The sequence below is a fragment of the Streptomyces sp. NPDC101490 genome, from assembly GCF_044767145.1.
Taxonomy (GTDB): domain Bacteria; phylum Actinomycetota; class Actinomycetes; order Streptomycetales; family Streptomycetaceae; genus Streptomyces.
Window position 1 is genome coordinate 1 of the sequence record NZ_JBIWNI010000007.1, and the last position, 56,887, is coordinate 56,887.

At 72.3% G+C, this 56,887-nt stretch carries 45 protein-coding genes and 6 pseudogenes (1 of these 51 cut by a window edge); 27 read left to right on the forward strand and 24 right to left on the reverse strand.

All coding sequences use genetic code 11. The annotated features are described in order from the left end of the window. Positions 1 to 148: 148 nt before the first annotated feature. Positions 149 to 2,002, reverse strand: a complete 1,854-nt coding sequence (locus ACIRQY_RS16290; protein WP_403925932.1) for an FG-GAP-like repeat-containing protein — start codon at positions 2,000 to 2,002, stop codon at positions 149 to 151. Positions 2,003 to 2,072: 70 nt separating this feature from the next. Then, the gene (locus ACIRQY_RS16295) at positions 2,073 to 2,810 is read right to left on the reverse strand and encodes a hypothetical protein (RefSeq protein ID WP_403925934.1); all 738 of its coding nucleotides are present in this window, start codon (positions 2,808 to 2,810) and stop codon (positions 2,073 to 2,075) included. Positions 2,811 to 3,260: 450 nt separating this feature from the next. Here ACIRQY_RS16295 and ACIRQY_RS16300 point away from each other — a divergent pair, with 450 nt between their 5' ends. Then, positions 3,261 to 4,382 (forward strand): hypothetical protein, encoded by a 1,122-nt coding sequence (locus tag ACIRQY_RS16300; protein ID WP_403925937.1) that lies wholly within the window; start codon positions 3,261 to 3,263, stop codon positions 4,380 to 4,382. A 44-nt stretch (positions 4,383 to 4,426) separates the two neighbouring features. Next, entirely contained in the window at positions 4,427 to 4,954 is a 528-nt protein-coding gene (locus tag ACIRQY_RS16305; protein ID WP_403925940.1) for a hypothetical protein, read from the forward strand. 49 nt (positions 4,955 to 5,003) lie between these two features. On the opposite strand, the gene ACIRQY_RS16310 is transcribed toward ACIRQY_RS16305, so the two are convergent. The 3 genes from ACIRQY_RS16310 to ACIRQY_RS16320 form a co-directional block, all read right to left on the reverse strand. Further along, positions 5,004 to 6,530 (reverse strand): RICIN domain-containing protein, encoded by a 1,527-nt coding sequence (locus ACIRQY_RS16310; RefSeq protein ID WP_403925943.1) that lies wholly within the window; start codon positions 6,528 to 6,530, stop codon positions 5,004 to 5,006. A 474-nt stretch (positions 6,531 to 7,004) separates the two neighbouring features. After that, positions 7,005 to 8,177 (reverse strand): LLM class flavin-dependent oxidoreductase, encoded by a 1,173-nt coding sequence (locus ACIRQY_RS16315; RefSeq protein ID WP_403925946.1) that lies wholly within the window; start codon positions 8,175 to 8,177, stop codon positions 7,005 to 7,007. 634 nt (positions 8,178 to 8,811) lie between these two features. Continuing rightward, complete coding sequence (locus ACIRQY_RS16320) at positions 8,812 to 9,669, reverse strand: FG-GAP repeat domain-containing protein (RefSeq protein ID WP_403925949.1); 858 nt, start codon at positions 9,667 to 9,669, stop codon at positions 8,812 to 8,814. A gap of 95 nt (positions 9,670 to 9,764) precedes the next feature. Between ACIRQY_RS16320 and ACIRQY_RS16325 the strand changes: the two genes are divergently transcribed. Further along, on the forward strand, positions 9,765 to 10,067 hold the full coding sequence (locus ACIRQY_RS16325) for a hypothetical protein (RefSeq protein ID WP_403925951.1): 303 nt from the start codon (positions 9,765 to 9,767) through the stop codon (positions 10,065 to 10,067). Between the two features lie 544 nt (positions 10,068 to 10,611). Here ACIRQY_RS16325 and ACIRQY_RS16330 read toward each other — a convergent pair. Then, on the reverse strand, positions 10,612 to 11,841 hold the full coding sequence (locus tag ACIRQY_RS16330; RefSeq protein ID WP_403925954.1) for an alpha/beta hydrolase: 1,230 nt from the start codon (positions 11,839 to 11,841) through the stop codon (positions 10,612 to 10,614). A gap of 493 nt (positions 11,842 to 12,334) precedes the next feature. Between ACIRQY_RS16330 and ACIRQY_RS16335 the strand changes: the two are divergent. From ACIRQY_RS16335 to ACIRQY_RS16350, 4 genes and pseudogenes are all read left to right on the forward strand, one after another. Further along, positions 12,335 to 12,508 (forward strand): annotated as a pseudogene (locus ACIRQY_RS16335) (helix-turn-helix domain-containing protein); the annotation flags it as partial. 400 nt (positions 12,509 to 12,908) lie between these two features. Then, on the forward strand, positions 12,909 to 13,751 hold the full coding sequence (locus ACIRQY_RS16340) for a PP2C family protein-serine/threonine phosphatase (protein ID WP_351790656.1): 843 nt from the start codon (positions 12,909 to 12,911) through the stop codon (positions 13,749 to 13,751). Positions 13,752 to 13,866: 115 nt separating this feature from the next. After that, entirely contained in the window at positions 13,867 to 14,886 is a 1,020-nt protein-coding gene (locus tag ACIRQY_RS16345) for an MASE1 domain-containing protein (protein WP_403925957.1), read from the forward strand. A 148-nt stretch (positions 14,887 to 15,034) separates the two neighbouring features. After that, positions 15,035 to 15,265 carry a hypothetical protein gene (locus ACIRQY_RS16350; RefSeq protein ID WP_403926474.1) on the forward strand — a complete coding sequence of 77 codons (231 nt, stop codon included), beginning with the start codon at positions 15,035 to 15,037 and terminating at the stop codon, positions 15,263 to 15,265. Between the two features lie 39 nt (positions 15,266 to 15,304). On the opposite strand, the gene ACIRQY_RS16355 is transcribed toward ACIRQY_RS16350, so the two are convergent. Beyond that, a complete protein-coding gene (locus ACIRQY_RS16355; RefSeq protein WP_351790662.1) occupies positions 15,305 to 16,294 on the reverse strand; it encodes a LysR family transcriptional regulator in 990 nt (329 codons plus the stop codon). Positions 16,295 to 16,454: 160 nt separating this feature from the next. Between ACIRQY_RS16355 and ACIRQY_RS16360 the strand changes: the two genes are divergently transcribed. From ACIRQY_RS16360 to ACIRQY_RS16370, 3 genes are all read left to right on the forward strand, one after another. Next, positions 16,455 to 16,955 (forward strand): hypothetical protein, encoded by a 501-nt coding sequence (locus ACIRQY_RS16360; protein ID WP_403925960.1) that lies wholly within the window; start codon positions 16,455 to 16,457, stop codon positions 16,953 to 16,955. Between the two features lie 150 nt (positions 16,956 to 17,105). Then, entirely contained in the window at positions 17,106 to 18,338 is a 1,233-nt protein-coding gene (locus ACIRQY_RS16365) for a hypothetical protein (protein ID WP_403925963.1), read from the forward strand. A gap of 29 nt (positions 18,339 to 18,367) precedes the next feature. Then, the gene (locus ACIRQY_RS16370; protein ID WP_403925965.1) at positions 18,368 to 18,865 is read left to right on the forward strand and encodes a hypothetical protein; all 498 of its coding nucleotides are present in this window, start codon (positions 18,368 to 18,370) and stop codon (positions 18,863 to 18,865) included. Positions 18,866 to 18,952: 87 nt separating this feature from the next. On the opposite strand, the pseudogene ACIRQY_RS16375 reads toward ACIRQY_RS16370, so the two are convergent. From ACIRQY_RS16375 to ACIRQY_RS16390, 4 genes and pseudogenes are all read right to left on the reverse strand, one after another. Next, positions 18,953 to 19,785 (reverse strand): annotated as a pseudogene (locus ACIRQY_RS16375) (IS5 family transposase). Between the two features lie 82 nt (positions 19,786 to 19,867). Then, a complete protein-coding gene (locus ACIRQY_RS16380; RefSeq protein ID WP_403925968.1) occupies positions 19,868 to 20,125 on the reverse strand; it encodes a hypothetical protein in 258 nt (85 codons plus the stop codon). Between the two features lie 105 nt (positions 20,126 to 20,230). Next, the gene (locus ACIRQY_RS16385; RefSeq protein WP_403925970.1) at positions 20,231 to 20,353 is read right to left on the reverse strand and encodes a hypothetical protein; all 123 of its coding nucleotides are present in this window, start codon (positions 20,351 to 20,353) and stop codon (positions 20,231 to 20,233) included. Between the two features lie 58 nt (positions 20,354 to 20,411). Beyond that, positions 20,412 to 21,128 carry a rhomboid-like protein gene (locus tag ACIRQY_RS16390; RefSeq protein WP_403925973.1) on the reverse strand — a complete coding sequence of 239 codons (717 nt, stop codon included), beginning with the start codon at positions 21,126 to 21,128 and terminating at the stop codon, positions 20,412 to 20,414. Between the two features lie 273 nt (positions 21,129 to 21,401). Here ACIRQY_RS16390 and ACIRQY_RS16395 point away from each other — a divergent pair. Both ACIRQY_RS16395 and ACIRQY_RS16400 read left to right on the forward strand, forming a co-directional pair. Beyond that, positions 21,402 to 21,578: pseudogene (locus ACIRQY_RS16395) on the forward strand (transposase); the annotation flags it as partial. 2 nt (positions 21,579 to 21,580) lie between these two features. Continuing rightward, a complete protein-coding gene (locus ACIRQY_RS16400; protein WP_403925976.1) occupies positions 21,581 to 21,895 on the forward strand; it encodes a hypothetical protein in 315 nt (104 codons plus the stop codon). A 126-nt stretch (positions 21,896 to 22,021) separates the two neighbouring features. Here ACIRQY_RS16400 and ACIRQY_RS16405 read toward each other — a convergent pair whose 3' ends face one another. Then, positions 22,022 to 22,882, reverse strand: coding sequence for a hypothetical protein (locus ACIRQY_RS16405; protein ID WP_403925979.1), 861 nt, complete (start codon positions 22,880 to 22,882; stop codon positions 22,022 to 22,024). Positions 22,883 to 23,452: 570 nt separating this feature from the next. Here ACIRQY_RS16405 and ACIRQY_RS16410 point away from each other — a divergent pair. Further along, positions 23,453 to 24,228, forward strand: a pseudogene (locus tag ACIRQY_RS16410) (transposase); the annotation flags it as partial. A 7-nt stretch (positions 24,229 to 24,235) separates the two neighbouring features. Beyond that, on the forward strand, positions 24,236 to 24,652 hold the full coding sequence (locus ACIRQY_RS16415; RefSeq protein ID WP_403925982.1) for a hypothetical protein: 417 nt from the start codon (positions 24,236 to 24,238) through the stop codon (positions 24,650 to 24,652). 75 nt (positions 24,653 to 24,727) lie between these two features. Here the strand turns inward: ACIRQY_RS16415 and ACIRQY_RS16420 are convergent. Continuing rightward, positions 24,728 to 24,980: pseudogene (locus ACIRQY_RS16420) on the reverse strand (LLM class flavin-dependent oxidoreductase); the annotation flags it as partial. A 427-nt stretch (positions 24,981 to 25,407) separates the two neighbouring features. Between ACIRQY_RS16420 and ACIRQY_RS16425 the strand changes: the two are divergent. Further along, on the forward strand, positions 25,408 to 26,778 hold the full coding sequence (locus ACIRQY_RS16425) for an MFS transporter (RefSeq protein WP_403925985.1): 1,371 nt from the start codon (positions 25,408 to 25,410) through the stop codon (positions 26,776 to 26,778). 63 nt (positions 26,779 to 26,841) lie between these two features. Here the strand turns inward: ACIRQY_RS16425 and ACIRQY_RS16430 are convergent, their stop codons facing one another. The 6 genes from ACIRQY_RS16430 to ACIRQY_RS16455 form a co-directional block, all read right to left on the reverse strand. Next, entirely contained in the window at positions 26,842 to 28,737 is a 1,896-nt protein-coding gene (locus tag ACIRQY_RS16430; RefSeq protein ID WP_351783990.1) for a GAF domain-containing protein, read from the reverse strand. Positions 28,738 to 28,826: 89 nt separating this feature from the next. Further along, the gene (locus ACIRQY_RS16435; RefSeq protein ID WP_403925989.1) at positions 28,827 to 29,768 is read right to left on the reverse strand and encodes a 3-hydroxybutyrate dehydrogenase; all 942 of its coding nucleotides are present in this window, start codon (positions 29,766 to 29,768) and stop codon (positions 28,827 to 28,829) included. A 55-nt stretch (positions 29,769 to 29,823) separates the two neighbouring features. Next, positions 29,824 to 30,306 carry an NUDIX domain-containing protein gene (locus ACIRQY_RS16440; protein ID WP_351783986.1) on the reverse strand — a complete coding sequence of 161 codons (483 nt, stop codon included), beginning with the start codon at positions 30,304 to 30,306 and terminating at the stop codon, positions 29,824 to 29,826. A gap of 43 nt (positions 30,307 to 30,349) precedes the next feature. Continuing rightward, complete coding sequence (gene lnt, locus ACIRQY_RS16445) at positions 30,350 to 31,951, reverse strand: apolipoprotein N-acyltransferase (protein ID WP_403925993.1); 1,602 nt, start codon at positions 31,949 to 31,951, stop codon at positions 30,350 to 30,352. A 481-nt stretch (positions 31,952 to 32,432) separates the two neighbouring features. Further along, the gene (locus ACIRQY_RS16450; protein WP_351783982.1) at positions 32,433 to 32,990 is read right to left on the reverse strand and encodes a hypothetical protein; all 558 of its coding nucleotides are present in this window, start codon (positions 32,988 to 32,990) and stop codon (positions 32,433 to 32,435) included. 82 nt (positions 32,991 to 33,072) lie between these two features. Next, positions 33,073 to 33,867: a glutamate racemase gene (locus ACIRQY_RS16455; protein WP_403925996.1), complete on the reverse strand. Its 795-nt coding sequence runs from the start codon at positions 33,865 to 33,867 to the stop codon at positions 33,073 to 33,075. A gap of 58 nt (positions 33,868 to 33,925) precedes the next feature. Here ACIRQY_RS16455 and ACIRQY_RS16460 point away from each other — a divergent pair, with 58 nt between their 5' ends. The 5 genes from ACIRQY_RS16460 (at position 33,926) to ACIRQY_RS16480 (ending at position 40,982) form a co-directional block, all read left to right on the forward strand. Then, a complete protein-coding gene (locus ACIRQY_RS16460) occupies positions 33,926 to 35,119 on the forward strand; it encodes a glycosyltransferase (protein ID WP_403925999.1) in 1,194 nt (397 codons plus the stop codon). Between the two features lie 780 nt (positions 35,120 to 35,899). After that, positions 35,900 to 36,430 carry a DUF6643 family protein gene (locus tag ACIRQY_RS16465; protein WP_403926002.1) on the forward strand — a complete coding sequence of 177 codons (531 nt, stop codon included), beginning with the start codon at positions 35,900 to 35,902 and terminating at the stop codon, positions 36,428 to 36,430. Between the two features lie 52 nt (positions 36,431 to 36,482). Continuing rightward, positions 36,483 to 37,307: an MOSC domain-containing protein gene (locus ACIRQY_RS16470; protein ID WP_403926005.1), complete on the forward strand. Its 825-nt coding sequence runs from the start codon at positions 36,483 to 36,485 to the stop codon at positions 37,305 to 37,307. A 162-nt stretch (positions 37,308 to 37,469) separates the two neighbouring features. Further along, positions 37,470 to 38,078 carry a hypothetical protein gene (locus ACIRQY_RS16475; RefSeq protein ID WP_351783972.1) on the forward strand — a complete coding sequence of 203 codons (609 nt, stop codon included), beginning with the start codon at positions 37,470 to 37,472 and terminating at the stop codon, positions 38,076 to 38,078. Positions 38,079 to 38,552: 474 nt separating this feature from the next. Next, positions 38,553 to 40,982, forward strand: coding sequence for a right-handed parallel beta-helix repeat-containing protein (locus tag ACIRQY_RS16480; protein WP_403926008.1), 2,430 nt, complete (start codon positions 38,553 to 38,555; stop codon positions 40,980 to 40,982). A 43-nt stretch (positions 40,983 to 41,025) separates the two neighbouring features. Here ACIRQY_RS16480 and ACIRQY_RS16485 read toward each other — a convergent pair whose 3' ends face one another. Continuing rightward, the gene (locus ACIRQY_RS16485) at positions 41,026 to 43,641 is read right to left on the reverse strand and encodes a hypothetical protein (RefSeq protein ID WP_403926011.1); all 2,616 of its coding nucleotides are present in this window, start codon (positions 43,639 to 43,641) and stop codon (positions 41,026 to 41,028) included. A 144-nt stretch (positions 43,642 to 43,785) separates the two neighbouring features. Between ACIRQY_RS16485 and ACIRQY_RS16490 the strand changes: the two genes are divergently transcribed. The 3 genes from ACIRQY_RS16490 (at position 43,786) to ACIRQY_RS16500 (ending at position 45,877) form a co-directional block, all read left to right on the forward strand. Then, complete coding sequence (locus tag ACIRQY_RS16490; RefSeq protein ID WP_403926014.1) at positions 43,786 to 44,613, forward strand: DeoR/GlpR family DNA-binding transcription regulator; 828 nt, start codon at positions 43,786 to 43,788, stop codon at positions 44,611 to 44,613. Positions 44,614 to 44,713: 100 nt separating this feature from the next. Continuing rightward, positions 44,714 to 45,154 (forward strand): SRPBCC family protein, encoded by a 441-nt coding sequence (locus ACIRQY_RS16495; protein ID WP_403926017.1) that lies wholly within the window; start codon positions 44,714 to 44,716, stop codon positions 45,152 to 45,154. 222 nt (positions 45,155 to 45,376) lie between these two features. Next, positions 45,377 to 45,877: an SRPBCC family protein gene (locus ACIRQY_RS16500; protein ID WP_403926019.1), complete on the forward strand. Its 501-nt coding sequence runs from the start codon at positions 45,377 to 45,379 to the stop codon at positions 45,875 to 45,877. Here the strand turns inward: ACIRQY_RS16500 and ACIRQY_RS16505 are convergent. Beyond that, positions 45,837 to 46,976 carry a PLP-dependent cysteine synthase family protein gene (locus ACIRQY_RS16505; RefSeq protein WP_351783962.1) on the reverse strand — a complete coding sequence of 380 codons (1,140 nt, stop codon included), beginning with the start codon at positions 46,974 to 46,976 and terminating at the stop codon, positions 45,837 to 45,839. The genes ACIRQY_RS16500 and ACIRQY_RS16505 overlap by 41 nt on opposite strands. Positions 46,977 to 47,160: 184 nt before the next feature. On the opposite strand from ACIRQY_RS16505, the gene ACIRQY_RS16510 reads away from it, so the two are divergent. Further along, a complete protein-coding gene (locus ACIRQY_RS16510) occupies positions 47,161 to 47,508 on the forward strand; it encodes a hypothetical protein (protein WP_403926023.1) in 348 nt (115 codons plus the stop codon). Positions 47,509 to 47,747: 239 nt separating this feature from the next. Then, positions 47,748 to 48,302 (forward strand): annotated as a pseudogene (locus ACIRQY_RS16515) (ATP-binding protein); the annotation flags it as partial. A 346-nt stretch (positions 48,303 to 48,648) separates the two neighbouring features. Here the strand turns inward: ACIRQY_RS16515 and ACIRQY_RS16520 are convergent. Both ACIRQY_RS16520 and ACIRQY_RS16525 read right to left on the reverse strand, forming a co-directional pair. Then, entirely contained in the window at positions 48,649 to 48,936 is a 288-nt protein-coding gene (locus tag ACIRQY_RS16520) for an SHOCT domain-containing protein (RefSeq protein WP_403926025.1), read from the reverse strand. Between the two features lie 242 nt (positions 48,937 to 49,178). Further along, positions 49,179 to 49,949, reverse strand: a complete 771-nt coding sequence (locus tag ACIRQY_RS16525) for an SAM-dependent methyltransferase (protein WP_403926028.1) — start codon at positions 49,947 to 49,949, stop codon at positions 49,179 to 49,181. Positions 49,950 to 50,047: 98 nt separating this feature from the next. Here ACIRQY_RS16525 and ACIRQY_RS16530 point away from each other — a divergent pair, with 98 nt between their 5' ends. Continuing rightward, positions 50,048 to 50,518, forward strand: coding sequence for an SRPBCC family protein (locus ACIRQY_RS16530; RefSeq protein ID WP_403926030.1), 471 nt, complete (start codon positions 50,048 to 50,050; stop codon positions 50,516 to 50,518). Positions 50,519 to 50,797: 279 nt separating this feature from the next. On the opposite strand, the gene ACIRQY_RS16535 is transcribed toward ACIRQY_RS16530, so the two are convergent. After that, a complete protein-coding gene (locus ACIRQY_RS16535; RefSeq protein WP_403926032.1) occupies positions 50,798 to 52,024 on the reverse strand; it encodes an ROK family protein in 1,227 nt (408 codons plus the stop codon). Positions 52,025 to 53,020: 996 nt separating this feature from the next. Here ACIRQY_RS16535 and ACIRQY_RS16540 point away from each other — a divergent pair. Continuing rightward, on the forward strand, positions 53,021 to 56,887 hold the 5' portion of the coding sequence (locus ACIRQY_RS16540; protein ID WP_403926034.1) for a DNRLRE domain-containing protein. 2,367 nt of this gene lie beyond the right edge of the window; 3,867 of the gene's 6,234 nt are visible here — the first part of the coding sequence; the start codon lies at positions 53,021 to 53,023; the stop codon falls past the right edge of the window.

Sequence of the window (56,887 nt, forward strand, 5' to 3'; positions counted from 1 at the left end):
CCCTCCGCGCCGCGCCCCCCCCCCCCCCCCCCCCCCCCCCCCCCGCGCCCCCCCCGCGGCGGCCGGGGGCGGCCCGGGGCGGGCGCCCGGGCGCGCCCCCCCCCCCCCCCCCCCCACGCCGGGCCGGAACACCTTGCCTATCCCGGGGCTACCGAGTGGTCCGGAAGCGGCGGTACAGGTTGCGGGCCACGTACACCCCCGGCCCTCCGAAGCCGACGATGTCGACGCGCCCCTCGCCGGTGATGTCGGCGAGGAAGCGCGGATGGCGGCCGACCCGCCAGGCGCCGGCGTCCTCGTCGTACCCGAACCCCCGGCAGACCAGCTGGGCCTGCTCGAACCGGCCGTCACCCCGGCCGTGCGACACCCAGACCCCTTCGTCGCCGAAGCCGACGATGTCCGGACGGCCGTCGCCCGTGACATCGGTGAGGAAGCGGAGGTGCTTCGCGCTCGTCCAGCCCTGGGCGGACCCGAAGTCGTTCAGAACGATCCGGGCGGGCTCGAAGGTGCCGTCCCCGCGCCCCCGCGCGACGACGACGCCCTGCGGTCCGAACCCGACGAGGTCCGGTGTGCCGCCGACGGTGGCCGGGGCCAGGAAGCGGGGGTGTTCCGCGACCGAGCGCCACCCCTGGGCGACCCCGAACTCGGCGAGCAGGTAGCGGGGCTCGGCGAAGGCTCCCGCCTCGTCCTGGAGCGACACCCAGACGCCGTCGCCGTGGCAGCCGACGACATCCAGCCTGCCGTCACCCGTGGTGTCGGCGAGGAAGCGGGGATGCTTCTCGACCCGCCACCCGCCCGCCCTCTCCCCGTAACCGAAGGCCCGGAGCACCGGCTCGTCAGCGACCGGGGCGAAGACGCCCGCCTCGCCCTGGAGCGACACCCGCAGGCCGTCGTCGTGGAAGCCGACGACATCCAGCCTGCCGTCACCCGTGGTGTCGGCCAGCAAGCACGGATGCCGGTCGGCCCGCCAGCCGCCGCCCGGTGCACCGTGCCCGAACGCCTTGACCACCGGTTTGCCGCTCCCGGCCGCGAAGGTCCCGCCCCCGGCCTGCGGGAACACGCGCACGCCATCGGCGGCGAGCACGACGGCATCGGGCTTTCCGCTGCCTGTCGTGTCCGCGAGGGCCCACAGGTCCGAGGGGCTCGGGGACGGTACGGGCGGATGCAGGACACGCTCGGCGCCGAACGTGCCGTCGCCTCCGGTGGCCGAGGCCACCGCCCCCTTCACGGGCCTGAGCGCGACGATGTCGGCCCGCCCCGTTCCGGTGGTGTCGGCGAGGAACCGCGCACCGGTCCCCGCCCACCGCTCCGGCTGTCCACCGGGAGGAGGGGTGGCGCCTTCACTCTTCCACTCCCCGGCGTTCGGGTCGCTGCCGAACTGTTCGAGCACCAGCAGCATGTCGCTGAAGGCGGGCGCGGCGCCGGGCACCGGCCGCCGCGCGGCCGAGCGGTCCAGCCGCCAGGACTGGCGTCCGTTCCAGTGGCTCAGCGATCCCCAGCGCAGCACGGGGTCGCTGGTGCGCTCGGGCGCGGCCGGGACGAACCGCCACCGCTGGCTCGCCGCGCCCTCGTCGTACGCGCGCAGCACGATCCGGGTGTCGTCCGCACCGGGCTCGTCGAGGTCGAGCACGGTGCCGTCGGTCGCGGTCTCGATGAAGTACAGCCCGGCCTCCCCGTCGACCGGGACGACGTGCCACCGCTGGCTCTTCTTCCCGGCGGCGGCGACTCCCTGCCGTACCCCGCGGTCCGCGGCGGCGGGGTTGTCGAGCACCTGGCCCCCGGCGGCGTCACGGATCGCGTACGCGTGGCCGTCGCCGTGCGCCTGCCCGCCCTGCGGCGCGGCGGGCACGGGGACGAGCTGCCACCGCTGCGGACCCGGGCCACCGGCGGGGACGTCACGGACGACGAGTGTCCCGTCCGCACTCGGCGCGACCCTGGCGCCGAGGGTCCTTCCCGTGGCGGCGTGGACGATCTCCAGCTTCAGTTCTTCCGTGGGCACGGTCATCGTGGTGCCTCTTCCAGACGGATCGTTCGCGGGCTCGGTCGCGGTGCGGCTCCGGCACCGTGGTGGCGGATCACGTGAAGACGTGGTGGTAGGGCACGTCCCACTCGTTGGGCAGCCGGGGGTAGAAGGTGTTGATGACCGTTCCGGTGAAGTCCCCGCCCCAGTTGTAGGTGAGGCGCACCTCGGCGTCGGCCGTCACCGCGTGGTCCTTGAAACCGAGGATGGCGTCGGGGTGGGTGATGGGGACGAAGGTGATCCCGCCCCACGGCGTCACCGTGACCACCCAGAGCTGGGTGTCCTCGATCGCGCCGTTCTTCCCGCGCCACTTGTCGCCGACCTTGTCGGGGAGACCGAGCTGCACGATGTCGGCCGTGCTCTTCGGCGCCTCCTGATGGACGGATATGCGCCGCCGCTTGGGCTTCGCCATCCCGTCGTCACCACGCCCGGTGTCGGCCGTGCCCGCACCGGCCGCGCCGCCGGCCACGACGGGCTTGGGCTGCACCTGACCCGCCGCGCTCTCGATGAAGTAGAGCGGTCGCTGTCCGAAGAAGCCGCCGGGGGTGATGTGCCAGAGGTGGCCCCGCGCGTCCTTGGTGGCCGGGTCGAGCGCAGTGGCCAGCTTGACCCCCTTGTCGTGGCTGTCCTCCTTCAGCTCGACGGGCCGCAGGTATCCGCCGTTGAAGGCGTGGACCAGCATGACCGGCCGGTTCTCGATGAGCGCGGCAACGATCGCGTTGTCATAGCTGTTCACCGCAACCGGGCCGCCGACCACCAGATTCGACATGGCCGTGCGTTCTTGGGTGTACATCGCGGAACCTCACCTGTCCCTGAGAGTGGAGAAGCAATGCGCCGGACATCCGGCTCGAAACGGCCCACAAGACGAATCACCGCAGAGCAATTCACTTCCGGCTGAAACATCCAAACGAAAAGTTCGGCCGAAACACCTGCCGGACACGCCTGGACGACCCACCCGAATTCCCCCGTATCCCCACCGCCCGCTCGGACGGCCGGGGACCCGGGCGCCTGCGGAAGACCCATCCATGATCCGTCGCCCCGTGGACCGACAGCGTCGCAACTTACCTTCGGTGTACGCGAGTTGGTCTCGACTATCGGCAACATGTCACCCGAACGGGCGGGATGTACGAAAGCACCCTCCGTGACGACGGAGGGCGTGTTAGCTTCAATTTTCGAAACGCACGAGATGCCTGTTTTGAATTCACCTGGGACGATTCGACCGAATTCAGCCGAGGATGAGGAAATGCCTTCCAACGCATACAACCTGGAACGGGCCAAACGTCAGCCATTGACGAAGAAGAACCTGCGGGAACTCAACATCGAGCAGACCTGGCAGTCCATCCTGGACCACCCCGGTCTGGTCTACGTCGACGACTACGGTGTGCGGCACAAGCCCGTGGGTTTCTCCGTGAACAAGTCGAGCTTCGGCTCCTTCCCGGGGTCCGCCTTCAAGCTGGGGTGGCTCGCCTACATGAATCTCGGGGAGCCGCTGATCGAGGAGCGGCGCGGCATCGGCCGGCCGGAGCCCGACACCTTCTCCTCGCGTTCCTATGTCAACCGCAGCCTCGCGACCCCGATGAATTTCACCGACTCGGTCGAGTTCACCGTGTCGAACGAGGTGACGTGGTCGCTCCAGGGGGAGGGGCAGCTCACGTTCGGCGGCAAGGTCGGCGCGGAACTCCAGCTCCAGCTGGAGAAGCAGCTCCAGCTCGACCTCCAGGGGCAGTTCCAGACCGAGCTGCAGAACCAGCTCCAGAACGAGATGGCGAACACGGTCACGAACACCGTGACCAACGAGAACAGCAAGGACGACATGGGGGTCGATGTCGCCAACGGGACCGAGAACGGCGTCACGAACTCGACGACGAACGGCGTCACCAACACGGCGTCGACCTCGGCGACGGCCTCGACGGCGTTCACGGCCACGGGCAGCGCCACCGGCAGCGCGGAGCTCAACGCCCAGTTGATGCTGGGCATCACGGCCTCGGTCGGCGGCACCCTGACCACCAGCTGGGCCTCGAAGTCGGAGATCTCCGGCACGGTGCAGCCCGATTCGCGCGTGGAGACCATCGTCACGCAGCGGCGCACCCGCAAGGAGTACACCTACGAGATACCGGTGACCTTCTCCGGGCTGCTCGCGGTGCGGTACGACGTGCCGGTGGCGGTCCTGTCCCCGCCGCAGTCCGGGGAGTACCCCGCCCTGGAAAGCGTGGTCGCCCGCGACATCGGCGATCTCGACCTCTCCGGCGGCGGCTTCCGCATGAAGGGGCTGGCCGAAGTCGTCTCCGCGCTGGAGGTCCACCACACCATGTTCGACGGCGAGAACCTGACCGGCAGCGACCGGACACCGTTCAAGGCCCCTTGATCCCGCGGCCTGTGCCGCCCAGACCACGACCAGGAGTGACCACCATGGTGTTCAACAACATCTTCGGCTCCGCGGGCAAGGGAGCGGGCCTCTTCTCGGTGACCACCGACGCCGCCAAGCCCCGGCCGGGAGAGGGCGTCGACTTCGAGGACTCCGAGGACGACACCTACGACGACACGAGCACCAGCCTCTTCAACAGCGCGATCCACGGGGCCTCGTCCCGGGCGAAGGTGGTGCAGGAGCAGTCACCCGAGGCACGGGCCGTCCTCGGCTTCCTCGGCGCCTTCATCCAGACCACCCAGACGTCGGCCGACGCACAGGCCCGGTTCGTCTCGGATCCCGGCTCGGTGTCCACGGCGGCGTCCGCGCGCATGCAGGAGTCGAGCCCGACGGTCGCGGACCACGGCGACCTCCAGAAGGACGAGGACCTGAAGACCATGCCGCGGAAGAGCGACTTCACCCGGCCGCCCGAGGCGCCTCCGACGCCCAAGGCGTCCAAGCCGACCGCCGAGAATCCGTCGGGCTCATCGGGTTCATCGGGTTCATCGGGTTCATCGGATTCCCAGAAGTAGGAGCTGCCGTGAGGGGGCAGGGGCGGCCTCGCCCCCGCCCCCTCACGCATCACACCGGAAGCAGCTGCCACTGCCGGTCGCGGTGGTCGCCCTCCGAGCCGTGCTGCTTGATCACCGCACGGGCGTTGGTGTCGATCCGCAGAAGGAGACCGCTGTTGCGATTCGCGATCTCGTACACCCTGGGGGTGGCGTCCGCCGGACCCACCGGGATCAGCCGCCACTGCTGGTGGTGCGCGTCGCCGCCCTCGTAGGCGCGCTGCGCGACGAGCGCCCCGTTCTTCTCCGTGGCCCCGACGACCTCCAGCACCTTGGCGCTGCGCAGGTTCTCGATCGTGTACAGGACTTCGCCGTTCTCCTGGCCCGCCACGACCATGCGCCACCGCTGGTGGTCCCTGGAGACGGCGAGATCCTGGTGGACCTCGGCCCCGTCCTTGGTGGACTCGCGCAGGACCGCCATGCGCAGTCGGCTGCGGACATTGGCCCAGGAGACCACCGTGCCCGAATCAGGGAGTCCGGCCAACCTCGGCGAGGCGATCCTCCGGACCCGGTTGTTGACGTGGTCGGCGATGTAGAGGGTGTCGACACTGTCCACGGCGAGTCCGTACACGCCGTTCAGCTGGGCCGAGGTGGCGGGGCCGCCATCGCCGCCGAAACCCGCGGTGCCCGTGCCGGCCGCCGTGCTCGCCTTCCCGTCGGCCGCCACGCTCCGGATCCGCTGGTTGCGGTGATCGGTGATGTGGAGAACGCCGGTGCTGTCCACCGCCACCGCCAGCGGGAAGTTCAGCTGAGCGGCGGTGGCCGGGCCGCCGTCACCGCCGAAACCCGCGGTCCCGTTCCCCGCGACCGTACTTATCACCCCGTCGGGCGTGACCTTCCGGACCCGGTGGTTCTCGGCGTCGGCGATGTAGAGATTGCCCGGACCGTCCACCGCCACCGAGAAGGGCCGGTTCAGCCGGGCGGCGGTGGCGGGGCCGCCGTCACCGGCGAAACCCCCGGTCCCGTTCCCCGCGACCGTACTGATCACTCCGGCAGGCGTGACCTTCCGGACCCGGAAGTTGTGGTACTCGGCGATGTAGAGATTCCCCGCACTGTCCACCGCCACCCCCAGCGGGAGGTTCAGCAAGGCGGCGGTGGCCGGGCCGCCGTCACCGCCGAACCCCCCGGTCCCGTTCCCCGCGACCGTACTTATCACCCCATCGGGCGTGATCCTCCGGATCCGATGGTTGCTGGAATCGGCGATGTAGAGATTGCCCGCACTGTCCACCGCCAGCTCGCGCGGGCAGTTGAACTGGGCAGCGGTCGCGGGGCCGCCGTCGCCCCGAAATCCGGCGGTCCCGTTCCCCGCGACCGTGCTGATCCTCCCGTCGGTGGCAACCCTCGCGACCCGGTGGTTGTTGTAGTCGGAGAAGTACAGATTGCCGTTCCCGTCCACCGCGGCCCCGTACGGACGGTTCAACTGGGCAGCGGTCGCGGGCCCGTTGTCCCCGCTGAAACCGGCGCTCCCGCTCCCTGCGGCCGTACTGATCGGAAGTGCGGAGTTCTTTCCACCGGCGGCCGCCGCCTGGGCAGTGCTCATCGTCATCCCTTCACCGTCAACCGACCGCCCGACACGGGCAGTCGCGGAACGGTTCCAGATAGTCACACTATTACCGGGCCGACAATCACACGTACGGGTGAATCAGACTCCCCTCCACACCGGACCGAGCGGCCCCGACGGGCGGGATCGGGATCTCGTTCCAGGGGGAGTTCGGCGTCGAGGACGACGGGGAGGCGGTCGGAGGCGTCACGGACCTCCCGGATGTCGTGGGTGCGGCGGAGCCGGGCGGACGGCCCCACGGTGAGGATGCGGTCGAGCCGGAGCGGTACGGATGTACCGGCGCGGGCGCCCCCGACCGTGAGAGCCCGCTCCCCCCCCTGTCCGCGCCCGCAGTTCCGTCACCAGCGCTCCCTGCCCCGTGCGCCCCAGCGGAGTTCTGCTCTCTCGGACCGTCAGGACTCGGGTGTCTCCGGGGTGCGGTCTCCGACGTCGGGGCCGGGTCGCCGCGGACCATCAGCCCAGACCATCAGCCCTGGCCGCCCGCTCGGCGGCATGACGGGCCTTCGCCTCGTCGAGCGCTTCGCCCATGCGGTCGTACAGTGCCTCCCTGCGCCTGACCGCGAGGGCTCGTGCGGCGTCGATGCGTTCGAGACTGCCTTGGAAGTGCGGGGCGACCTGCCGCGCGAACAGTTCGAAGTGCTGACGGGTGGCGTCTGCCCTCGCCCATTCGTGCGCCATCATGAGGTAGCAGCCGAAGCCGTGGGACTGCTCCCGCAGCAGGCGGATGTGCCGGATCGCGTCGTCCGGTGTTCCGATCACGCCGACACCGGACTCGTTGATCCAGTCGATGCGTTCCTTCAGCGTCGAGCCGCCGGGCTCGAAGTGCGGCACCGCGGCTTCGTACTGCAGATAGCGGCACCAGTCATCGAGTCCGTACGCGACGTCCGCGTAGGCCTGTTCTTTCGTCTCGGCGATGTGCATCGGCCCGACCAGTCGCCACGCGTCGCGTTCGACGACGGCGCCGAACTGATGGGATCGTTCTTCCATCACGCTCCAGTGCGCGGCGAGCATGTCCAGGTCACCGGTCATGGTCGCGCCGATGGACAGCAGTGCCAGCCCGTGCTTGCCCGCGATCCGCGGGCCGGACGGCGAGGCGATGGCCGCGATGCCGACTTCGAAGCAGGGTGTGGTGTACGGGCGTAACTGACACCTGGCTTCGACGAGGTCGTAGCGGGCGGTCTTCTTGGTGACGGGCTCATCCTCGGTGAGCAACTGGATGAGGACGTCGGTGTCCTCTTCCAGCGCGGACCGCTGTGAAACCGGGTCGATACCGATCATCGTCGCGTCCGTGGGGAGGGAGCCGGGGCCGAGCCCGAGCATGAACCGGCCCCGGGTGAGGTGATCGAGCAGGATCGCGCGGTCCGCCACCCACAGCGGGTTGTGATACGGAAGAGAGAGCACGCCGGTCCCCAGCTTGATGTGCTTGGTCTGGGCTGCGACGTGCGCGATGAAGATCTCTGGGCTGGCTATCAACTCCGAACCACCAGAGTGGTGTTCACCGATCCAGGCCTCGTCATAGCCGAGGTCGTCGAGCTGCTGAAGGGTGGCCAGGTCCCGCGCGAAAGCAGTCAGGGGATTCTGCCCCTGCGCCGTGTGAAACGGTGCCATGAAGACTCCGAAACGCATCTCATGTCCTTCCGTCACATCAGAGATCGGCCGGGCGCGCCGTACCGCTGAAGGCACCCTTGCGTGTTGCTCGGCCTCCGGGCCGTTACGGTCCGCCGCTCGATCCGGCGACGGCTGAACCGGCGCGTCACGGGGACCGGGTGGGTAGACACCGCTGTACCCAGTTCCTGTCCGCGAGAGCGTGTCACCCGGATCGGCACCGCCACAAGAGCGCAATCGGCACTCCATCGCGCGCGGGAGCGAACGGTTCTTGCTCCTGGTCGTCCCCACGGTTCTCTGGGATATCGGGGTTCTCGGGGCCGCCATGTGGCCTGGGTGACGCCGTCCGGTCGGGTGATACGCGTGTCGACCTTGCGTGCCGCGCGCACCCCCGAGCGACCACCCCTCAGCCACCGTCACGCACCGACTCCTTGGAGGCCGAGGCCCAGGAGTGCGAGCGCGTCCTGGGCGGCGATCAGGGCGAGGAGTCGTCGCATGCGCTGTCGTCCTTCCGCTGGAGGAAAGGCCGGCGAAGCGGCATCGGTCTGTACCTGCCAAGATCCAGACCTCGTGACAGACGGCGGCCCCGACAGGGGGCGACCCCGGACCCGAAATGCCGGGAACGGGGGGCCGCCTCGCACGAAGTGCCTTACATCTAGAGGAGGTTGAACTCCTTCATGTAGGCCCCCTTGATCTGCGTCGGCGCCGTGAACGGTCGTGCCGCGTCGCCCGTGCCCGAGTACCGGAGCAGTTCGCCCGTCGTCTTCCGGGCCAGCAGGTCCACCTTGCCGTCGGCGTTGATGTCGCCGACCGACAACAGCCGGTCGTAGACGTTCCACCCGCCGCCGATCTTCGTACGGCCCGCGAACGGAGCCTTGTGGTCGCCCGTGCCCTTGTAGAGCCAGAGGACACCGGCCTTGTCGCGAGCGGTGATGTCGGACCTGCCGTCACCGGTCAGATCGCCCTGGCCGGCCAGCTCGGTGTACTGGCCCCAGCCGCCGCCGACCCGCGCGCGGGTGGTGAGGCGGCCGTCCGGGTAACCCAGGTGGATCCACAGCACGCCGGCCCTGTCGAGGCCGATCAGGTCGGCCTCCTTGGCCCCGCCGAGAGTGCCGGGCGAGAGGACCGTGCGGTAGGTGTCCCAGCCCCGGCCGACGGTCTTCGCCGGCCGCCACTGGCCGTCGACCCAGCCGGAGAAGTCCAGTCGGCCGTTCTTGTAGAGGGTCCACGAGCCGTAACCGTCCCCGTTGCCGACGTTGTCGACGCTGATGCGGTCGGCGAGGTCCGAGTGATCGCCCCCGTCGGGCCCGCCGGTGGCCAGGAGCGGTCCTTGTCGGTACCACTGCCACATCTCGTGGGTCTGCTTGTGGACGCCGAACAGATTGAAGGCAGGCGCCGGTGGCGGGGCGGCCGCCGGGGCGGCGACGGCGGAGGCAGCGCCGGTGGCGGTCGCCACCGCGACGGCGGTGGCGACGAGCACCGTCCTCAGCCCGGGCCTGCGTCGTTCGAACATGATCGGGTTCCCCCCTGTGTCTGTTTCGCTCTCACCTTTCCGACCAGCGAAAGCCCCCCAGGGTTGCCCGAAACCGCGCGCCGTTTTCTTCTCGATTGTCAGATCATCAACACGATCCGGCCGGGCCGGTGACCCGCCTCCGCGCACCACCGTGCGCCTCCACCACGGCCAGACGGCTCTGGTACGACACGGTCGGCCACGGCCATGTACCCGCGCTGCGTGCGGCCGCCGCGACGTTCGGCGCCGACCGGCCGTTCCTGGGCACAGACTTCCCCTACGAAGCCGGAGACCTGTTCCGCACCGCCGTCTCCTTCATCGAGCACGCCGGACTCCCCGACGACCGGACACGGCGGATGCTCGACGACAACGCCCGCATCGTGCTCAGGGCTGCCCCGTAATTCCTGGCAGGCGCCGCAAGAGGACAGTTGCGGTACCGGCCACGCCGGCGCGCGCAAGGCGCAGCTCACCAACCTCCGGCGCGAGCTCCTCGACGAGCTCACCCGGAGCAGCTCGCCGCGCTCGGTGACATCTGGTGTACGGCCCGGTTCCGACGATTCCGCCAACGCCTGCTGACGGGCGTCCCTCGGCCGCCTGACGGGACTTCCCACTGGCGTCGGGCCAGGGCATCCACAGGACCGACGCGGGAACTTCAACGGCCGACCGGCACGGCGAGGGTCCCGCTCCGGCAGCAGCGGCCCGATCATCACCCACTGCGCGTCCCTCAACGACGAGTCATAAGAAGGCTCGCATGGACGGACACACATGACGGTGATCTCCACGGACAGCCCGACCGCCAAGACCACTGCCAGTGCGTCATGCCCAGCAGTTGATCAATAACCCCACACTTTCCGAGCCCGTCCACTGCCCGAGCCTCATGCGCGCCCGAGCCCCCGTTCGCGTCATCGACATGGCGGGGGCTCGGAAGGTGTGTGCGAGCAGGGGTCAGATCCCGGCGTCGGGCTCCTTCATGATCTTCAGGCTTTTCGGGATCGCGGGCAGCAGCCGCTGCTTGGACGAGACCAGCGGGATGCGGTGCGGCTCGGTGTACTTCTGCCGGGCCGTCTTCCCGAAGGTCACGGCCGGGCCGCCCTTGCGCAGGTTCGAACCCTTCGGGGCGATCTCCGGGAGGGCCGGCAGCCGGTACGAGGGGGACTTCTTCAGCGCCTGCGCCAGGAAGGAGGCCGTCAGCTGGGCGGTCTGCGAACGGGCCGCCGCAGGGGACGCCACCTGCGATGCCTTGCACTCCCCGTTGGCGCCGCCCGGGTCGGTGGCGGCGAGGTTGGTGTTGAGCATCCGGTGGCCCACGCCCGTGAGGACGACGTCGGCGGCGACCTTCGTGGTGCCGGAGGAGGCGAGCTTCTTCACGGTGTCCAGTCCGGCCTTGGGGCCGGTGTCCTCGTCGCAGGTGCTCCGGATGTTCAGAACCGGGACCCTGTGCGGGGCCTTCTCGACGTTCTCGGCGGGCTGGACCGCCACCACGCCGAAGAGTCCGGGCCGCTTGGCCGCCTTCGCCGTCAGCACATGGCCGCCGCCCCGGCTGTGGCCGACCAGACCTACCCGTGAGGTGTCGATCCTGCCCTTCAGCCCCTTGAGCTTCAGCCCGTGGTTCACACCCTTGTTCACGTCCGACAGCAGCTGCAGATGCGCCGATATGAGATCCGCGTAGCCCTTCTGCGGCTCGGTCTCCCCGCCCCACCAGCTCTCCGGCGACACGACATCGATCGAGACCGCCGCAAAGCCCTTGCGCGTCAGCTCCTGCACCATGTGCGACAGCCCGACGTCGTGCCGCAGATAGTCAGGGCCGAGGCTCGGCCCGGGCTTCTGCTTACCGGGCTCCGCGCAGACCAGCGGCCAGGTCGTCTTCACCGGCTTCTTCGCCACGACGGAGGCGCCCGTCGGCAAGCAGTTGTGGTGCGTGCCGTGCACCACGACGACCACCGGATGCGGGCCCTTGCCCCGGGGCACCCCCAGCACGCCATGCACCTGGCTCGGGTTCCCCGCCGTGCGGCCCCCGGTGATGTTCAGCAGCCCCGGAGTGAGCTGGTAACTGGTCAGCAGGGCGGGCGCAGGCCGGTCGGCCGGCTTCGGCGCGAGCCGGGGCGCGGAGACCGCCTGGGAAGCGCCATAGGTCATGGTCATACCGAAGGCGGCGGTGGCGGCGATGAGGCTCACGGGCCGAAACTTTGCTGTGTTCACAACGGGAAGGACAGGTGATCGGATGAATCGGTTCCGCGAGATGAGCTCCTTTATGGAACCGAAATAAAGCACCCCTTCTCTCCTCTTTGTTCAATTCACCGCATACGCAAAGATCCATGACTCGTCCGAAGCTATCCCGCTATCATCGACAACTCCGTCGCGACCCTCGTCCACCCCTGCCAGGATTCTTCCTACGGCGACTGGAAAGGCGGACACCGCCACCCTCCGGTGAGCGCCGTGACGCACATCCCCACAGGCCAACCGCTGCCCGCGCCCCTTCGGGGAGTCCCTCGCTGGGCCCGTCGCTGCCGGCCCTCGCCACTCCCTTCGCACCCCTTGTCACCAGTGTGATGCGCCCGAAAAGTCGGCCTCAAGTCTGTAGGCTGTTTTTATTTCACGTCGAGGCCCTCGTGCTGTCGAATTTGTTCTGTCCGCCCAGGAACGTGCGGAGTTACCGCGCTGGTCGAGTGTGGGAGTATCGGCTCGCGCTGCGGAGCGGGCCCGCATCATCCTGGCCTGTGCGGATGGGCAGTCAAATACCGCTGCGGCAGCGGACTTCGGGGTGTCCGTGGAGACGGTGCGCAAGTGGCGCTCGCGGTTCGCGGCCCTGCGGACGGCGGGGCCGACGGATCAGCCGCGGCCGGGCCGCCGCAAGCCGGAGCTGGTGCTGTCCGATGCCGAGCGGGCGGAGCCGACACGATGGCCCAGCACACCGGCCTGCCGACCCGGTACCCCGGCGGACGATCCGCAAGAGCCGTCTGCCCTCATCGTCATCGATCCCACGGACCTGCACACGTTGAGCCACATGATCATTTTGATGGACTGATGCCGCTCGGCACAGCAACCGGGCGACACGTCACAACGGGGCAAACGTTGCCTGATGCGGCACTGGGATCCACCGCTTTCTCCGCCGATGAGATGCGGACGCCGTCCTCTCCGGGCAGAGTGAGAAGGACCTGTTCGTACCGAGGTGGTCCCCTGTGGTCCCGCGTGCTGGAGACGGGCGGAGTGATGCGAGGATTGTCGTGACGTCGGAGTGATCGATGTTCAGCAGACGGCAGGCCGACAACAGCGAGGACCTGCTGGTCCGGCTCGCGTCGCTGACCGCCAGGGCGCGCGAGCTGGCCGAGACGCAGCGTTCGCGTGTCGAGCTCGCCGTGGCCCTGCAGCGCGGCATGCTGCCCTCGGACCTGCCCAGTTTTCCGGGCGCCCGGCTGGCCGTCCGCTATGAGCCCGCCAACCACGGGCTCAACGTCGGCGGTGACTGGTACGACGCCTTCTCCCTGCCCGACGGGCAGATCGGCATGTCCATCGGTGACGTGCAGGGACACAACATCGAGGCCGCCGCCTTCATGGGACAGGTCCGCGTGGCGCTGCGCGCGCTGGCCTCCGTCACCGGAGACCCGGGAGAGCTGCTCGGTCGCACCAACGACCTGCTCGTCTCTCTGGGCGCCGACCTCTTCGCCACGTGCACCTTCCTGCGGCTCGACCCTGCTGCCGGCACCCTGGAGTGCGCCCGGGCTGGTCATATCCCCCACATCTGGGCCACCGACGACGGCCGCTCCGGCATCGACGACAGCGAGGGCGGGCCTCCTCTCGGGGTGCTGCGCGGCGTCGACTACCCGACCACGCGCCACCGGCTCCACGCCGACGGTGTCTTCGTCCTCCTGACCGACGGGGTGGTGGAGGGGCCCTCGCTCCACATCGACGAGGGTCTGGAACGGGTGACGAGACTCGCCGGGATCACCGCCGTCGCCGGACTGGACGTCGACGCGCTCGCCACCGCCGTCATGAAGCTGGCGGCCACGGTGGGGCACGAGGACGACGCGGCCGTCCTGGTCGTCGGCCATGAGGGCGGCCCGGCCCGGCCGGCGGCCAAGGAGTGAGGGAAGGGGGATCGCCTCGGGGCCGGGCGGTCTCGGACCCGCCCGGGGCCATGCCGGACAACGGCGCCCGACACGCAGGGGCCATGTCCGGCCGTCGGGGCCAGGCCGGTGTCTGATGGCTGACGTGTTGGACACTCGGCGGTACCGGTCCTTTGCGGAGACGGCTCTGATGTCGCTGGTCGTCGCGGTGTGCTACTACGCGGCCGGACGACTGGGCCTGCTGGGACGCCTCGTCGTCGAAGGCGTGGTGGTCACCCCCACCTGGCCCCCCACCGGCGTCGCCGTCGCCGCCCTGCTGCTGCTCGGCGTGCGGGTCTGGCCTGGGATCGCCCTCGGCTCCTTCCTCGTCATCGCCTCCCTCACCACTCCGGGCCCCACCACGGTGGTCACCGTGGTCAGCAACACCGTCGCGCCCCTCTGCGCCTTCCTGCTGCTGAGACGGGCCGGCTTCCGGCGCGACATGGCGCGGCTGCGGGACGGACTCGCCCTGGTCTTCCTCGGCGGGTTCGGCGCCATGATGATCAGCGCGACCGCGGGGGTCGGGCTGCAAGTGGCGAAGAGCTCCCTGGACACGAGCGAGTTCTGGCCCGTCTGGCTGGCCTGGTGGGTGGGCGACACGATGGGCGTGCTGCTCGTCGCCCCGCTCGTGCTCGTCCTCGTGGGGCCGGCCGGACGGTTCCGGATGCGGCGCTGGAAGGAGGCGGCCCTTCTGGGGCTGACGACCCTGATCCTCATGCCCATCCTCGTATTCAGCTCGATGAGCATGCTCTTTCTCGTCTTCCCCCTGCTGATCTGGGCAGCGCTCCGCTTCCAGCTCGCCGGAAGCATGCTGTGCGCACTCCTCGCCTCCGTGCTCGCCACCTTCGAGGCGACCTCCGGACAGGGCGCGTTCCTCCACCTCACGGAGGTCGAGATCATGGTCAAGCTCCAGGCGTTCAACGGTTCCGCCGCCCTGACCGCCCTGCTTCTCGCCTCCGTCATCACCGAGCAGCGTGCGACCCGGCGGTCGGTGCGCCGCGCCTGCCAGGAACTGGCGGAGGTCCTGGAGCACCTCGCGGCGGGCGAGCCCTCACCGGATCCACCCGGCACCGCCGAGAGCCGGGCGGCCCCAGGCGGCGGGCCCCGGAATCCGTGATCCCCTCGGATGACGCTCGGCGAGTCGTCCGGGCGACGGGAGAAGGCCCCCGTTGCCGTGGCGGTCGGCAGCGGAGCGCTGACGGGGTTGTTCGCCCTCGCTACCGCCAAGCGGCAGACAGCGGCCGCCTTTCGACACCCGCTACCGCCTGGTCGCGTGGACGGACGCACTCGGCCACGCCAGTACCAGCCCGTACGACGAACACGACCGCGTCGTCTCTGCCGACGCCCTCTCGGGGCGGCCGCGCCTCACGTACGACGACGAGGGACGCCCCACGAGCGTCCTGCGGCCCGATGTCTCCGGACCCGGTGACGCCACTCGGATCCTGCGGAGCCACGAAACGGGGGGAACGCGGGCCGGGACCCCTCGCCCGGACTAGCCGCGGACTCCGACGTTAGCCGCGGACTCCGACGTCGGGTCAGTCCTCGGTCTGGCTCCTGCCCCGGACGACCCCCCGGTCCCGCACGGCGGCCACGTGTGCGGCAGCTGCCGCCACGGCCTCGACGAGCGGTTCCGTGCGGTTCTCCCTCAGCCAGGCGAGACCCGCCGTCGACGGGGGCAGGTCCGTGACCTCGACGTAGCGGATGCCGGGGCGCGGGAAGAGGTCGCGTGCGGCGGCCGGCAGGAAGCACATGCCCTTGCCCTGGGCCACGAGGTGCAACAGGCCCTCCAGGTCCGAGGCGACGGGTCCGTAGCGCACCGGGGTGCCGTCGGGTCGGGGGTCGGCGGCCCAGAAGTCCCACCAGAGTCGCGGCACCTGCGGCGGGACGTCGATCACCGGGTGGCGGGCCAGCTCTGCGAGGGCGATCCGGTCGCCGTCCGCGAGCGGGTCGCTCGCGGAGAGACAGGCCAGCCGGGGTTCCGTGGCCAGGTGCTGCACCTCGACGCCGGGCGGGACCGGTGGACGGAGGAAGGCAACGTCGATGTCATGGCGGAACAGGGCGTCGAAGTGGTCGGCGAAGTGGAGGCTGCGCACGTCGACCTCGACCAACGGGTGCCGTTCATGGAGCAGACGCAGCACGGCGTGCGTGTAGGGCATCGCCGCCTCCGCGCCGATGGTGCCGACGACGAGTCGTCCGGAGAGACGGCGCGCCTGGGTGGAAGCGCTGCGGCTCAGCCGGTCCATGGCCGCCACCACTTCGCGCGCGTCCGCCAGCAGCACACGGCCCTGCGGGGTGAGCGTCACGGCCCGGCTCGAACGATCGAACAGCTTCACCCCGAGACGTCTTTCCAGGTCTCTGATCTGCTGGCTCAGGGCCGATTGCGTGATGAACAGCCGGGCGGCGGCGCGCGAGAAGTGGAGTTCCTCCGCGAGGGCGACGAACAGCCGGAGTTGATGGGCGCTCGGCGTCCGTGGGTCGGGGCCCGTCGACGCGGCGCCTCCTGCGGCCGTTTCGTCAGCAACCATGATGAATCCCTTATCGATCGTCTTTCATGTCGCATAGCCACAAGTGATGACATGCACGGAGTACGAGTGGAAGGCTCGGCTCTCAAGCGACGCCCCGTGAAACCTCCTCGGTTCCACCGGGCCGTCCGACCATGGCTTTCTCAACAACGGGGGCCGAAACATGTCTGTGAGACGAGCGGTGGCGATGCTCGCCGCCCTCCTGGCCGTGCTGTTCGGCGCCGGCGCCGTTCAGGCGTCGTCGCCGCAGCCCGGCACGACCACCGGCGCGGCAGTGAGCGCGCCGCCCACGACCGAGGCCGCGCCCCTGGCGGCCCAGGCCTCGTGCACCGCGCGCAACGTCAGCCACTACGACGCGTACACGGGGCGCACCTGGACACGTGACTGGGTATGCGGCAATCGTGCCGGCGCCCCGCTGTACGGCTGCGCCAGCTTCATCGCCGCCTGCTCGGCGATCGGCTGGATCGACACGTCGACGAGCTGGTTCGTGTGCTGGGGCAGGGGCGCCGCGCACAGCGGCGGCAACAACATCTGGTACTACACCATGGGTGACCGCATCGCCCCGGGGCGCGAGCGCAATCACGGGTGGGGGTTCATCCCCGCCGTCGACGTGTGGACGTCGACCGATCCCTGGCCCGGCATGACGGAGTGCAACATCCCGTAGAGCCGCCGGGAGCCGTCCGCCCGGCCCGCTCCGACGGAGCCCATCGCGTCCTGCCAGGGGCTCCACGCCGCGGTCCCGCCGCGATGGTCAGCCGCCCCCTTCCGAGACCCGGGCAGCCCGCTCTCACACCAAGCGAGGACCCCTCACGCCATGCTCCGCATCGCCATGCGCTCCCATACCACCGCTCGCCGTACTCCTCGACTCCTGCTCGCCGCGACCGCGGCCTTCCTCTCCCTCTCCATCACCGGCGCGGTGTTCCGGCACTCGGCCGCGTCTGCGGCCGCGACGGAGCCGACGCGTGACTCCGCGTCGGTCATGCCCGCGAGTCCCCAGGTGCCCGCGGGGGTCACGACGGGCGTGGCCGTGTTCGACCGGCAGACCGGGGCGTTCACCGAACAGCTCGCCCCGGCCGCCACGTTCCGGTCCGCGTCGGTCGTCAAGCTCCTGATCACCCTCGACTTCCTGTGGAACCGCAGCCCCGACACCCTCCCGGCCGCCGACCGCACACGGCTGGACGTCATGCTCCGCAGCAGTCAGGACGCCGCCGCCAACCACTACTGGTCGCCCTACGGCGGGCCGACGATCGTCGAGCGCATGGTCACGCGGCTCGGGCTCGCCGACACCGCTCCCCCACCGGCGGGCTACGAGGGGTACTGGGGCTACACGGCCATGTCGGCCCGCGACGTCGTGAAGACCTACCGGCACATCCTGGAGTCCGCTCCCGCGCCGGTTCGCGACTTCGTCATGGAGCGTCTGCGCCAGTCGACCCGTTGCGCGTCGGACTCCTTCGACCAGCATTTCGGCATCGCCGCCGCGTTCGACCGCCCGTGGGCCGTGAAACAGGGCTGGTCAGGGAGGTACGCGAAGGGGAGCTGCGGCTCCGTGGGCACCACTGCGGCTCGTGGCGCCGACGCCCCGGCCCCGGCGTACACCGACGAGGGGGACGCCAGCGTCGACCTGAGCCGACCGGCGCTGCACACGACCGGCACCGTCGGGGCCGGTGACCGTTCGATCGTGGCCGTCCTCACCCTGCACCCGGAGGGCACGTCGTACGGAAAGGCGTACACCGACCTCGGCCGGCTGACCCGTTCCCTGAACGTTCCCGGCGGAACGGCGCCGAAGGGGAAGTGGTACGGGACATGGGGCCAGGACGTCGCCGTCCGGACGGAACCGGCCGTCGGGGACAACCTGCTGACCCGACTCCCGGCCGGCGCGGAGGTGCTGGTGGGCTGCCAGAAGAAGGGGCAGCTCGTCTCCGTCCCGCCGTACACCAACGACTGGTGGGCGTATCTGCCGCAGTACGGGGGCTACGTCACCAACATCTACATCAGCCATCCGGACGACAAGTTGCCGGACGTACCGCTGTGCACGAATCAGAGGTGAACCCGGGGATTCCCGGAGAAGGAGTGACGATGTCGCGTACCTGGCGTTCCACCCTCGGTGTGGTCGGTGCCTTCCTGTGGGTGCTGGTGTCCGCCTTCGCGGCGGGCCCGGCTCAGGCGGCGGGCTCGGACGGGCCTCACGAGGGCGGCGGCCAGACCCTGGCCATGCCACCGGCACCCCGGGGCGAGGGGCCCTCCTCACGAGCCGTGGCGGCCGCGTCGCCGACGGTCTCGCCCTGGGCGGACTACACGCACACGTCGTCGGGCAGCCCCGTCACGTGCGCGTCGGGGAATCTCTGCACCGGGGTCTGGGACCCGGTGGTCGGCAAGTACAAGGTCTTCTTCCTCTATCGGTGCCGGCAGTACTCCCTGTCCCACTGGAACGGCGTGGGCCAGGTGGTGAACAACCAGGTCGGCGCCGCCGCGTTCTTCTACGGCCAGAACGGCCAGGTGCTGGACGTCGTCCTGCCGGAGCCCACGCCCTTCACGTACGACTGGACGCCCGTGTGGTCCATCCGGAACTGCTGAGCGGCACGCCTCGATACTGCCCCTCCTCCGGTCTGCCTCGCCCGACGGACCGCCGCTGACAACGGCCCTGGGTTCTGTCGTCACATGTCACGCCCACATCAGGAGTGATGCGAGGGTGACGGCTGCTTCGTAGGACTGGGCGGTCTTGTCGTAGCGGATGACGATGCCGCGCCCTTGCTTCAAGCGGTTGAAGCACCGTTCCACGACGTTGCGACGCTTGTAGGCCTCGCGGTCGAAGGCCGGCGGGCGGCCTCCGCGGCTGCCGCGCCGGGCCCGGTCGCGGGCCTGGTCGACCCGCTCGGGAATGGTGTGCGGGATGCTCCGGCGGCGGAGCCGGGTGCGGATCGCCTTCGAGCCGTAGCCCTTGTCGCCCAGGACGTGATCGGGCCGGACCCTGGACCGCCCGGGTCCGGTCCGGGGCACCCGGATCGCTTCCATCACGGCGGTGAACTGCGTGCGGTCGTTGGTGTTGCCGCCCGTGACGACGAAGCCGAGCGGGCGGCCCCGCCCGTCGCAGGCCAGGTGGATCTTGCTGGTCAGCCCGCCTCGGGACCGGCCGAGGGCCGGGTCGCTGAGCCCCCTTTTCGAGCCCCGGCCGCGTGCTGGTGAGTCCGGACGGCCGTGGAGTCGACGGACACCAGCCAGTCGATGCCACCGGCGGCGTCCGTTTTCGCCCGGGCGGACCGGAGCATCCGGTCGTACGTTCCGTCCGCCGCCCACCGGCGGAAACGGGTATGGAGCGTGGCCCACGGCCCGTAACGCCCGGGCACGTCCCGCCAGGCCGTCCCGGTCCGGAACTTCCCCACGATCCCGTTCAGGACCCGGCGGTCGTCCAGCCGCTTCCGCCCCTGCGGCGACTCGGGCAACGACGGCCGGACGAACTCCCCCTCGGCATAAGACAGTTCATGGCGACGGATCACACCACCATCATCCACCAGCGGTAATCATGTGAAGACACCGTCCAGCGGGGGGCGGAGCCGCGGTTACCGGCTCCGCCCCGATTCACTCGGCCCAGAACTGGGCCACGTACTGCTCCACACCGAGGTGCGTCGGCGGACCGTCCCAGATCTCCGCGTCCACGGAGACCGTCTGAGTGTGCCCTGCGCTGGTCAGATCGATACACCCTGGCTGCTCCGAGAGGAAGGGACCCTGGGTGAATCCATCGGGGAACATGGAGAGCCATGTGTCGTCGGCGTCTTGCAGGCCAAGACCGCTGAAATCGACGTGTGCATCGACGTGTTGAGTCTCCAGAAGAGTCACGCCATGACCCTAACGCCGTGCGAAATGCATGCAAGTGCACCACGATGGTGGGCATGCCGCAGCTCTGAGGCTGCTCGATCTGATAGGTCGTTGTCGTCTGATGTCTCATCCCGGGATGGGGTGCTTGGCAGGCCTTTTCGGGGCGCGCCAGGAGGTGATGTTGTCGCCGGTGAGGCGGCGTGCCATGAGTTCGGTCATGGTGAGGTTGACCAGTGCTTCGTTCCTCACAGCAGGTGGAGAAGGAGTAGCCCCGGCCACCCGGCCGGGGCACGCCCGCGTCGCGCGGTCAGCGGCGTGCCCGTGCCCGTGCCCGCCTGAGGGCGTCCGCCGGGTTCCACGCCGGGCCCAGGTGGCGGGTGAGCGGGTAGCAGGCCAGACCGATGAGGACGGAGGTGAAGTGCCCGAGGTCGGTGAAGGTGCGGCCGGTGACGAGCGGAGCACCGTAGACGACGAGGACACCCGCGAGATAGACGTACCGCCAGGGTGCGGCAATCCGGTAGGTGAGCACGGCCACGACACCAGCGAGTGCGTAACTGACCCCCACGTCGAGGGTGTTGACGGATGACTGTGGGGCGAGACCGTGTCGGATGCCCCATAGGAGGGCGCCCTCGCTGATGAAGGTGGCGAGGACGTGCGCGGCGGCGGCGACCGCCAGCCAGCGGAGCGTCCCGAGCCAGCGTTCGGCCTGGGCGTGGAAGACGGTGTAGAGAACCGCGTACGGCAGCCAGCTCCCGCCGTCGATCCAGAAGGCGCTGGAGACCAGTACACGGACGGGGTCCGCCGACAGTTCGTGGAGGTTGGTCGAGCGCTGGCGCAGGAACTCCTCCTCGAACTCCGGCGACATACGGTGCATCAGGACCGTGGTGACGAGGAGCAGTCCCAGCCAGACGTAGGTGCCCGGCGCGCTGCGCACATAGGCGAGGACGTGGACCGTGCCTCGGCGGAGAGTTGTGTCCACGGCTCTGGCCAGTCGACTCGCAGTCACACGGGAGAAAGCGCTCATGACCCGAATTCACCCACGCCCGGCCTTCCACGGCCGTGACCGACATCCCGCCCGCTCCCTCACCCGGCCCACCCGCACACAGGACCCACCCCGCACACACCGTGTCCCCGCGGGTACCCACGCGTACGGGATGCCGCGGTCGCCGTCCTTCACAGGGTGTCCTGCGGCCCGAGCCCGACCACACCCCCCGTGATGTTTTTCGCGGTCCTGCAATGGGGCCGCTGGCCTCCGGGCCCGGCATGACTGTGCCCCCTCTGTCGAACGGATGACCTGGTCTTCGACAAGCCGATGCCCAACAGCGAACCGCAGCTGTGGGCCGTCTTCGACAAGCTCAAGGCCAAGCTCGGCACCGTGCTGGTGATCGTGGACCAGCCCGCATCGATCGAGGCCCTGCCGCTGACCGTCGCCCACGACGCGGGCTGCGAGGTCGCCTACCTTGGCGCCTGCGCGTCATGCAGCTCCAGATCACCCAGGTCTGGGCCGACTCCGCCTACGTCGGCCAGCTCACCAACTGGTCCGACGACTTCCTGAGAATGACCCTCAGAACGGTCGCGCGGCCTCGCGGAGCCAAGGGCTTCGTGGTTCTGCCCCGTCGCTGGAAAGTCGAACGCACGCTGGGCTGGATCATGAATTCCCGGCGGAACGTCCGGGATTATGAGCGGCTGCCGCAGCACTCCGAGACACACTTGACCTGGTCACTCATCACTCCGATGACCTGCAGGCTCACCCAGGGGAGAGCCCCGACCACCTGGGCGAAGAAGACCTGACCTAGCCCGGTCCACAGTAATTCTGGCCCTGCCGAGCCCGCCCCCGCTGGCACGGGGGAGCCGCAAGAAGGCGTCTCCCCCGCCCGGATCCGCAGAGGGCCGCCGGGCGGGAGCGGGTGGTTCTGGTCAGCAGCTGGAGTAGGGCCAGGGGCTGTTCAGGTAGTTGAACATGGCGTTCCAGCCGTAGTACCCGTTCGACAGACGGGACGGGCAGCCGAGGTAGCTGAAGCCGAAGCCGCTACCCTCGGCGAAGCTGGAGGAGTGCATGAAGAGCATGGAGTGGAAGACCAGGAACAGCAGAGTGTCGCCGCTCTTGCCGGTGCCCCACCACACGGCTTTCGGCCCCAGGCCGTCCATGATCCCGGCACTGGGCAGGGCCTCGAGCGGGGGCCATACCTCCGTCATCCCCATGGGACGGGGCATGTACCACACGAAGTCCCCGGCCGGGCCTCCGCTGAGCAGGGCGACCCGGGTTCCCGAGATCAGCAGGTAGTCATCGCCGAAGGCCGTGACGCAGGAGATGCCCGAAGCCCACTGCTGCCTCTCGTCCTCGCCGAATTCGCCTCTGGCGATCCGGTCGAGTCCCTTCCAGACATACCTCAGCGGCGACGGCTGCGAGGTGACCTGGTCGCCGTAGGCGTTCGTCCGCGCGCAGTACTCGCCGCTGAACAGCCACCAGCCTTTACCGTCGGGGGACAAGGTGCATGTGTCGATGCCCCTGTCGAACGCTGTGTACCCGTTCAGGGCGGTCCATCCGTAGGTGTCCCGGTAGTCCTGGGGGTTGGTGTGCATGGAGTTCCCGTCGTACCCCGTGGAGAAGTAGACCGACGACACCGAGGGGTTGTCAGGGTTGGTGTTGGTGGCGGTGAAGGCCCAGTTGCCCTTGTAGAGGTTGATGGAGTTCACCGTCCACCACCGCAGGCCGTTCACCGGAGTGGGCGGGTTCCAGCCCCCTGGCGGGACATACCCCTCATCCGGCGTCGGCACCACGACGAAAGTACCGATGACCCCGGTCAGCTTGACCCGGCCGTCCGGCACCGATTCCGACGCCAGCTCCGCATCCCCCTATGAACCGGCACCGACACGCGGCCGGTGCGTGCGTCATGACGACCGATCGCCAGTATCGAAATGCCCGGTCCACCCCACAAGACGGACCCGAAAGAATGTCCGACATTGATGACGGTCAACGAAGACTGGCCAACCACACCCGCGCCGACACCCATGCCTCCCGGCCGACGCGCCCTGCCCGCTTCCCCAGCCCACGCCGGGTCCGCGCCACGGCAAAGCCGACGCCCGGGCCGCCGTACCAACCGGCCCGGGCGCAGGGGCGGGGGCCAGCCGTCAACGACCCGGGAATCCAGACAGGCACTGAGCCTGTTTTCATGGTCCGCCATCGAACGAGTGCCGAACTTGTTCGGTTTTTCCCAGTTCATCAGCGGTGTGAGGCGTCGCGGGTCGGTCCTGTGCTGAGCAACAGCGCAGTACGGAGGCCGGGATCGTGGGACTGGTCGAGCACGAGGTTCAACGCGACGCGTTGACGGTGGTGGTGGAGTTCCGGTGAGTCGTATCGTGGAGGCCGGCCAGTGGCGGGATGGTGACCCAGAGGTCTTGCTTGTGCTGACGCGGGCTACGACGCGCCCCGCATCGCTCACCTCCTGAGCGACCTGCCGGTGGAGGTTCTGGGCAGGCTGCGTGCGGACCGGGTCATGCGCAAGCCCGTTCCGGTGCCGTGGATCTGCCCGCCTCAGGGCGGCCGCCCGCCTAAGCACGGCGGCGAGTTCGTCTGCGGCCGACCCGATGCCTGGGGCGAAGTCGCCGCGTCGACCGTCACCGACACCGGCGGTGCGGGACCGCGAACGCACAGGCATGGGACCGGCCGCACCCCCGGTTGACCCGCCGGGCAGCCTGGCTCGACCACGAGGGACTGTTGCCGATCATCGAGGGCACCATGATCCGTCCGGCAGTCGAAAGGCTGCCCAGTGGCGGAGTGAACAGGCCCGTCCGGTTGTGGTGGTCAGGCACCAGCGCCAGCCCCGCCGACGTGGACCGCTGCTGGCAGGCGTTCCTCCGCCGCTACAATGCGGAGCACACCTTTCGGCTGCTCAAGCAGACTCTCAGCTGGACCAGGCCCAAGCTGCGGGATTCGACGGCGGCAGACCGCTGGACATGGATGGTCCTGGCGGCACATGCTCAGCTCCGCCTCGCGCGCCCACTCGCTCGCGACCTTCGACGTCCCTGGGAACGGCCCGCGGAACCGAACAGGGCTCACCCCCGCCCGAGTCCGCCGAGGGTTGAGGAACCTGCGTACGTGGCCGGGACAAGGCCGCCTACCCTGCCGTTATGCCGAAGATCAGACTCAACAACGACACCAAGAAGGCCCTTGGGATCTGGGTTGAACCATGGGGCGAGGACTACTGGATGAATCCCGGGGAGAAGTTCACGATCGTCACGGACACCCCCAAGGACACCGACCCTGACGAAGAACCGTTCGAAGTGGTCTTCCACGACCAGGGCGCCAGCGTGTGGGTGAACACCGGCTACGAGGCGACCGTCTACGACCACTCGGGCAACGAGGTCGACTGCGGGCATCAACGCCCCATCGAAGTCCTGCGCGCCTGGACCGAAGCCTCCGAGGCTGCCGCAGATCGCTGCGACCCGACGCCGGAGCTTCGGGAGAGGGCCCGTAACGAGGCGAAGACCATGCGATGGCGCCTCTCAAGGGCCGAAGCCGCCGAGCAGGAGGCACAGGATGGCTGACACGAGCTCGGAGGGGCGGAACTCAACGGGGTATCCAGTGCAGTTCAACGGCTGACGCCAGAGGTTGAATGCCAAGCTGAGCGTGGCGAAGGTGGAGGCGGTCACCTCCCATGTACGGGTGCCCGGGTTGGTCACCATCGGGCCCACCCGGAGCTTCGTCGTGTGCTCCAGGATCCGGCTTCCGGCTGTAGATGACGGAGGGCTCCTGCCAGAGCACGGCGGAGTCGAAGGTCCAGCCGTACCGGAAGCCGTTGCGCTCCGCCCGGCGCATCAGCCCCACCACCTGCGAGGCGGGCGGATCGGTCTGCAGGACGAGTCCGAAGTCCATTCGGGACCTCCAAAGGGCATGACCCACAGGGCGAGCAGCACCACGCATGCGGGATCGCAGCCTGCGGCCGACGTTGGCGCATCCAGCGGCACCGGTCTGTCGCAGATGCCGGAGTTCAACTCCGCTTAGTCGGCGCCAAGTCAGCACAGGAGGGGTCAACAGGGGTGCCGGCATGGGACTTCAGTCGGCACCGAACCAGCACGGAAGTCAGCACCGCACCACCGAAAGGTGCCTCATCGGCGCAACCTGGGCAGCCCCTCACCAGGCCACGTGAAGGCCTTCGTCAGGGCCACCGCAGCAGGCCATGGAGGCCGGGCGCACACGGCACGCCCGAACTATGGTGTCCCACCACATACGACCCTGACCTGCGGCTTCCTACGGTGTGGCGACACCGATACGTCCCCGTACCCGCCTGGAAGTGGTGCACATGGCCGCCGCAACTCCCTCCCCGACGCCACCCGGTTCCCTCAAGCGCATCGTCGCCGCGTCCCTCATCGGCACCACGATCGAGTGGTACGACTTCTTCCTCTACGGGTCCGCCGCCGCGCTCGTGTTCAACAGGCTGTTCTTTCCCGAGTCCGATCCGCTGGTCGGGACCCTGCTGTCCTTCCTGACGTACGCGGTCGGGTTCGCCGCGCGGCCGCTCGGCGCGTTGGTGTTCGGGCACTACGGGGACCGGCTCGGGCGGAAGAAGCTGCTGGTGCTCAGCCTGCTGCTGATGGGCGGGGCGACGTTCGCGATCGGGCTGCTGCCGACCCACGCCACCATCGGGTCCGCCGCCCCGGTGCTCCTGACGGTGCTGCGGCTCGTGCAGGGCTTCGCGCTCGGCGGCGAGTGGGGCGGGGCCGTCCTCCTCGTGTCCGAGCACGGGGACGCCAAGCGGCGCGGGTTCTGGGCCTCCTGGCCGCAGACCGGGGCGCCCGCCGGGCAGTTGCTCGCGACGGGTGTGCTGTCGGCGCTGACCGCGCTGCTCTCCGACGCCGCCTTCGCCTCCTGGGGCTGGCGCGTCCCCTTCCTCCTCTCCGGTGTGCTGGTGATCGTCGGGCTCTGGATCCGGCTGTCCGTGGACGAGTCACCCGTCTTCAAGGCGGCCCTCGCCGCCGCCGAGCGGCGCACGTCCGAGCCCGGGGCCGCCACCGAGAAGATGCCGCTGGTGGCCGTGCTCAAGCACCACTGGCGCGATGTGCTGATCGCCATGGGCGCCCGGATGGCCGAGAACATCTCGTACTACGTGATCACCGCGTTCATCCTCGTGTACGCGACCACCCAGGTCGGACTCTCCAAGCAGACCGCGCTGAACACCGTCCTCATCGGCTCCGCCGTGCACTTCGCCGTGATCCCGCTCTGGGGCGCGCTCTCCGACCGGCTGGGCCGCCGCCCGGTGTACCTGATCGGCGCGGTCGGCGTCGGTGCCTGGATGTTCCCCTTCTTCTCGCTGATCGACCGGGGCACCTTCGGCAGCCTGCTGCTCGCGGTGACCGTCGGCCTGGTCCTGCACGGCGCCATGTACGCGCCGCAGGCCGCCTTCTTCTCCGAGATGTTCGCGACCCGGATGCGCTACTCGGGAGCGTCGATCGGTGCCCAGTTCTCCTCGGTGGCCGCCGGGGCGCCCGCCCCGCTCGTCGCGACGGCGCTGCTCGCCGATCACGGCACCTCGACCCCGATCTCCCTGTACGTGATGGCCGCCGCGCTGATCACGGTCGTCGCCGTCGTGTGCGCCCGGGAGACCCGCGACCGCGACCTCGGGGAGATCGAGGAGCGGACCGCGTCCGACGCCCGGGTCCGCGCCGACGCCTGACCCGTACCGTACGGATCGGCCCGTGCCCCGCTCCCTGTCGAGCGGGGCGCGGGCCGTCCCGGGTCAGCGTCCGGTGACCGCGTCGGAGAGCGCGTGCAGGCGCAGTGCCAGCTGGATCTCCAGGGCACGGGCCGGGGACTGCCAGTCGGGGCCGAGGAGCCGGCCCACCCGTTCCAGGCGCTGGGCCACCGTGTTGACGTGGACGTGGAGCGCGTCCTTGGTGCGGGCGGGGCTCATGCCGCTGGCGAAGTACGCGTCGAGGGTACGGACCAGGTCGGTGCCGCGCCGCCGGTCGTAGGCGACGACCTGGCCGACCGTACGGTCCACGAAGCCGTCGATGTCCCGGCCGTCGGCGAGCAGGAGGCCGAGGAAGCCGAGGTCCTCGGCGGCGGCGCCCTGACCCGAGCGGTGCAGGAGGCGGAGCGCGTCGAGGCAGCGGCGGGCCTCCTCGTACGCGAGGCCGACCAGGTCCGGGTGGTCGAGCGGGGCGCGTACGGCGGCGGAGGCGCCGACGGTGACCGGCTCGCGCAGGGTGCCGCCGAGGCCGCGGGCGGTCCCCCGGGCGAGGTCGGCGGCGCTCTCCCCGGGCCCCAGGGGCAGCAGCAGGACGGTGCCGCCGTCGCGTGCCGAGGCCAGTCCGTGGCGGGTGGCGGCCAGATGGGTGGCCGCGGCCCACAGGCGCTGCCGGTCGGCGCTCTCCCGTCCGCCCGCGTCGGGGCCGGCCGGGCCGTCGGGCACCCGGTCGATCCGGGCGGCGAGCACCACGTGCGGGGCCTCGCTGTCGGCGCGGAGCCGGGCGGCGCGCTCGCGGAGCAGGCTGCGGTCGCGGTCGGGCGCGTCGAGGAGGTCGTCGAGGAGTTCGCCGCGGACCCGCTGCTCGGCCTCGCCCGCCGAGCGGCGGGCGAGCAGCAGGAGCGAGGTGACCAGGGCGGCCCGTTCCAGGGTGCGCTGGTCGACGGGGTCGAGGTCGGGCCGTCCGTGCAGGACGAGGGCGCCCAGGGTCTCGCCGCCCGCGGAGACGGCGGCGACCCAGTCGTCGCCGTCGCGGACCGCGTGGCCGCCCGCGCGCCGGGCGGCGCCCGCACCCTCCTCGGTGAACTCGACGGTGCCGCCGAGGACTTCGGATACGGCGTCGGCGACGTCCTGGACGCCGCCGCCGTGCAGGACCAGTTCGGAGAGCCGGTCGTGGACCTCGGAGGCCCGCTCGATGACTCCGCTGTGCTCACGGATGATGTCGTTGGCGCGTTCCAGTTCGGCGAGGGCCGAGCGGGTCTCGGCGAGCAGGTTGGCCGTGTCGATGGCGACGGCGGCGTGCGCGGCGAAGGAGCCGAGCAGGGCGACCTGCTCGCGTCCGAAGACCCTGGCCCTGCGGTCGGCGGCGAACAGGACGCCGATGACCTGGCTGCCAAGGCTGAGGGGCACGCCGAGGATGGCGACGAGGCCCTCGTCCCGTACGGCCGTGTCGATGGTCCGGGTGTGCTGGAAGCGCGCGTCGTCGAAGTAGTCGTCGGTGACGTACGGGCGGGCGGTCTGGGCGACGAGCCCGCCGAGCCCTTCGCCCATGCCCAGTCTGAGCTGCTGGAACCGGGCGGAGACCGAGCCCTCGGTGACCCTCATGTAGGTGTCCCCCGCCGCCGGGTCGTTGAGGCTGAGGTAGGCGACTTCGGTGCCGAGGAGGGCGCGGGCGCGCTGGACGATGGCGCGGAGGACCGCGTCGAGGTCGCGGAGTCCCGCGAGGTCGTGGGCGGTGGCGAAGAGGGCGGAGAGTTCCGCCTCGCGGCGCCGCCGTCCCTCCAGTTCGGCCCGGACGCGCAGGGCGAGCTGTTTGGCCTCTTCGAGTCCGGCCAGCGCCTCGGGGCCCGCGCCGCCCGCGCGGGCGAGCAGCACGGGCCGGTCGTAGGCCTCCGTGGCGGCTCCCCGGGCGAGGAGTTCGAGGTAGGAGACGTGTTCGTGGGACATGGACACAGGGATACCTGCCGTAGGTGTGGTCGCACCACCCCTGTGGACAACCTTCCCGGGGTGGGCCCGCTCGGGGTGCGGGCCGTCGCTCAGTGGGCGGTCCAGCCGCCGTCGAGGGTGAGGGAGGTGCCGGTGATGAACGAGGCCTGGGGGGTGCAGAGGTAGAGCACGGCCTCGGCGACCTCCTCGGGTTCGACGAGCCGCTTGAGCGCGGAGTCCTTCAGGAGGATTTCGGACAGGACCCGCTCCGGGGGGATGCCGTGGGCGGCGGCCTGGTCGGCGATCTGCCGTTCGACGAGCGGGGTGCGGACGTAGCCGGGGCTGACGCAGTTGGACGTGACCCCGTGCGGGGCGCCCTCCAGGGCGGCGGTCTTGGAGAGGCCCTCGAGGCCGTGCTTGGCGGACACGTACGCGGACTTGAAGGCGGAGGCGCGCAGTCCGTGGACGGAGGACAGGTTGACGATGCGGCCCCACCCGCGCGCGTACATGTGGGGCAGGGCGCCCCGGATGAGCCGGAAGGGGGCTTCCAGCATCACGGTGAGGACGGTGTGGAAGACGTCCGGGGGGAACTCCTCGATGGGCCGGACCAGCTGGAGTCCGGCGTTGTTGACGAGGATGTCGGCGCCCGCCGCGGCGGCCTCGGCCGCGTCCAGGTCGGTGAGGTCGAGGAGGCGGGGTTCGAGCCTCCCGGGGAGTCCGGCGGACGCCTCGGCGAGGTCTTCCAGGCCCTCGGCCGCCCGGTCGACGGCTCTGACCCGGGCGCCGCAGGCGGCGAGCCGCAGGGCGCAGGCGCGTCCGATGCCGCTCGCGGCGCCGGTGACGAGCGCGGTGCGGCCGGTGAGGTCGAGGACGACGGCCGGGGGCAGGGGCGCGGCGGCGGGGGTGGCCGCCACGGGGTCCGCGGGGGCCGCGGCGGTCCGGCCGGAGAGGATGCCGGGACCCGGGGTGGTCCGGCCGGAAGGGGTGCCGGGGCCCGGGGCGGCCGGGCCCGGGGTGGTGCCGGAGCCGGTGGCGGTGATGGGGGCGCTCATGTTCCGCACCCTATGAACGGGCCCCTCCCCCACCCATGTGTGCCGGAGACATAGTTCAGTCGGTTGCCGTGGTGCGGAACCATGCGGGTTCATCGGCCAGGGCCTTCTCGATCCGCAGATGGGAGAAGCGTTTCATCTCCGGCAGGTCGTCCAGTTCGAACCATCCGACCTCGGTCGACTCGTCGTCGTTGACGCGCGCCTCGCCGCCCACCGCACGGCAGCGGAAGGCCACGTCCATGAACTGGCAGCGGTCGCCGTTGGGGTAGACGACGGGCTTGCGCAGGGTCTCGACGAGCACGATCCGTTCGACCTCGCAGTGGACCGCCGTCTCCTCGTACACCTCGCGGACCACGCAGTCGGCGGGCTGCTCACCGGGTTCGACGATGCCGCCGACGACCGCCCAGCGTCCGTCGTCGGACCGGCGGCCGAGCAGCACCCGGCCCCGGTCGTCGAAGACGACGGCGCTCACCCCCGGCAGGAAGAGCAGCTGATGGCCCGCGGTCTCGCGCAGGGCCTGGATGAAGTCCGGTGTGGCCATGGGTCCGACCCTAGATCATCTACGGTGCCGGGCCGAAGCCGCGTCAGGAGGTGGAGCCGGACCTGCGGGCCCGTACGGAACGGAGGACGGACCAGCCGAGTCCGGCGGCGGCGAGCGCCACGAGGAGCGCCTCGGGCAGGGTTCCCATCCGGGTCGCCGGGGTCAGCGAGGAACGCAGCGGCACCTTCTCGACGAGGACGTCGGGGGTGAACATCTTCGTCTCGGCGACGATCTCGCCGTCGGGGCGGATGATCGCGCTGACCCCGCTGGTGACGGGGACGACGACGGACCGGCTGTGCTCGACCGCCCGGACCCGGGACATCGCCAGCTGCTGGTAGGTCATCTCGCTGCGGCCGAAGGTGGCGTTGTTGCTTGGCACGGTGATCAGCTGGGCGCCGTGGGTGACGGTGTCGCGCACGGCCCAGTCGAAGGCCGCCTCGTAACAGGTGGCGAGGCCGACCTTCGTACCGGCGAGGTCGAACACGCCGACCTTGTCTCCCGGGCCGAAGTCGCGGCGGACCCGGTCGACGTCGCTGTTGAAGATCCGGACGAAGGACCGCATCGGGATGTACTCGCCGAAGGGCTGGACGTGCCGCTTGTCGTAGGTGGCGACCGGGCCGCGCTCCGGGTCCCACTCGATGAGGGTGTTGCGGAGCTTGCCGGTCTCGGGGGCGACGACCGCGCCGATGACGGTGGGGACGCCGATGTCACGGACGGCGCCGTCGATCACCTCGGACGCGTCGGCGTTCGCGTACGGGTCGATGTCCGAGGAGTTCTCGGGCCACAGGACGAAGTCGGGCTGCGGCTCGCGGCCCGCCCTGACGTCGTCGGCGAGTTCATGGGTGCGGGCGACGTGGTTGTCCAGGACGGCGCGGCGCTGGGCGTTGAAGTCGAGGCCGAGGCGGGGCACGTTGCCCTGGACGGCGGCGACGGTGGCGGTGCCGTCCTCGGCCGAGTCGTCCACGAGCGGGAGCGCGGCGAGGGCGCCGGTGACCGGCAGCAGCACCGAGAGCGCCGCGGCGGTGACCGGGCCGCGCGGGAGGGTGCCGGTGGCGCGGCGGGCGCTGATCCTCCGGTACGCCTCGTACAGGCCGAAGCCGCAGAGGGCGACGGCGAAGCCGAGCACGGGGGTGCCGCCCACGGCGGCGAGGGGCAGGAAGATCCCGTCGGCCTGCCCGAAGGCGATCTTGCCCCAGGGGAAGCCGCCGAAGGGCACGCGCGCGCGTGCCGCCTCCGCGAGGATCCACACCCCGGCGGCGAAGAACGGCCACCACGGGAGCCGGGAGACGGCGGCGATGCCGAGTCCGGCGCCCGCGACGAACAGCGCCTCGACACACGCGAGGGCGAGCCAGGGGACGGGGCCGACCTCCTCACCGGTCCAGACGAGGAGCGGCAGCAGGAAGCCGAGCCCGGCGAGGTAGCCGAGGCCGAAACCGGCGCGGAGCCGACGGCCCCGCAGGGTCCAGCCGAGCAGCGCGAAGGCGGGCAGCGCGAGCCACCACAGGGGGCGCGGCGGGAAGCTCAGATAGAGCAGGAACCCGGACAGCAGGGCCGTCCCGGGCCGTACGAGCCGCCGCAGCCGGGAACCCGGCGTGGGCGCGGGGTCGGCTCCGGACGCGTCGACGGGGGTGATCGTGGTGCTCACCCTGCGGAGTCTACGGGGGGCCCCTGTCGGCCCGGCGGCCGGTGGGGCCGGGCCCGGGAACGCTCCGGGCGGAGGCGACCGTCCGGGACCGGGGTGTCCGGGGTACGGGCCGGGCCGGGGTCCCGCCGGAGGCGGCCCGGCCCGTCGCCGGGGCGCGGGAGGAGGGGCGCCCGGAGGGTACGGACAGAGAGAGCGGAAGCGGGTGAACCCGTATGCGGGTGTGGGTGGCCCACGTATACGGACATACGGAGAGGGCGCGCGGGTGGCATCGATTCTCAGCGTCCACGGGCGGGCGGGGGCCTGGCAGAAGGAGGCGCCTTGCGTCCACGGGCAGGAACCCAGGCAGAGGCACGACCGGCGTCCGTGAGCAGGGGCCGGAAGCCGGGGCGGCCTCGCACCCGTACGGCTCCTCCAGCGGTCGGCGGGACCCGGCGTGGGGCGGGGTCCCGGCGTGGGGCGGGTCCCGGTACCGCCCGGCGCGTCAGGCGCCTGTGGGGGCCGGGGGGTGTGCGTCGGCGAGGTGGGCGCGGATGACGCGGACCGCCGATTCGGCGTCGTCGACGGTCACGGTGAACGTCCGTCCGTCGCCGAGGCGCAGGACCAGGCCCTCGCCTCCTCGGACGACGACGGCCGTGCCCTTCTCGGGGCGCCAGCGGTAGCCCCAGCCGCCCCAGTGGCGCGGGGTGACGCTCGGCGCGAAGTCGGCGCCGACGACGTGGGAGAGCAGGATGCGGCGGCGCGGGAGGCCGATGTGGCCGCAGCGGACCTCCATCGCACGGTCGTCGACCTTCACGGCCACATGGACGAAGGCGAGCGTGCCGAAGAGGACGAGGAGTCCGGCGGCGACGCAGCCGATCACCGCCATGAGGAGGGGTGCGACGCCCGAGGTCCAGGGCGATCCGACGGCGAGGGTGACGCCCAGGGCCATGAAGGCGGCGCCCGCCAGGGCGGCGACCCACTGGAAGCGGTTGGTGGCGCGGCCGGTCCAGACGACGGGGCTCCGTTCGTCGGCGCGCGGGTTCCGGGCGGGGTGCCTCATGTCGGAAGCGTACCCACGCCCACCCCGGAGGGCACGCCGGAGCGCCACCGCCCGATCACTCGGAGCGAGGGATTCGGGTGGGTCAGTGGGCGGCGGTCTCGGCCGCGAGGAGGCGGCCCTCCGCGTATCCGAGGGCGGTGGCGGGGAGGGGGCCGGGGCGCCCGCTGAGGAGGACGGAGAGGGTGCCGGTGGGGGCCGCGTCGGGGGCGGCCTCGATCCCGACGCGGCGCAGCGCCTGGGCGGCGACGGCGTCCGCGGAGCCGTGGAAGACGACCGGGGGGAGCCCGTCCCGGCGGCGGGCGGCGAGGGCGGCCAGGATGCGGCCCTCGACGAGTTCGTAGTGGGTGCAGCCGAGGACGACGGCACGGACGTCCCGGGGGGTGAGCGCGGCGGCGGCGGCGACGGCACGGTCGACGGCCTCGGGGTCGGCGTGCTCGACGGCGTCGGCGAGGCCGGGGCAGGGCACCTCGGTGACCTCGGCTCCGTCGGCGAAGTCCCGGATGAGTCCGCGCTGGTAGGTGCTGCCGGTGGTGGCGGGGGTGGCCCAGATGGCGACCTTGCCGCCGTCGGCGGACGCGGGCTTGACCGCCGGCACGGTGCCGATGACGGCGATGTGCGGTTCCAGGACGGCCCGCAGCGCGGGCAGGGCGTGGACGGTGGCGGTGTTGCAGGCCACGATCAGGGCGCTCGGGTCGTGTTCGGCGGCGGCGAGGGCGACGGCCAGGGCGCGGCCCGTGAGGTCCTCGGGGGTGCGCGGACCCCACGGCATCCCGTCGGGGTCGTTGGACAGGAGGAGATCGGCGTCGGGCCGGAGTCGCCGCACCGCGGCCGCTGCCGGGAGGAGGCCGATTCCGGAGTCCATGAGCGCGATCTTCACCCGGTCACCCTAGCCGATGGGCTCCTCATCCCCCTCGTTCTGGGGCAGACTGCCGCGAATGAGCACCCTCGCCTGGTTCGCGCTCGCTTCGCTGCTCGTGTGGGTCTGGCTGCTGTTGGGCCAGGGGTTCTTCTGGCGCACGGACCAGCGGCTGCCGCCGGTGTCCGGGGCACGCGCGCGGGTGGCGGCGGAGGGGTGGCCGCGCGTGGTCGTGATCGTCCCGGCGCGGGACGAGGCCGGGGTGCTGCCGGTGAGCCTGCCGTCGTTGCTGGCGCAGGAGTATCCGGGGGTCGCCGAGGTGATCCTGGTGGACGACGGGAGCACGGACGGTACGGGGGCGCTCGCGGCGGGCTTCGCGGCCCGGTGCGGCGGGCTGCCGCTGACGGTGGTGTCACCGGGCGAGCCGGAGCCGGGCTGGACGGGGAAGCTGTGGGCGCTGCGGCACGGCATGGCGCTCGCACGCGCGCGGGAGCCGGAGTTCCTGCTGCTCACCGACGCGGACATCGCGCACGAGCCGGACAGTCTGCGGCTGCTGGTGTCGGCGGCGGTGGCGAACGAGCTGGATCTGGTGTCGCAGATGGCCCGGTTGCGGGTGACGACCGGATGGGAGCGGCTGGTGGTGCCCGCGTTCGTCTACTTCTTCGCGCAGTTGTATCCGTTCCGCTGGATCAACCGGGTGCGGCGGCCGTGGGCGACGGCGGCGGCGGGCGGCTGTGTGCTGCTGCGGACGGAGACGGCGGTGGCCGCGGGGGTGCCGGAGTCGGTCCGGCAGGCGGTGATCGACGACGTCTCGCTGGCACGGGCGGTACGGCGTTCGGGCGGGCGGATCTGGCTGGGGCTCGCGGAGCGGGTCGACAGTGTGCGTCCGTATCCGGGGCTCGGTGAGCTGTGGCGGATGGTGGCGAGGTGCGCGTACGCGCAGCTGCGGCACAGTCCGGTGCTGCTGCTGGGGACGGTGGCGGGACTCGTCCTGGTCTATCTGGTGCCTCCGGTGGCGCTGGCCGGGGGGCTCGCGGGCGGGGACGGGGCGGCGGCGTGGGCGGGTGGTGCGGCGTGGGCGGTGATGGCGGGGACGTACGTGCCGATGCTGCGGTACTACCGGCAGTCGCTGTGGCTGGCGCCGTCGCTGCCGTTCACCGCGTTCCTCTACCTGCTGATGACGGTGGACTCGGCGGTGCGGCACCACCGGGGTGTCGGCGCGGCGTGGAAGGGGCGGACGTACGCGCGGCCGGAGGCGGCGGGGGAACGGTGACCGGAGCCGGGAGGCGGGCTCGGGTGGGCGAGCGGTCCGGGAGGGCCGGCCCGGGGTCCTGGCGGGCGGGGCCGTCGCGGAACCTCGGGCCGGTCACGACCGGGGGCGCGGTGGGCCGCGACAACCGCCGGGGCGGGGTCTGGGCCGCGGTCACCGTACGGAGGGGGCGGGAGTACGGGGCCGGTTGCCACCCGGCAGGAGGCGAAGGGTCCGGCGGCGGCGCGGCGGGAGCGCGGGGCCGATGACCGTCCGGCGCAAGCACCGGGTCGGTCGGTGGCCGTCCGGCGGGAGGCGGGCCAGGTGGCTGTCCGGCGGGAGCGCGGGCCGGGTGACTGCCGGGCTCGAACACGGGGCAGGTGCCCGTCCGGCGGGAGGCGGGCCGGGTGGCCGGACGGCGGACGCACGGGGTCGGCGATCATCCGGAGCGGCGTCACCGGAAAACATTTCCCGACACGGGGAGTAGCCTGATCAATTCGGCGCGTGCACGGTGTCCCGCGCATGCACGGATTTGACTCATGACTATGCCCATGATCGCTTCACCCACCCCTTCCCGGCACCATTTCTTTATGTTTTCTTCATGCCTGGGGGCGCCGGATCGGCCCGGGGGGCCGGACCCACCGGTAACCCCCTCCGAACTCGGCTTTTACACGATCTTGCCGTCGCGCGCCGCCCGTTTTTGTCACGTTCGCTCGGATTGGGGATCGGCCCGCCCACGGAGCCTGGCAAACAACCCTCAAATCAGGCTCCCCAACCGGCACATCGTGGGTTTAACTTAAGGCCATGACCTCCCCCCGCTCCACCTATGGAGGCGGTTACCACACCGCGCCGTCCTTCCCGGACACCCCGATCTACGACTCCCTGGTCGCGGAGCGGGGCACGCCTCAGATCGCCCCGATCAGAGTGCCCGCCGCCTACGACACCGGCAGCAGCTTCCCCACCCCTGGTTCCTATCTGCCGGCGCTCCCCTCCGCGCTGCCCGCCCTCCCGGCCGCACCCTCGCCGCAGCCCTCGTACGGCAACGGCTACGGATACCCGCAGCCCGTACCGCAGATGGCTCCCGTGCCCCTGCAGCACGCCCCGGCCCCGTACATCCCGCAGCAGCAGATGACCCCGCGCGGTCACCAGGGCGCCCCGTACCAGCAGCCGCCCCGGCCCGCCCCGGCCGGCTACGAGGCCATGCGCCCCGCCGGCTACGACGCGATGCGTCCGGCGGGCTACGAGGCGATGCGTCCGGCGGCCCCCCGGCCCGTCCCGGCCCCCGCGCCCTACGAGGACCCGTACAACCGCCCCTACCAGGGCGGGGGTTACTGACCCGCCCTCTGCCGGACGGCGCCGGGACCGGAGCGGCTGGCAGGATGAGGACATGCCGACTCCGCTGCTCCGCTCCGTCCACGTCCACCCGGTGAAGGCCATGCGCGCGCTCTCCCCCGCGGCGGCCGAGGTCCAGCCCTGGGGGCTGGCGGGGGACCGCCGCTGGGCCGTCGTCGACGCCGCGGGGAAGGTCGTGACCCAACGCCGTACCCCCCGGATGGCGTTGGCCACGGCGGAGCCGCTGCCGGGCGGCGGAGTCGTCCTGTCCGCGCCCGGTCACCCGTCGCTGCCGGTCGAGGTGCCGCACCCCTCGGCCACGCTGACGATGGAGATCTTCGACAAGCCCGTGGAGGCGGTGCCCGCCGGTCCGGCGGCGGACGACTGGGTGTCCGCCTTCCTGGAGGGCGCGTTCCGGCTGGTCCACATGGACGCGCCCGAGCACCGGCGCCCGGTGGACCCGGAGTACGCGCTGCCCGGCGAGACCGTCAGCTTCGCCGACGGCTACCCGCTCCTCGTCACCACCACCGGCTCGCTCGACGCCCTCAACTCCCTCGTCGCCGGGGGCGACCACGCCCACGAGGGGCCACTGCCGATGAGCCGCTTCCGGCCGAACCTGGTGGTCGAGGGGACCGCCCCCTGGGCCGAGGACGGCTGGACGCGCCTCACCGTGGGGGAGGTCACCTTCCGGGTCGCCCGGCCCTGCGGGCGCTGTGTCGTCACCACGACGGACCAGCTCACCGCCGAGCGCGGCAAGGAGCCGCTGCGGACCCTCGCCCGGCACCGCAGGCGGGACGGCCGGGCCGTCTTCGGCCAGAACCTCGTCCCCGAGCACACCGGCACCGTCCGGGTCGGCGACGAGGTGAAGATCCTGGACTGACGGTGCCGACCGGCCCGAGCGGGCCCGGCGGGCACAGGACCGGCGGAGGTCCGGCGGACCCGGCCACGGGACGCCCGTCACACTTCCCCGGCCCGACGGGCGGGGAACCCCGCCCCGGGGCACACTCGTTGGAGGACCGGTGAACGACGAGGGGGTGCTGACGTGCGCGCAGCCATCGGCCTCTGGCGCTGGCGGCACAACCCCCTGCGCCGGACCACGGACCTCGTGGAGGCGTGGGTCGCCTTCACGGCGGCGGCCCTGCTCTGTCTGCTGGTGCCGCTGACCGGCTGGGCGGCCGGAGCCTCCGCCAACGCCTCGCTCCAGCGCGCGGTCCGCGCGCAGCACGAGCAGCGGCTGCCGACGACGGCCCGGGTGCTGCGGTCCGCCGACCGGCCCGCGGGCGGTGCCGGGACGGCCGACGCGGCGGGCGAGGAGCGGCTGCGGCGTTCGGTGGTGGCCCGGTGGACCGCACCGGACGGTTCGGTCCGTACGGGCACGGTGACGACGGCCCGGCGCGCTTCCGCGCCCGGCGCGGCCTTCGCGCTGTGGACCGACCGGAGCGGACACCCGGTGGCCGCTCCGATGCGGGCGGGCGCCGCCCGCGCGCACGCGGCCATCGCCGGGCTGACGGCCGCGCTGCTCACGGGGCTGATGGTGGAGACGGTCCGCCGTCTCGCCGTCCGCAGGCTGGTGCTCCTGCGGTACGCGCGCCTGGACCGCGCGTGGGCCGCGGCGGGACCGGACTGGGGACGCACCGGCACGGGCAGCTGAGCGGGGCCGCACCCGGAAGGTACGGGCACGGCGGGCCCGCGCGGCGGCGGACCGCGCGCCGAGGCACGGGGCCGATGGACGGGGCCGATAAACGGACCCGGTGGCCGCGCCGGGCCCTGGGGGCGGGACCTGGATGAGGGGCCCGCGCTCGCGGCCCGCCGGGCGGGCCGGAGGACCCTCGTACGTACCACCGCAGCGGGGCGGCCCCGGGGTGGTCGGTCTTCCGTTCCGTACCGCCCCGGCCGTGCCGCGCGGGGGTGGTGGATCCGTGCTCGTGCCCCGGTGTCCGGGCCTCCGGAGCGCGACCGGGGACGACCGACCGCGACCGCCCCGCGACCGCCCGCGACCGAGCGGGCGCCCGGCCCGCACCGGTGCGCACGTGGGGGCCTCGACCCGTCAACCCGGTGGCCCCGCGCGCGCTACGGTGGGGCATCGGATCACCGGCGAGGCATGAGGCGGGGGCAGGACACACCCATGGCACAGGGCACGGTCCAGGTGACGCACACCGGCACATCGCGGTGGCGGCGCCGCACGGGTGAGTACCCCTCGCTTGCGGCCGCCCTGGAGGCCGCCGGGGACGGGGACGTGCTCACCGTCGCCCCCGGGACCTACCGGGAGAACCTCGTGGTGCTGCGGGCGGTCACCCTGCGCGGCCCCGAGGGCTCGGTCGGCTCGGTGCGGATCGCCCCGCCGGACGGCGTGCCGCTGACGGTCCGCGCCTCCGTGACCGTGCGGGACCTGCACATCGAGGGGCAGGACGTGGCCGCGCCCGCGCTGCTCGTCGAGGACGGCACCCCCGAGCTGCTGGACCTGAGGATCATGACCCGCTCGGCCGCCGGGATCGAGGTGCGGGGCACGGCCAGGCCGACGGTCCGCCGCTGCACGGTCGACAATCCGGCCGGGATCGGCATCGCCGTCCTCGACGGCGCGGGCGGGGTGTTCGAGGAGTGCGAGGTGGTGTCCGCGGGACAGGCGGGGATCTCGGTGCGCGGCGGGGCACACCCCCGGCTCGAACGCTGCCGGGTCCACCACGCCTCCGGCGCCGGGATCGCCGTGACCGGCGAGGGCAGCGGGCTGGAGGGGATCGGCTGCGAGGTGTACGAGATCAAGGGCGCCGGTCTGCAGATCGCGGGCAGGGCCTCCGCGCACTTCACGGACTCCTCGGTGCACCGCACCTCGGCGGACGGCATCACCCTGGACACGGACGCGGTCCTCACACTGTCGGACTGCGACATCCACTCCGTACCGGAGAACGCGGTGGACCTGCGGTCCCGCTCGGTCCTGACGCTGACCCGGTCCACCGTCCGCAGGTTCGGCCGCAACGGCCTCTCCGTGTGGGACCCGGGGACCCGGGTGGACGCCCACCAGTGCGAGATCCACGACAGCACGGGCGACTATCCGGCGGTGTGGGTGAGCGACGGGGCGACCGCCGTCCTGGAGTCCTGCCGGGTGCACGACGTGCCGGACGCGCTGTTCGTCCTCGACCGGGGCTCGCGGGTGGACGTCGTCGACAGCGACCTCTCGCAGGTCCGGAACACGGCGGTGTCGGTGAGCGACGGGGCGACCGCCCAGCTCGACGACTGCCGCATCCGGGAGGCCTCCACGGGCGCCTGGTTCCGGGACCACGGCAGCGGCGGCACCCTCGCCGGCTGCACCATCGACTCGGTGCAGACCGGTGTCATCGTCACCAAGGGCGCCGACCCGACGATCGACCGGTGCACGGTCACCTCGCCCGCCGAGGCCGGTTTCTACGTGTCGGCGGAAGGCCGGGGCACCTTCACCGGCTGCCGGGTGACGGGCAGCGAAGGGTACGGCTTCCACGTCACCGACGGCTGCCGGACGACCCTGCGCAAGTGCCGTACGGAACGCTGCGCGCGCGGCGGCTACGAGTTCCCGGAGGAGGGCGCGAGCGCGGAGGACTGCACCAGCGACGAGAGCGCGGTCCGCTCCTCCGTGCCCGACGGCGGGACGGTCCTCGCCCTGTCGGGCGGGGTGCTCGGCGCACTGCCGGTCGGTCCGCCGGGAACGGTGCCGGTGCCGCGCGCCACCCCCGCCGCGCCGCCCCCCGCCGCGCCCGTGCCGGTCCCCCCGGCGCGTTCCTCGCAGGACGTCCTCGGGGAACTGGACGGTCTCGTGGGTCTGGAGAGCGTCAAGCTGGAGGTGCGGACGCTCACCAACATGATCGAGGTGGGCCGCAGGCGGCAGGAGGCGGGCCTGAAGGCGGCCTCGGTCCGCAGGCACCTCGTCTTCACCGGCAACCCGGGTACGGGCAAGACGACGGTGGCCCGGCTGTACGGGGAGATCCTGGCCTCGCTCGGGGTGCTGGAGCGCGGGCACCTGGTGGAGGTGTCCCGGGTGGACCTGGTCGGCGAGCACATCGGGTCGACCGCGATCCGCACCCAGGAGGCCTTCGACCGGGCGCGGGGCGGGGTGCTGTTCGTCGACGAGGCGTACGCCCTGTCGCCGGAGGACTCGGGCCGGGACTTCGGCCGGGAGGCGATCGACACCCTGGTGAAGCTGATGGAGGACCACCGGGACGCGGTGGTCGTCATCGTCGCCGGGTACACGACGGAGATGGAACGCTTCCTGACGGTCAACCCCGGTGTCGCCTCGCGTTTCTCCCGGACCATCTCGTTCGGCGACTACGCGCCGGGGGAACTCCTGCGGATCGTGGGGCAGCAGGCCGACGAGCACGAGTACCGGCTCGCGCCCGGCACCGACCGGGCGCTGCTCGCGTACTTCACCAGGCTGCCGAAGGGCCCGGCGTTCGGCAACGGGCGCACCGCCCGCCAGACCTTCGAGTCGATGGTGGAGCGGCACGCGGGCCGGGTCGCCGAGCTGGCCGAGACCAGCACGGACGACCTGACCCTGCTCTACCCGGACGACCTGCCGGAACTGCCCTGACCCCGTTCCGGCCGTACGGCCTCCCGGGATGTCCTGGTCGGGTCTATCCGGACGCCCTGCCGGAACTGTCCTGGTCCGAGGGTTCGTGGTCGCCCCGCTGGCGGGGCAGCGCGGGCGGCAGCCGGTCGAGGAGGCCGGTGCGCCGCCGGGCGAACGCCGGGTCGGCCTGGTAGTCGGAGTGCCCCAGGATGGGCTCGGGCAGCGGATGCGCGCGGGTCCTGCCGTAGACGACGGGGTCGAGCAGGACCTTCGCGTCGACGACGGGCCTGCCGTCGTCCTCGGGGACCCTGACGGGTCCGCCGATGGGGTCGGTGGCCCGGTAGAGGTTGGTCCAGCAGTGGACCGTGCGGTTCAGGGCGCGCAGCGCCTCGGGGCCGAAGTAGGCGGGGAACCAGCGGCCGTAGAGCCGCTCCAGGGGTGAGCCGTAGGTGAGGAGCGCGACCCGGCGGCGGGTGGCGGGCCGTAGCTGCCAGACGGCGGCGGCCGCCAGGACGCTGCCCTGGGAGTGGCCGGAGATGACCAGTCGGCCGCCGGTGGCGCGGGTCCAGGAGCTCATCCGCCACGTGAGGTCGGGGACGGCCCGCTCGGCGTAGCAGGGCGGGGCGAACGGGTGGGCCGCGCGGGGCCAGAAGGTGCCGACGTCCCAGAGGATGCCGATGGTCCGGCGGGCGGAGGCGTCCTTGTAGGCGCGGCGGCCCCAGGTGACGAAGAACAGGAAGCCGAAGCCGATCATCCAGGAGCCGAGGGCCTGGGTGGCGGAGGCGAGGGAGGTGGCGGCCGGGTGGCCGCCGTCGAAGGCGCGTCCGGGGACGTTGCCGCTGGCCCAGGCGCCCACGACGGAGCAGGCGCCGAGGAGGAGGGTCGCGCCGGAGACGACGCCGATGAGGAGGGGCGCGGAGTCGGTGAGCGCGGCCCGTGCCCGGTCGGCCGCGATCTGCCCGGTGCGGACCGGGTCGTGCTCGTCGGCGGGGTAGTCGGCGTCGACGGCGGCGCGCAGCCGCCGGGCCGCGAGCACGGTCCGGACGGCGAGCAGGACGGCGGGCACGAGCAGCAGCAGGATCAGGACCGGGATCACGGAGGCCTGCCAGCTGAGCAGGACGGGTGGCGTTATCCGGGGGCCGGAGTCGCCCATGCCGGGGGTGGCTGGTCCGTCGAGCCAGTCGGCGACCCGCTGGGCCACTCCCCCGGACATGACGCCGCCGAGGGCGCAGGCGAGCATGGCGACGGCGGGCCCGCCGAGTCCGCGCAGGGCGGTGCGGGGGTCGCGGCGGGGCCGCTGGAGGAGCAGGGCGACGATGCCGAGGGCGACGACGAGGACGCCCTGGGCGACGGTGAGGCCGCCGAACACGGCGTCGCCGGGGAGGGTTCCCGACGAGGTCCAGCCGGGGCGGGTCCAGGAGGCGTAGAGGGCGGTCAGCAGGAGCAGGGCGAGGGAGGCGGCGGGCAGCCAGGAGACGAGGGTCTTCTCCAGGCGCAGGTCGAGACGGCGCTCGCTGCGGCCACGGCGGCACACCACCCAGAGGACGATCCCGGCGAGGACGGCGACGGCGGTCTGGAGGAGCCGGCCGAGGAGGTCCCCGGCGCCCGGCAGGCCGGTGTCGTGCCGGACGGCGGGTGTGACGACGGCGGCGGCGACGGTGAGGAACCCGGCGGCGGTGTGGGCGGCGCGGAGCCGGGCGACGAGCCTGCGGCCGTACCAGAAGCCGGGGCGGCCGAGGGCGGCGCGCAGTTCGGCGGGCGGGGCGGTGGGCGGGGCCCCGTCCACGCTTCCGGACGCCCGTCCGGACCCGCTTCCGGACACGCCGCTTCCGGCCGGGCCCGCGAAGGTGCTCCCGGCGGTCCCCCCGGACGGGTGTCCGGACGGGTGTCCGGCGGTTTCCCCCGATCTGCTCCCGGTGCCCTTCCCGGCCGCCGTTCCCCTGGTCGCCGTCGCCCCGGTCGGTGTCGTCCCGCCGTCCGTGTGTCCTTCGGCGGGCGGTGTGCCGGGGTCTCCCGGGCCGCTCGGCACGGGGGTGGCCGGCGCGTCGAAGCCGGCGGGTGGCCGCTGGGCCTCGTACGCGCTCCACGTCCGGTTCGACAGGTACCAGAGCAGGCCGACGAGCAGCGTCGGCACCAGGGCGGCGAGGGCGAGGCGGCGGCCCGGGAGCGACCACCAGCCGCCGCGCCCGGCGGAGAGGAACCCGAGCCAGGAGTACCCGTCCGCGCAGGAGCCGCCCGCGCACTGCCAGGCCGTCAGGTCGAGCGCGACCTCGCAGGCGGCGGCGGTGAGCAGCACGGTGAGGCTGAGGGCGACGAGCCGGACGAGCACGCCGTACAGCCGGACGAGGCCCGCGCGGTCCCGGGCGGGCGGGCGCATCCAGTGCGCGAGGTTGGCGACCATGAAGGGCAGAAGCAGCAGCCACAGGGCGCGGGCCCCGTCGCCGGAGGTGAGGTTGGACCAGACGTACGCCTCCCGGACGGGTCCGGTCGCGTACCGCTCGGGGTGCTCCTCTGCGTCGAGGTCGTCGGCGCGGCGGTACACGGCGGCGGTCCGGTCGCCGGTGACCCGGACGGTCCGGGGGTCGTCCAGCATGTCCTGGGGGGTGGTTCCGCCGACTCCGTGCACCAGGAGTTCAAGTGCCGGGCCCTCGCTCTCCGGGGCGGGTGTGGCAGGGGGCACGGGGGCGGCTTCCTCTCGGGGTGGGAAGATGCGACGTCGGCGACAGCTCGGCAACAGGATCGCGGAAGGGCACGCGGCGACGCGCCGTCCTCACCGAATCCGACGTTCATCCCCTTGTCTTCTGCGGAAGGAACGGCCCCGGCGGTGACTGACAACCAGAACCTCCTCGCGGAGCAGCGGCGCGCCCTGATCCTCGACGAGGTCCGGCGGCGCGGCGGTGTGCGGGTCAACGAGCTGACCCGTCGGCTGAACGTCTCGGACATGACGATCCGCCGCGACCTGGACGCGCTGGCCCGGCAGGGCATGCTGGCGAAGGTGCACGGCGGGGCCGTCCCGGTGGCCGAACCCAGCGCCCACGAGCCGGGGTTCGAGGCCAAGTCGGTGCTCGAACCGAGCGCCAAGGACGAGATCGCCCGTGCGGCGGCGGCGCTGGTCGCGCCGGGCACCGCCATCGCGCTGTCCGGCGGGACGACGACGTACGCCCTCGCCCGGCATCTGCTCGACGTGCCGGAGCTGACCGTGGTGACGAACTCGGTGCGGGTCGCGGACGTGTTCCACGAGGCGCGGCCCGGGAGCGGCGGGGGCGGGTTTCGGGCGGGCGCGGCGACGGTGGTGCTGACCGGCGGGGTGCGCACGCCGTCCGACGCCCTGGTGGGGCCGGTGGCGGACCGGGCGGTCCGCTCGCTCCATTTCGATCTGCTGTTCCTCGGGGTGCACGGGATCTCGGCGGAGGCGGGGCTCTCCACGCCGAACCTGGCGGAGGCGGAGACCAACCGGTGTCTGATCCGGTCCGCGCGCCGGGTGGTGGTGGTCGCGGACCACACCAAGTGGGGGACGGTGGGCCTGAGTTCGTTCGCCGATCTGGCGGAGGTGGACACCTGGGTGACGGACCGGGGGCTTCCCGGGGGCGTACGGGCCGAGGTCGCCGAGCAGGTGCCGGGGCTCGTGGTGGCGGGCGGGGAACAGCTGTGAGCCCCGCCCTGACGGGACCGTCCGCGGGCGCCTTCCGCGCGGGCCGGACGGGCTCCTTCCGGGCGCGGCCCGTCACGGGCCGTTCCGGGGCGGGACGGTCATGAGCTTCTTCCGGCTGGAGCGGGCGGTGGCGGTGGCGCCCGAGGAGGTCTGGCGGCGGCTCACGGACTGGCCCGCGCACGGCCGCCAGGTGCCGCTGACCCGGACGCGGGTGCTGACGCCGGGGCCGAACCGGACCGGGACGCGGTTCACCGCGCGGACCGGGATCGGCGGGCTGTCCTTCGACGACCCGATGGAGGTCACCCGCTGGGAGCCTCCGGCGGCGGACCGGGCCGGGGCGTGCCGACTGGACAAGTCGGGCCGGGTGGTGCGGGGTTGGGCGCTGATCGAGGTGGCGGGGGCGCCCGGTGGCGGCAGCCGGGTCGTCTGGACGGAGGAGCTGTCGGTGCGCGGAGTGCCCAGGGCCTTCGACCCGGTCCTCGCGCGCGCGGGAAGCCTCCTGTTCGGGCGGGCGCTCGACGGACTGCTGGGGGCGCGGTGAGGAGCCCTTCGGCCCCCTCCACGGGAGAACCCGGCGCCCGGCCTTCCCGGAGACTCCGGCTCCCGCCTCCTCGGGAGGCTCCGCCTCCCGGCTTCCCGGAAGATCCCGCCCCTTGACCTCCAGGGCGGCCCCGGATCTCGCCAACTTCCTTCCGCCGCTGTGTTGTTGACACCAAGTCAGCTACGGTCTCACTTCCGTTTCCGTCCTGGAGAGGTTCGGCCCATGGCACGCCGACTGAGGCCGGTGGAGCTCGACTTCACCGTGTCCGCGCCCGTCCGTCTGGTCTTCTCGGCGGTGCTCGCCGCACCTCCACCGGCCGTGTACCGGTCGCTGGCCGTGGAGGTGGGGAGCCTGCCCTCCTGGTTCACCGCGGTCACCTCCGCCGTTCCGACCGGTGACGGCGCGGGCCGTACCGTGCGGCTGCGCGGCGGTGTCCGCTTCGAGGAGACGATCCTCGCCACGGAGCCCGACGTCCGTTACGCCTACCGGGTGGACGTCACCAACGCGCCCGGTGTGACGGCCATGGCGGAGGAGTGGGCCCTGCGGCCCGAGGGCAGGGGGACCCGGCTGCGCTGGACCATGGCCGCCGACGGGGCGCCGCCGTTCCGGCTGGGACTGCGGCTCGCCGGGCCGGGCCTGGCGCTGTCCTTCCGGGGCGCCGCGCGCCGCCTCGACCGGCGGCTCACTCCGGCCAGGCCCCCGTCGCCAGGAACCGGCCGATGACGGCGGTGTACGGGGCGATGTCGAGGCCCTGGGCGGCCAGCCAGTCGTCGGAGTAGTACTTGTCGAGGTAGCGGTCGCCCGGGTCACAGAGGAGCGTCACGACGCTGCCGGTCCGCTCCTCGGCCACCATCTCGGCGACGATCTTGAAGGCGCTCCACAGGCCGGTGCCGGTGGAGCCGCCCGCCTTGCGGCCGATGGCGTCCTCCAGGGCCCGGACGGCGGCGACGCTCGCCGCGTCGGGCACCTTCATCATGCGGTCGACGGCCCCGGGCACGAAGCTGGGTTCCATCCGGGGGCGCCCGATGCCCTCGATGCGCGAACCGCAGTCGGCGGTCGCGTGCGGGTCGTGGTGCGTCCAGCCGTCGAAGAAACAGGAGTTCTCCGGGTCGGCGACGCAGATGCGGGTGTCGTGCTGCATGTAGTGGACGTAGCGGGCGATGGTGGCCGAGGTGCCGCCGGTGCCCGCGGTGGCGACGATCCAGGTGGGTTCCGGATACCGCTCCAGCCTCAGCTGCTGGTACATCGACTCGGCGATGTTGTTGTTGCCGCGCCAGTCGGTGGCCCGCTCCGCGTAGGTGAACTGGTCCATGTAGTGGCCGCCGGTCCGCTCGGCGAGCGCCGCGGACTCCTCGTAGATCGTGCGGGAGTCGTCGACGAAGTGGCACTGTCCGCCGTGGAATTCGATGAGGCGGCACTTCTCGGGGCTCGTGGTGCGCGGCATGACGGCGATGAAGGGCACGCCAATGAGCTTCGCGAAGTACGCCTCCGAGACGGCGGTCGAGCCGCTGGACGCCTCGATGACGGGCTTGCCGGGCCGCACCCAGCCGTTGCACAGGCCGTACAGGAACAGCGAACGGGCGAGACGGTGCTTGAGGCTGCCGGTGGGGTGCGTCGACTCGTCCTTGAGGTAGAGGTCGATGCCCCACTTCTCGGGGAGGGGGAAGCGCAGCAGGTGCGTGTCGGCGGACCGGTTGGCGTCCGCCTGGACCTTGCGGACGGCTTCCTTGAGCCAGGCGCGGTACGCGAGGTCGCTGCGGTCGACGTCGACGGTCAGCGTGGTGGCCGGTCCGTCCTGAAGGCTCTTCTCCGTGGTGCTCATCGGTGCCTCTCCTCGTTCGGCTCCCCCGTTTCCCCCGGGGCGCCCCACCGCCGACGATACCGCTCCCACCTGGGCAAACGTTTCCTTTGACTCCCCATAGGCATGACTTGCGGAGGGCCACTGGTGCGGGCGCCGGAGGCCCGGCACACTGGGAGTGACAACGGGCAAGAGGGGTGGGATCGGCATGTCGAAACCCGAGTTCAGTGCCAGGGGCGTGGGCATCGTCCGCTGGCCGAGGTCGCTGACGCGTGCGGGCGAGGTGCGGATCGAGGACGGCCGCCTCGCCCTGCTCACCAGTTACGGCAGCGAGATCGACAGCGCGCCCGTGGGCGCGGTCCGGGCGGGACGCCCGTGGTTCGCGAAGCCCGACGAGGCGGTGGCGACCGTGAACGGCACCCGGTACCGCCTCAGACTGCACCGGGAGGAGCGGACCGATCCCGGCGACGCCACCGGGGAGGGTGACGACGGGGGCCGGACGACGGGGCGGTTCCTGGCCGCGCTGAAGCGGGCGGCGGGACGGCGCTCGGGCTGAGACGACGGGCGGCGGGACGGCGCTCGGGCCGAGACGACACGGAGCCGGTTCGTCCGGCGGCCGGAAGCCGATGCCCGCCGGTCGCCGTGAGTTGCGGGACGGTCACCACTGGCTCAGGCTGGAACCACCTCACCGAGGGTTTATCGGTGGTGACGGCGCGTTCCCGCCGTCACCCTGCTGTACCGCATGAGAGATCGGAATCTTCGTCTTCTTCCGGACCACTTCGGGGAGTCGCAGCCGTGATCAGCGAGCCGAGCAGGTACTACGCGGTGGAGCTCCATGCCCTGCCGTCGCGGATCGGACAGGTCCGCAGAATTGTCTCCGCGCATCTGCGCCACTGGCATCTGGACGCCCTGGTCGATCCCGCCGTCCTGGGCGTCACCGAACTCCTGACCAATGTGCACCGGCACGCCCGGCCGGACAAACGGTGCACCGTCGAGGTCGAGCTGCTGCTCGACCGGCTCACGGTCTCCGTCCGGGACCACGACCCCCGTATGCCGGAGGCGGGCGACCGGGACCCGCTGGACGCCTACGACGAGCTGGCCACCTCCGGGCGCGGCCTCGCCATCGTCCGCGCGGTCAGCGAGAGTTGGGGCGTCCGTCCCTGTGGGACCGGGGGGAAGGTCGTCTGGTTCACCCTGGCGGCGCAACCGGACCCGCACGACACGGTCGAGCGCTGCCGCGAGGTGGTGTTCGGGGCCGTGGCCGAGAGCCTCGCGTCGGCGTACGGAACGGTCCCCGCCGTACCGGTGGGGGCATCGGTCGCACCGGGACCCGTGTCGGCACCGGCGGTGGCCCGGGTGGGGGCCGTGGACTCCGTGAGGGCGGCGGGCTCCGTGCATGCCCTGGGTCCCGTGAGGACGGCGGGTCCCGCGACGACCGTGGGCGGGGTGATGGCCGTGGTGCCGGTGATGGCCCTGGGTCCGGCGGCCCACCGGAGGGAGCGGCCAGCCCGCCCCGCCCGTCCCGCCCGACCGGTCCTCGCGGGCCGGACGGGCTGAGCGAGCGCGACGGGCTGAGCGGACGGGGCGTTCCGGACGTTCCCGCCCGGAGCGGAGGGCCGGAGCAGCCCCGAGGCCACGCCGACCCGTGGGTCACGCCGACCCGTGGGTCACCCGGCGGACGGCCACCGGGCCCGGGTCACCTCCGGCGTCCCTTGGCGTCGTCGGCACGGCGCCCGAACTGCTCCTCCAGGACGGTCAGACGGCGCCAGTACTCGTCCTCGTCGATCTCCCCGGCTGCGAACCGGTGGCCGAGCAGGGCGAGCGGCGAGTGTTCGTCGGGCCCGCCGCCGTGGAGGCGCGGGTCGCGCCCCCGGCGCCATCCGGCGCGGCGGGCGACGGTGACGACCCCGATGACCACGACGGCCCAGACGAGGGGGACGAACAGGACCCACGGTCCGGGGCCCCCTTGGGCGAGTGCGTTCATGACGGTTCAGCTCCTCGGTGCGCTGTGGCGGTGTCCGTGGTTCGAGCTTCGCTCCGGGAGGGGGGCCGGGGCGTCGTACGGGCAGCGGCTTCGCGCGTACGCCGGAGGGAGTACGGCCGGGGAACCGGTGAGGCCATGTCACGGGGCCGAGTCGCGGAACGGGCGGGCGGGCGGGCCCACCGGGCGCCCGGCCCCCGGGTCCTCGGACCGCCGTGACGTGCCCCGGGCAGGGCCGTCCGGAGTCAGGCCGCCGCGACGAGCGTCAGGTAGGCGATGCCGAGGACGCCCCGGTAGCCGTGGAGCCAGGCCGAGCGCTGGCGGTCCGTCCGCTCCCGGGTCTCGGCGGCGAGCGGATGGCCAGGACGGGCGGCGAGCCAGACCTCGGTGTCGTGGCGGTAGCCCGATTCGAACTCCTCCCACTCCTCCGTGCTCGCCGTCTCGGTCCACACGGGCCGGAACCCCGCCTCGACCGTCAGGTCCACCAGCGCGCCGAGGCCCAGGTGGTCGCCGATGTGCGCGCCGGGCCACATTCCGGCCAGTTCGGCGTCGGTCGGGGTGCGTTCCCAGAAGCCCTCGCCGAGGACGACCCGGCCGCCCGGACGGACGAGCGAGCGCAGCGCGCGGAGGGCGACGGCGGGGTCGTGCGGCTGTCCGGGCTCGCAGAGCGCCTGGCTCGCGCCGAGGCAGAGGACCACGTCGGCCGGGCCGAGGCCGGTGCCGCGCGCCGACTCCTCCACGAACGCGACACGGTCCGCGAGCCCCCGTGACTCCGCGAGCGCCCGGCCCCTGGCCAGGTCCTCGGCGTTGATGTCGATCCCGGTCCCCCGGGCGCCGGGCGCCGCTTCGAGGACCCGCAGGAGCAGTTCGCCCCAGCCGCAGCCGATGTCCAGCACGTCGGCGGGCCCGGCGGCGGCGAGGCGCCCGGCGATGCGGTCGGCACGGGACTCGGACAGCGGGCCGTGGAAGGTGAGGCCGCCGAGGCGTGGGGGAAGCCCGGAATCGTATGAGGTCATGGGGTGGCACGGTACGTCCCGGTGCCCCCGCCTCCCAGTGGATTTCGCTCCGCCCGCCGGGGGCGCGGTCCCGGCGGGCTCGCCCTAGCCTGGGAAGGGTGTACACCCTGCGCGTGTCCCGCCGTGTCGCCGCTCCGCCCTCCGTCGTCTACCGGGCGCTCCTCGACCCTGAGGCCGTCGCGCGCTGGCGGGTGCCGTACGGGATGACCTGCGAGGTCCACACGTTCGACGCGCGTGAGGGGGGCATCTTCCGGATCTCCCTGACGTACGAGGACGAGGGCGGCGGCACGGGCAAGTCCGGGGCGCGCACCGACACGTACCACGGGCGTTTCGCGGAGCTGCTCCCGGACGAACGGGTCGTCGAGGTCATCGAGTTCGAGACCGCCGATCCCCGGTTCCAGGGGGCGATGAGCATCACCACGACGCTGGTGCCGATGGACGGCGGGACCGAGGTGGTCCTGGTCCACGAGGGGATTCCCGACGCCGTGTCCCCCGGCGACGACGAGACGGGCACCCGGATGGCGCTCGACCGGCTGGCCGCGCTGGCCGAGGGGCGCCCCGAGGTCTGAGGAGCGGGGCGGCGGGAGGGGACGGGAGCCGGAATCAGGTCGTCTCGGAATCAGGTCGTCCCGGAATCCGGTCGCCTCGGAATCCGGTCGTCCCGGGAATCCCCCGGCCTTGGAAGCCCTCCCGGGCCGGGGGCCGCTCGGACAGTAGTCGTCCGGGCCGGGAGTCCGTCCGGACCAGGAGGCGGTTCGGGCCGCAGGGCCGCTCGGGCCGGGAGGGGGTTCGGGCCGGGAGACCGTTCGGACTGTGAAGTCGTCCCGGCCGGGAGGCTCGGACGTCGTTCAGGCCGGTTCGCGGCCCAGTGCGGCCAGGGGGTCGTCCAGGACCGGCTGCCAGGCGAGTTCGGCGGCGCCGACGAGGCTGTTGTGGTCCAGGGTGCAGGGGAGGATCGGCACCCCACCGCTGCGGCCCCAGAGGCTGCGGTCCGCGACGACCGCGCGGAGCCGCTCCGGATCGGCGTCCAGGAGTTCGCGGTGCAGCCCGCCGAGGATGATCCGGTCGGGGTTGAGGATGTTCACCAGTCCCGCGAGGCCCAGGCCCAGCCGGTCGATCAGCTCGCCGACGGCGACCCGTACGCCCGGGTCGTCGCGGCTGGTGCGCAGCAGGTCGCGGGACTCCCGGAGCAGGGAGACCTCGGGTCCAGGGGCGCGGCCCGCGGCCGTGAGGAAGGCGAGCGGGTCGGTCTCGACATCCAGACAGCCCCGGCTGCCGCAGTGGCAGGGGCGGCCCTCCGGGTTGACGGTGAGGTGGCCGACCTCCAGGGCCAGGCCCGCGCTGCCGGTGTGCAGGCGCCCGTCAAGGACGAGCGCGCCGCCGACGCCCCGGTGGCCGGTGGCCACGCAGAGCAGGTCCCGGGCGCCGCGTCCGGCGCCGTGGCGGTGCTCGGCGAGGGCGGCGAGGTTGACGTCGTTGCCGGTGAAGGCGGGCCCTTCGATGCCCGCGGCCCGTACCCGCTCGGCGAAGATCTGCCGGACCTGGGCCCCGGCGGGCCAGGCCAGGTGCAGCGGGTTGAGTGCGGTGCCCTCGGGTTCGGCCACGGCGGAGGGGGCGGCGAGTCCGGCGCCGACGCAGCGGCGGCCGCTCTCGTGGAGCAGGGCCGCACCGGCGTCGACGACGGCGCCGAGGACCTGGGCGGGGTCGGCCGAGACGGTGACGCAGCCCGGGGCGGTGGCGACGATGGTGCCGCCGAGGCCGACGAGGGCGGCGCGGAAGCCGTCGGCGTGGACCTGGGCGGCGAGGGCGACGGGGCCCTTCTCCTCCACGGCGAGGCGGTGCGAGGGCCGTCCCTGGGAGCCCGCGGCGGCGCCGGGGTTGGAGTCGACGCGGATGAGACCGAGGGCTTCCAGTTCGGCGGCGACCGCACCGGCGGTGGCGCGGGTGACGCCCAGTTCGGCGGTGAGGACGGCCCTGGTCGGCGCCCTGCCGGTGTGCACCAGCTCCAGCGCGGGGCCGAGCGCGTTCCGTCCCCTGTCCAGCCGTGTCCGGGTCGTCGTCGCCTTGCCGCTCATGGGGGTGAGTCTCCCATGATCGGGCGGTCTGTCGGTGCCGTGCCCCCGCGCGCTGCGGCCGGACGGCCGGAACGGTGCGGCCGGGGCCGCCTGACCGACCACCCCCCATGGTCACCTTGAGTGATGTTCGCTGGTCGTGCGGGTGATCACGGTGGGCGACACATGGGTGTCAGCCCGTATGGACGGTACGACCGTGAGCACTCAGAATCCTTCTTGATCACCATCGCGACACCCGCCGACGGGCGGCGGGCACGTCGGACGGATGGCCGCGCGGAAGCCGAGGGGGAGGTCCGCAATGTCGTTGCCGTGCCGGGTCCCCGCGCCGTCGTCCCACCGGATTCTCGTCGCGCCGCCGTCCCGCCCGGATGCCATCGCACCGTCGAAACGCGGGGCCGGGGCGTCGTCGAGCCGGGGAGCCGGGGCGTCGTCGAGCCGCCGGGGTTCCGTCGCGCCGCCTTCGTTCCGCCCGGACTCCGTGCCGCCGTCCGACCCGGACCGCACATCGCCGCCGTCCCGCCCGGACCCCGTACCCCCACCTCCCCGCCCGGACTCCGCGCCCCCGTCCTGTCACCGGGGCGCCGTGCCGGAGCCCCGTCCCCGCGTCGTCTCCGGGGCGCCCGCGCCGGGTGCGTGGACCGCCGTTCCCGTTCCGGCGCTGCCCGACGACACTCCGCGCGGACCGCTCGGCCACGGCGGGCCCGTCCGCCGCCCCCTCGGGACCGGTGTGACCGAGCCGTAGGACCGGAGCACCCCCGTCACGCCTCCGGCCGTACGCGCCGGGAGGCGGTCCCGGCATGCCTCCGTCCGGCGAGGGCTCCACGGCCCGCCCCATGGACCCCGCCGTTCCACCGCCGGTGGAACGGCGCCGGGACCGGAAGATCCCCACCGGTCCCCCACACCCCACCCACCACGTACTCAGGGAGAAGCGTGAGAAGCCAGATACCGGAACCCTCGTCAGGGTCCCGATACCGGCCGAGACTCGACCGGAGCAGAGGCATGCGCGGCACCGCCGCCGGCGTGGCCCTGCTGATGTCGGTCTCGATGGTCTACGGCGCCGAGGCCGCCGTCGCCGCGCCCGCCGCCCTCCCGGCGGCCGGGTCCCAGGGGCCCGCCCCAGTGACCTCCGCCCCCGACGTCCGGTCCGCCCGGGTGGCGGCACGGTTGTCAGGCAAGCCGGTCGAGGCCTTGTCGGAGCGTACGGAGACGTCGACGACCTGGGTGAACGAGGACGGTTCGCTGACGACGGAGCTGTCGGCGGGACCGGTCCGCTTCGAGGACCCTGCCACGGGCGACTGGCGTGACGTGGACGTCGAGCTGACGACCGCGCCGGACGGGTCGGTCGTCTCGAAGGCGCACCCGCAGGGGCTGCGGCTCGCCGGGAGGTCCGGGGCGAGGGCCTCGTCACTGCGCGCCTCTCAGGCGGCCCCCGCCACGGACCTGGTGACGCTGGGCAGCGGCGAGGACGCGATCACCCTCCAGTGGCGCGGGGGGCTGCCCGCGCCGAAGCTGGACGGCACCCGCGCCATCTACGAGGACGCGGTGCCGGGCGCGGACGTGGTGGTGGAGGCCACCCGGTCCGGGTTCGAGCAGTTCGTCGAGGTCAGGAAGCGTCCCGAGGCCGGGTTCTCGTACACCCTGCCGTTGCGGACGAAGGGCCTGAAGGCCGAGCGGCAGGCCGACGGCAGTGTGCTGTTCACCGACAGGAAGTCGAAGAGGACAGCCGTCATGCCCGCGCCCGTGATGTGGGACGCCACGGTCGACCCGGTCTCCGGCGAGCACACCCGGCAGGTCCCGGTCGGCATGAAGGTGGTCAGGGCCAAGGGCGGTGTCGACCTCGTCATGACCCCCGACCCGGCCTTCCTCGCCGACCCGGCGACGACGTACCCGGTCACCGTCGACCCCTCGACGTCCGCCCTGTCGAACGTCTTCGACACGTACGTCCAGCAGGGCACGACCACCGACTGGTCCACGGACGTGGAGCTGGATCTCGGCAACCCCGGGACGAAGAACGCCGACGGCACCCCGCGCACCGCGCGTTCCTTCGTCTCCTGGAACACCGCGCCCGTCTCCGACGCCCTGGTGCTGAACGCCAAGCTGTCGCTGTGGAACTTCCACTCGGCCAACTACACCGGCTCGGCGTGCCCGAACCAGCCGTGGGAGGTGTGGTCCACCGGGGCCGCGACGACCTCCTCGCGCTGGACCTCGCAGCCCGCGTGGACGGCGAAGAAGGCCACCTCCACCGAGACCCGGGGCAACGCCTCCTGCACCGCCCAGCCGGACGGCTGGATCAACGCCGACGTGACGGCGATGGTCCAGGAATGGGCGTCGGCCAAGGCCGCCCGGTCCCACCTGGGGCTGCGCGCCGCCGACGAGAACGCCACCGCGCAGTGGAAGCGGATCAACTCCGCCAACGCCGCCTCGAACGTGCCCAAGCTGACGGTCACCTACAACTACCGGCCGCGCACCGGCACCAAACAGGAGGCGGGTCCGCCGTACTTCTCGTACGGCGGGGCCTACGTGGTCAACACGGTCACCCCGACCCTGCGGGACACCTTCGTCGACGCCGACGGAGACAAGGTCAACGGCACCTTCCAGATCTTCGACAGCGCCACCGACACACAGGTCGGCAACGTCATCGTCTCTCCGTGGGTCAACTCCGGCCAGGTCGCCTCGGTGACCGTCCCCGCCGGGGTCCTCACCAACGGCAGGACCTACAAGTTCCGCTCGAACCCGTACGACGGGACCCACTACAACACGGGCTGGTCGGCGTGGAGGACCTTCACGGTCGACACCACCGCCCCCGTCGCGCCCACCGGCGTCACCTCGACGGACTACCCGGCGGGCGCGTGGGTCAAGGGCGCGGGGCAGCCGGGCACCTTCACCGTCACCCCCAGCGGCACCGACCACGACTGGGTCGAGTGGTCCCTCGACGGAGTGACCTGGACCAAGGTCCCCACCGGCGGCTCCACCGCAGCCAGGTCCTTCGCGGTCACCCCGCCGAAGGACGGCACCCACACCCTCCGGGTGCGGCAGGCCGACAGGGCCGACAACAAGTCAGAGGCGGTCGAACACACCTTCCACGCCGGTCCCGGCGGCTTCGTCCAGCCCGCCGACGGCGAGCGCACCGCACGACGGCTGCCGCTGGTGGCCGAGGCCGACGGCGGCACGTACGACAGGGTCTCCTTCTCCTGGCGCCGCTCCGAGGCCGACCCGTGGCAGCGGATCCCGGCCGGTCAGGTCACCTCCGGCGGCACCCCGCTGACCGCCTGGCCGGTGGCCATGACGGGAGGCGGGAACAGCCCGCTGGTGTGGAACGCCACGGACACCGTCGACCCCGACGGCACCGTCCAGATCAAGGCCGACTTCACCGGGCCCGCCGCCGCGGCGGGCAGCACCGGACCGCTCTCCGTCGTCGTCGACCGCGACGCCTCCGGCGCGGCCACGCAGGAGATCGGTCCGGGCTCGGTGAACCTGCTCACCGGTGACCACACGCTGTCCTCGGGCGACGCCTCCGCCTTTGGACTCTCCGTGTCCCGCACGGCTTCCTCCCGTACCCCGGACAAGGGCGTCAAGCAGGAGGGCCAGGCGGCGGTCTTCGGCAAGGAGTGGGTCTCCGGCACGGTCGCCGAGGCGACGCAGTCGGACTACTCCCACCTCCGGCGGATCTCGGACACGGCCGTCGCCGTCGTCGACTCCGAGGGCGAGGAGACGCACTTCACGGCGAACGCGGCCCGGACGGGCTGGATCCCCGAGACCGGTTCCGAGTTCCTCACCCTCACGGGCGCCGTGACCGGTTCCTTCACCCTGTCCGACACCGAGGGCACGGTCACCACGTTCACCAGGCCGGACACGACCGCCACCACCTGGCAGGTCTCCTCCACGCTCCTCGACGGCCTCGCCCACACCACCACGACCGTGGTCTCCGAGACGGTGACCGTGGACGGCAGGAAGCTGGCCCGCCCGAAGCGGATCATCGCCCCGACCTCCGCCGCCTCGGCCGCCGCGTGCACGGCGACGCCGTCCACCAAGGGCTGCCGGGCACTGGAGTTCGTCTACGGCACCGCCACCACCGGCACCGACTCCGCCTTCGGGGACTTCACCGGCCAGGTGAAGGAGATCCGGCTGTGGTCCACCGCGCCGGGCGCCGCCTCGGCCACCGCCAAGCCGGTGCAGACGTACGCCTACGACGCCTCCGGGCGTCTTCGCCAGGCGTGGAACCCGCAGATCAGCCCGGCGCTGAAGACCGAGTACGCCTATGACGCGGCGGGCCGGGTCACCGGTCTGACCCCGGCCGGGGAACTGCCCTGGACCTTCACCTACGGCAAGGCGGGCAACGCCGCCACCGCCGGTGACGGCATGCTCCTCAAGACGTCCCGCGCCGGACTGAAGCAGGGCACCGCCGACGTCCAGCAGGGCACCGCTGCCACGTCCGTCGTGTACGACGTGCCGCTGACCGGCGCCACCGCCCCGTACGGGATGGGCGCGGCGGACGTGCGGGCGTGGGGGCAGCTGGACGCCCCCACCGACGCGACGGCCGTGTTCCCCGCCGACGCGGTCCCCGCCTCGCACGCGGGCGGTTCCCTGACGGCCGGGGCCTACACCCGCGCCACCCTCACCTACATGGGTGTCGCCGGACGCGCGGTGAACAGTGCCGCTCCCGGCGGGCGCGTCTCCACCACCGAGTACGACCGCTTCGGCAACACGGTCCGTGAACTGACCGCGGGCAACCGTGAGATCGCCCTCGGTACCGGCGCCTCCGACCGGGCCGCCCAGGCGGAGCTCGGCATCGGCCGGCTCACCTCGGCCGAGCGGGCCGACCTGCTGGCCACCCGGTCCGTCTTCAACGGCACGGGCACCCGTGAG

What these genes read in the sequence shown, in the direction of transcription:
- ACIRQY_RS16290 (WP_403925932.1), bottom strand. Translation starts at nt 2,002, where the DNA reads ATGACCGTGCCCACGGAAGAACTGAAGCTGGAGATCGTCCACGCCGCC.
- ACIRQY_RS16295 (WP_403925934.1), bottom strand. Translation starts at nt 2,810, where the DNA reads ATGTACACCCAAGAACGCACGGCCATGTCGAATCTGGTGGTCGGCGGC.
- ACIRQY_RS16300 (WP_403925937.1), top strand. Translation starts at nt 3,261, where the DNA reads ATGCCTTCCAACGCATACAACCTGGAACGGGCCAAACGTCAGCCATTG.
- ACIRQY_RS16305 (WP_403925940.1), top strand. Translation starts at nt 4,427, where the DNA reads ATGGTGTTCAACAACATCTTCGGCTCCGCGGGCAAGGGAGCGGGCCTC.
- ACIRQY_RS16310 (WP_403925943.1), bottom strand. Translation starts at nt 6,530, where the DNA reads ATGAGCACTGCCCAGGCGGCGGCCGCCGGTGGAAAGAACTCCGCACTT.
- ACIRQY_RS16315 (WP_403925946.1), bottom strand. Translation starts at nt 8,177, where the DNA reads ATGCGTTTCGGAGTCTTCATGGCACCGTTTCACACGGCGCAGGGGCAG.
- ACIRQY_RS16320 (WP_403925949.1), bottom strand. Translation starts at nt 9,669, where the DNA reads ATGTTCGAACGACGCAGGCCCGGGCTGAGGACGGTGCTCGTCGCCACC.
- ACIRQY_RS16340 (WP_351790656.1), top strand. Translation starts at nt 12,909, where the DNA reads ATGTTCAGCAGACGGCAGGCCGACAACAGCGAGGACCTGCTGGTCCGG.
- ACIRQY_RS16345 (WP_403925957.1), top strand. Translation starts at nt 13,867, where the DNA reads ATGGCTGACGTGTTGGACACTCGGCGGTACCGGTCCTTTGCGGAGACG.
- ACIRQY_RS16355 (WP_351790662.1), bottom strand. Translation starts at nt 16,294, where the DNA reads ATGGTTGCTGACGAAACGGCCGCAGGAGGCGCCGCGTCGACGGGCCCC.
- ACIRQY_RS16360 (WP_403925960.1), top strand. Translation starts at nt 16,455, where the DNA reads ATGTCTGTGAGACGAGCGGTGGCGATGCTCGCCGCCCTCCTGGCCGTG.
- ACIRQY_RS16365 (WP_403925963.1), top strand. Translation starts at nt 17,106, where the DNA reads ATGCTCCGCATCGCCATGCGCTCCCATACCACCGCTCGCCGTACTCCT.
- ACIRQY_RS16370 (WP_403925965.1), top strand. Translation starts at nt 18,368, where the DNA reads ATGTCGCGTACCTGGCGTTCCACCCTCGGTGTGGTCGGTGCCTTCCTG.
- ACIRQY_RS16390 (WP_403925973.1), bottom strand. Translation starts at nt 21,128, where the DNA reads ATGAGCGCTTTCTCCCGTGTGACTGCGAGTCGACTGGCCAGAGCCGTG.
- ACIRQY_RS16400 (WP_403925976.1), top strand. Translation starts at nt 21,581, where the DNA reads ATGCAGCTCCAGATCACCCAGGTCTGGGCCGACTCCGCCTACGTCGGC.
- ACIRQY_RS16415 (WP_403925982.1), top strand. Translation starts at nt 24,236, where the DNA reads ATGCCGAAGATCAGACTCAACAACGACACCAAGAAGGCCCTTGGGATC.
- ACIRQY_RS16425 (WP_403925985.1), top strand. Translation starts at nt 25,408, where the DNA reads ATGGCCGCCGCAACTCCCTCCCCGACGCCACCCGGTTCCCTCAAGCGC.
- ACIRQY_RS16430 (WP_351783990.1), bottom strand. Translation starts at nt 28,737, where the DNA reads ATGTCCCACGAACACGTCTCCTACCTCGAACTCCTCGCCCGGGGAGCC.
- ACIRQY_RS16435 (WP_403925989.1), bottom strand. Translation starts at nt 29,768, where the DNA reads ATGAGCGCCCCCATCACCGCCACCGGCTCCGGCACCACCCCGGGCCCG.
- ACIRQY_RS16440 (WP_351783986.1), bottom strand. Translation starts at nt 30,306, where the DNA reads ATGGCCACACCGGACTTCATCCAGGCCCTGCGCGAGACCGCGGGCCAT.
- ACIRQY_RS16450 (WP_351783982.1), bottom strand. Translation starts at nt 32,990, where the DNA reads ATGAGGCACCCCGCCCGGAACCCGCGCGCCGACGAACGGAGCCCCGTC.
- ACIRQY_RS16460 (WP_403925999.1), top strand. Translation starts at nt 33,926, where the DNA reads ATGAGCACCCTCGCCTGGTTCGCGCTCGCTTCGCTGCTCGTGTGGGTC.
- ACIRQY_RS16465 (WP_403926002.1), top strand. Translation starts at nt 35,900, where the DNA reads ATGACCTCCCCCCGCTCCACCTATGGAGGCGGTTACCACACCGCGCCG.
- ACIRQY_RS16470 (WP_403926005.1), top strand. Translation starts at nt 36,483, where the DNA reads ATGCCGACTCCGCTGCTCCGCTCCGTCCACGTCCACCCGGTGAAGGCC.
- ACIRQY_RS16480 (WP_403926008.1), top strand. Translation starts at nt 38,553, where the DNA reads ATGGCACAGGGCACGGTCCAGGTGACGCACACCGGCACATCGCGGTGG.
- ACIRQY_RS16495 (WP_403926017.1), top strand. Translation starts at nt 44,714, where the DNA reads ATGAGCTTCTTCCGGCTGGAGCGGGCGGTGGCGGTGGCGCCCGAGGAG.
- ACIRQY_RS16500 (WP_403926019.1), top strand. Translation starts at nt 45,377, where the DNA reads ATGGCACGCCGACTGAGGCCGGTGGAGCTCGACTTCACCGTGTCCGCG.
- ACIRQY_RS16505 (WP_351783962.1), bottom strand. Translation starts at nt 46,976, where the DNA reads ATGAGCACCACGGAGAAGAGCCTTCAGGACGGACCGGCCACCACGCTG.
- ACIRQY_RS16510 (WP_403926023.1), top strand. Translation starts at nt 47,161, where the DNA reads ATGTCGAAACCCGAGTTCAGTGCCAGGGGCGTGGGCATCGTCCGCTGG.
- ACIRQY_RS16520 (WP_403926025.1), bottom strand. Translation starts at nt 48,936, where the DNA reads ATGAACGCACTCGCCCAAGGGGGCCCCGGACCGTGGGTCCTGTTCGTC.
- ACIRQY_RS16525 (WP_403926028.1), bottom strand. Translation starts at nt 49,949, where the DNA reads ATGACCTCATACGATTCCGGGCTTCCCCCACGCCTCGGCGGCCTCACC.
- ACIRQY_RS16535 (WP_403926032.1), bottom strand. Translation starts at nt 52,024, where the DNA reads ATGAGCGGCAAGGCGACGACGACCCGGACACGGCTGGACAGGGGACGG.